Here is a 53,614-nt window from a genome sequence, read left to right on the forward strand (position 1 = left end):
GATGTCCCAGCCGGTGACCTCGGGGGCGTTGCCCGAGATGACGCCGTGCATCCAGCCCGGGCAGAGCATCGCGGCGAACTCGCCGTTGGCCATCGACGCGAACCAGTCGTCGCTCCACTGTCCGGCGTACGCCGAGATGGGCACCGCGCGCTCGACGACGGTGTTGTAGGCGTCCTCGATGTCGGCGTTCTCGGTCGCGACGATGGTGCCGTCGGGCTCCTCGTACGCGGTCTCGAGCTGGTTCACGATGCCCTGCAGCACCGAGTTGGCCGAGTCGATGAAGGGCTTGCCCGTCGCGGCCTTGTACTGGTCGGCGACGGCGAAGAAGTTGTCCCAGTCGCCCTCGAGGAGTGCGGCGACCTCGGCGCGGTCGGTCGGCAGGCCGGCTGCCGCGAAGAGGTCGGAGCGGTAGCAGACGCCCTGCGGGCCGATGTCGGTGCCGAAGCCGACGAGGCGACCGTCGGCGTCGGTGGCGGCGGCCTCCTTCCAGTCGAGCCAGCGGCCCTTGGCGCTGTCGGGCACCTCGGCGAGGAGGTCGGCGTACTCCATGGCCTCGGTGAACCAGTCGACCTCGACGGCCTCGATGTCGGCGAGGCCCTCCTTGCCGAGCTTCTGGAAGTAGTTGGCGCGGGCGTCGTTCGAGGTCGCGGCCCGGTTGTGCACGATGGTGACGTTCGGGTTCTCGTCCATGTACTCCTGGAGGAGTTCATCGGAGTAGCCGAAGTCGTTGAACGTCGCGATGGACAGCTCGACCTTGCCGCCGTCCTCGGCATCGGCCGACGGCGCGCAGCCGCTGGCGAGAAGGGCGATGGATGCGGCGCCGGCTACTGCCGCGATCGCCGTGGTGCGTCGTGAAAGTTTCACGGTCACTCCCTTGTGTGCGTGGTGTCGGAATGGTCACGTGAGGACGCGCTCCACCCTGTTGGTGAGAGCGCTCTCACGATGCACGGCGATGCTAGCGGGCGCTGAACAGCCCTGTCAAGAGAGCGCTCTCACGATCTGGCGCGGCGGTGGCGGGGTGACGGATGCCCCGAGCCGGCCGGGTCTCCGGGACTCCGCGCAGCTCGTCCTGCTGCCCGTCGGGAAGGTCCGGCGTACACTCGTACGGTGTCCGCGAGCGAGCATCGAGATCCATCCGATCGCGTGAGGCAGAACCGCCGCCTCGCGATCGCGATCTCGTTGAGCCTCGTGCTCGTCGCGGTCAGCGCCGTCGTGGTCGGCATCGTCGCGGGAGCCGCACCCGACGACCGCCCGGCCGACGCGGCCACCGAGACCCCGACCGTTCGGCCCGAACCTGCCGCACCGAGCCCGCCGCCCGTGACGATCGACACGTTCGACCGGGCCGCCCACTCGATCGACGATCCCGCGAGCATCTGGGTCGTGGTCAACAAGCTGCGTCCGCTCAATCCGCAGGACTTCGAGCCCGGAGACCTCGTCGAGGTTCCGGTCGAGCACACGAACGAGCCGCTGCTCCGGCAGGAGGCATCCGACGCCGTGGTCGCGATGTTCCGGGCCGCGCTCGACGAAGCCGACCTCGAACTCGCCTCGAACAGCGCCTACCGCTCGTACTCCGCGCAGGAGAGCGTGTACGACGGCGACGACCTCACGACCGCGCGGCCCGGGTTCAGCGAGCACCAGACCGGCCTCACCATCGACATCGGCGCGCTCTCGGGGGAGTGCTCGCTCGAGGAGTGCTTCGGTGAGACGCCGGAGGGCATCTGGCTGCGCGACAACGCGTGGCGGTTCGGGTTCATCCTCCGCTACCCGGCCGACCAGACGCCCGTCACCGGCTACTCCTTCGAGCCGTGGCACTTCCGGTACGTCGGCACGGAGCTCGCCGCCGAGATGCGCGAGACCGGCGTGCCCACGCTCGAGCAGTTCTTCGGCCTTCCGCCGGCGCCCGACTACGAGTGATGCGATGACCGAGCAGCGGGTCCAGCGGAGGCCGCGAACCGAGCAGGTTCCCCGGCGCGGCGTCTCGCTCGCCGTCCTCATCGTCAACCAGCTGCTCGCCGGCGTCGGCGTGGCATCCGGCATCACCGTCGCCGCCCTCCTCGTCGCCGACCTCACGGGCGTCGAGGCCCTCGGCGGCCTGGCCCAGTCGGCGAGCGTGCTCGGCGCCGCCATCGTTGCCGTGCCGCTGGCGCGCCTGGCCGTTCGAGCCGGCCGCCACGTCGCCCTCGCGACCGGGTACGCCTTCGCCCTCACGGGGGCGGTGCTCGTCATCGTCGCCGCGACGACGGGGTGGGTGCCCCTCGTGTTCCTGGGACTCGCGGCCTTCGGCGCCGGCGCGGCATCGGGTCTGCAGGCGCGGTTCGCCGCCACCGAGGTCGCGGCGCCCGGCTTCGAGGCGCGCGCCATGTCGCTGGTGCTGTGGGCGACGACGCTCGGATCGGTCGCCGGCCCGCTCCTGGCCGAGCTCGGCGAGACCGTCGGCCGCATGGTCGGGCTGCCGCAGCTCGTCGGCTCGTTCCTGTTCTCTGGAGCGGCGTTCGCGCTGTCGACCATCCTCATCGGCACCCTGCTCCGGATCCCGCGCGCCGGTCACCTGGCGACCGACGAACAGCCGGTCGCTGAGCCTGTCGAAGGGCCGTTCCCCGAGTCGGCCCCTGAGCCGGTCGACGGGCCGGTCGACGGGCCCGTCGAAGGGCGGAGACCCGAGGCATCCGCGCCCCCGTCGACGAGCTCAGGGGGCGATACTCGCTCGGGGAGCGACGTCCGCGTCGGCGCCTGGCAGGCCCTCCGCACCGCCGTGCGGAACCCGACGGCGCTCGTCGCGATCCTCGCGATCGTGTGCTCGCACACCGTCATGGTCGGCGTCATGGTCATGACGCCCATCCACATGACCCAGCACGGACTCTCGCTCGCGCTCGTCGGCGTCGTCATCAGCATCCACATCCTCGGCATGTACGGCGCGAGCCCGCTCATGGGCTGGCTCGTCGACCGCGTCGGCTCCACCCGGGTCATCGCCATCGGCGTCGCGATCCTCCTGACCGCCACGGTCATCGGCATCGTGGCCCCGGGCGACGACGTCGTGCTCGTGCCGCTCGCCCTCGGCCTGCTCGGACTCGGGTGGTCGGCCGGGCTCATCGGCGGTTCCACGCTCCTCACGACCACGGTCGACGAGCACCTGCGGGTGCCGTTGCAGGGAGCGACGGATGCCGCGATGAACGTGGCCGCCGCGGCATCCGCAGCCCTCTCGGGGCTGGTGCTCGGCATCGTCGGCTTCCCGGGCGTCAACGTGGTGGCCATCATCGTGCTGGTGCCCCTCGTGGTCGCGGGCCTGCGCCTCACGATGGCGGGCCGGCGCGCCTCCGCCTGACCGCGGCGAGTGGACCGGCTCGCCGGCGAGCCGTGAACGCGCTCCCACGCTCCTCCCAGCCACCGCGAGGGAACCTCACAAACTCGCGTGATGAGCTTCCGTGTCCCCCTTTCTGCCGACACGGAATCCCCTCACTGTGCCCCAAACCCCCGAATTCCCTGACTTCCCCCTGCGCCGACGCGCCACCTTCCGCTTTCTCCGACCCCGTTCCGAGGCCTCGCCGACCCCCGAAAGCGAGAGCGTCGCGGCCGACGTCCCTGCTCCCGCGGCGGTGATTCCCGACGCGATGACCGAGCAGGTCGAGCAGCAGGTGCTCGTGCAGCCGCGGCATCCGCGCCATCGCGCCGAGCGGGTGCGCAACCGTCGTGCCGGTGCGCGCCGCACGGTCGCCGTCGGCTCCGCAACCGCGATCCTGGCCCTCAGCGTCTTCGGCGCCGTCGCGGCCTCCGCCGGCGACCATCGCGATGCGGCGGCCGCCTCTCCCGCCACCGGCTCGACCCCGCCCGGCCCCGGCGCGTCGAGCGCACCGGCGGAGGACACCATCGACGCCAGCCGGGTCGACGACGGTCCCGTCGTGACGAGCGACCTCTCGCTCGCGGCGGCCCCCTTCACGGGCGGGACGCAGGTCACCGTCACGGGCGAGCAGCTCGACGAAGTGGCCACGGTCGTGGTCGGCGGCACGCCCGCGACGATCATCGCGGCCGACGCCGGACAGCTGACGTTCGCGGTTCCCTCCGTGCCCGACACGGCACTCGGCACCGCCGCCGAGGTGCAGTTCGCGGATGCCGCGGGCCAGCCGGTCGAGGCCGAGGCCCCTGGCACCGTCGTCGCGGCAGGCACCTCGGTGGTGCAGCCGCTCGTGGGCGAACTCACGGGCGCCGCGGAGCCCGAGATCCCCACGGAGCCCCGCACGCTCACCCTCACCTACACGAGCGACCCCGGCATCGACGCCCAGGTCGGGTACGTGCTGGCCTACTGGAGCAGCTACAACTCGGCCGTGTATCCGGTCATCAGCGGGTACGACTGCGCGAACTTCGCGAGCCAGTCGCTCATCGCGCGCGGCTGGACGATGGACGCGGGCTGGTACCTCGACCTCGGCACCGGCGCGATGTCGCCGAGCTGGTCGAGTTCGACCGCCCTGCGCGACTACCTGTACTCGCGGCCCGATCGGGCGACCGAGCTCGGCGACGCGCAGCGCGACCTCGTGAAGGTCGGCGACATCGCCCAGTTCGACTGGGACTCGTCGGGCGACCGCGACCACACCGCCGTCGTGACCCGCGTCGAGCGCACCGCGACCGGCACGAAGGTCTGGGTCGGCGGCCACACCAAGGACGCCGACTTCTGGGACGTCGACACGGCGCTCGCCACGGGCGGCGGCTCGGTCACGTACTTCTCGATCCGCTGAGCTCGCCCATCTTTCGGTGGATGGATCCCACGGACTGAGCACGTAATGTCCAGCACGTACGCCGCAGTTGCGGCGTTGCCGGGCACCATCGAGGAGGCGCACCGTGGGAGTCCAGACCGCACTCGACGCCGTCATGGCCGCACCGTCCTTGGTCGACGCCATGCGACTCGCCGACGACCTGGCCTTCGAGGCCGGCCGAGATCCCGGCGTCCGCACGCTCCGGGTCCTCGGCCAGGCACTCCGTGGCGCCGACGACCTGGCCGCGATCGCGGCGACCCATGCGCTCGCCGAGGTGTTCGACGGCGAGTCCGGCCGGATGCTCGTCGGCCTGCTGTCCGATGAACGTCCCTTCCTTCGCGAACACGCGGCCTGGGCACTCGGCTCAGGCCTTCCCCGCGCGGACGCGATGGCCGCACTCCTCGGAATGGTGATCGACGGGGCTTCACGGGCATGCTGGCGCAGCGCACGCTCGAGCGGTGGTCCGGCGCGATGGCCGAGCACCTCGTCGTCGGCGTCGAGGGCGCACTCCTCGGCGTCGCCGCACCCGACGCGCGGGCCCGGCTCGTCGAGACCCTCGGGCTCGTGCGGCACTCCCTCGCCGCCGCACCCCTGCTGCGGCTGGCCGCGGACACCGCCGAACCCGACGTCGTCCGGATCGCCGCGATGTCCGCGATCGGGCAGTGCCCACCCGACGAGCGCGTCGTCGACCTGCTCGAGCACGCCGCGCGCGGCGACGATCCGCTCGGCGATGTCGCGCGCCTGGCCCTCGTCGACCTCGCCGCGCCGAGCACCCCCGAGCCCGGCGGCAGTCGCGGGCTCACGATCGCCCAGCTCTTCCTGCACGCCGACATCGATCCTGAGCTGACGTCCGCGGGGTCGGGTGACAACGGGGGCATCGCGACGCTCCTCGTGCGGCTCGGGGACGCCCTCGCGCGGGAGGACGCGACCGGCGTGCAACGCGTCATCACGCTGTCACGCGGGTCGGTGCTCGAGGCCGCCGCCGATCTCCCCGCGATCCGCGAGGCCGACCACGGGCATGTCTACGGCCGGATTCCGCTCCTCCGCGACCCGATGCCGTCGGCCGCGGCGTGGCCGCTGCGGGTGCCGGCACACCGCGGCATCCGACGGATCCTCCGCGCGGCCGGACGCGTCGACGTGCTGCACCTGCGGATGGCCGATGTCGGCAGCCTGGCGGCGGCGGACGTCGCGCGGGAGCTCGGCATCCCGGTCGTCTTCACCGTGGCCCCCGACCCGCACGCGGTCATCGAATCCCTCGATCGGTCCGGCGCGCTCACGCGATCGTCGTTCGGCCGGATGGACCTCGCCGAGCACTTCTGGTTCCGCACGCGTCTCGTGCAGAACCTCGCCGCCAACTCCGCGCACACGGTGTTCTTCCCGAGGCCGAGCCTCGCGCAGGATATGCGGCGACTCGTCGGCATCGACCTCACCGCTCGCGCCGAGCGTCACACGATCGTGCCGGAAGGTGTCGACCTCGACACCATCGACCACGCGATCGCCGAAGCCTCGGCGCACGCTCGCGGCGACCAGCCCGGGTCCGCGCTGTGCGAACTGCGCGAACTGGTGGGATCGCTCGCGCCCGATCGTCGCGGTCTGCCGCTCATCGTGAGCGTCGGGCGACTGCACCGGGTGAAGGGCATGGCGACGCTCGTGGAGGCGTGGTCGAGAGAGCCCCTTGCCCGGCGCGCGAACCTGCTCCTGATCGGAGGCGACCTCGACCGCCCGTCACTCGACGAGCGCGAGCAGCTCGACCGCATCGAGGCCGTCGTCCCCGAGTCCGAGCGGGCACGGGCAGGGCTCCTCCTGCCGGGGCATCGGCCGAACGGGACCACCGCGCGCTGGATCGCCGCGGCACGGTTCGGGCTTCCGGGGCTCGCCGCCCCCGGCGGGGTCTACGCGTGTGCGAGCATCAAGGAGGAATTCGGGATCGCGTTGCTCGAGGCGATGGCGACCGGACTCTTCGTCGTCGCGCCCGACGGCGGTGGCCCGGCCACGTACGTCGAGCACGGGTCGACCGGGTTGCTCGCGCCGACGTGGGACGTGTCCCGACTCCGCGACGCGCTCGACGCGGCCCTGTCGGCGGCGGCCGGACGCGAGGGTGAACGGGCCGAGCGGTCGCGCACGATGGTGCGCGATCGCTTCACCATCCAACGGATGTCGGCCGCCCTCGGCGAGGTGTACCGCGGGGTGGCGCTCGACGAGGCGGCCCTGCTCGAGCAGCTGGACGTCGCGCGATGACCCTCCTCGTCATCAGCCCCGACTACGCCTCGCACCTGTTGCCGCTGGCGACGCTGGCGACCGCCTGGCGAGACCGGGGTGAGCGCGTGGTCGTGGCGGGTGGGCCGGCGACGGCCGACCTCGTCGCCCGATTCGGGTTCGAGCGCCGCGAACTCCAGCTCGGGCGGGGCTCGAACCCGGGAGTCATCAGTGCCGAGCAGCAGCGCGCCGACGAGCGCGCTTCGCTCCTGGGCTTCTTCGAGGCGACCCGCCTCGGCGCCGTGCCGACGCTGAGGTACCAGGCCGAGGAGCGGCTCACCGATCTCATGTGGCGGCCCGTGGAGGCCGCGCGCACGACGCAGCGCATCGTCGACGACGTATCGCCGGACGAGATCCTCGTGGATCACCTCGCCTTCAGCGCACGACTGGGCCTCGGCGCCGCCGGCGTCCCCTACGCCGACGTCGTGCTGGGCCATCCGTCGGCACTCCCGATCGGCGACGAGGTCTACGGGTATCCGTCAGCGTGGCCGCGTGCGTTCCGTCCGCCGGCCGACGATCTCGAGGAGCTCCGCCGGTTGTGCCAGCGGGTGTCGGCACGCTTCACCGAGGAATGGAACCGGGCCGCGCGGGAGCTCCGACCCGACCTGCCGCCGAGCGCCGACGCGTTCGCCGAGCACGGTCCGACCGTGCTCTACAACTCCCCCGAGGAGCTCGTCGACGAGGGTCGCCGTGGCCTGCTGCCGCCGCATCGCTTCCTGGGTTCGACGAGGCGGACCGAGCCGGTCGACGCGCACGTCGAGACCTGGTTGTCGACGCCTGGCCCATTCGTCTACGTGAGCTTCGGGAGCTTCCTCTCGGTGCGCGGCGATGTGCTCCGACGGGTGGCCGACGCGCTCCGTGCGCTCGACGTCCGCGCGGCCATCGCGACGGGGTCGACGGATGCCGCCGAACTCGGCCCGGTGCCCTCGGGCTGGCTGGTGCAGGGGTACCTGCCGCAGGTGCGCCTGCTCGGTGCGGCCGCCGCCGCCGTGACCCACGGCGGCAACAACTCCGTCACCGAGTCGCTCGGCTCGGGGGTGCCGCTCGTGGTGCTGCCGTTCTCGACCGACCAGTTCGAGGGTGCCGCCGCTGTCGAGCGGAGCGGCTTCGGCGTCGCGCTCGATCCGAACGCGGCATCCGCCGATGAGCTGGCGGGTGCCATCGAGCGGGTGCTCGGGCTCGATGCCCCGACGAGGGCCCGGCTGGGGTCCGTCGCCGCCCGTCAGGCCGCGATGCCCGGTCCCGAGCTGGCGTTCGCCGCGCTCAGGGCGTGACTCCGAGCGCCTCACCCACGACGCGCTTGGCCTCGGCCTGCACCTTCGCCAGGTGCTCCGGGCCCTTGAACGACTCGGCGTAGATCTTGTAGACGTCCTCGGTGCCGCTCGGGCGCGCCGCGAACCAGGCGTCGGCGGTCGCCACCTTCACGCCCCCGATGGCCGCCTCGTTGCCGGGCGCGTGCGAGAGCTTCGCGGTGATGGGCTCCCCGGCGAGCTCGGTCGCCCCGATCTCGTCGGCCGTGAGCCTGCCGAGGGCCGCCTTCTGCGCTGGAGTGGCCGCGGCATCCGTTCGCTCGTAGGCCGGGTCGCCGAAGCGCTCGACCAGCTCGCGGTACAGCTCGGACGGCGACGAGCCCGTGACGGCGCGGATCTCGGAGGCGAGCAGGCACAGCAGGATGCCGTCCTTGTCGGTGGTCCACACCGTGCCGTCGAAGCGCAGGAACGACGCCCCGGCGCTCTCCTCGCCGCCGAACCCGACCGAGCCGTCGACGAGGCCGGGCACGAACCACTTGAATCCGACCGGCACCTCCCAGAGCCGTCGGCCGAGGTGGTCGGCGACGCGGTCGATCATCGAGCTCGAGACGAGGGTCTTGCCGATCGCGGCATCCGACCGCCAACCGGGCCGATGCGTGAACAGGTACTGGATCGCGACCGCGAGGTAGTGGTTCGGGTTCATGAGCCCGCCGTCGGGGGTCACGATGCCGTGCCGGTCGGCGTCGGCGTCATTGCCGGTCAGGATGTCGTAGTCGCCCGCATGGCGGAGCACCGACGCCATGGCGTGGGGGCTCGACGGGTCCATGCGGATCTTCCCGTCCCAGTCGAGCGTCATGAACGACCACGTCGGGTCGACGAGCTCGTTCACGACGGTGAGGTCGAGGTCGTAGCGGTCGCGAATGGCGTCCCAGTAGTGCACGGATGCCCCGCCGAGCGGGTCTGCGCCGATGCGGATCCGCGATCGGCGGATCGCCTCGAAGTCGATGATGTCGGCGAGGTCGTCGACGTAGTTGCCGCGGAAGTCGTAGGTCTCGACGCCGCTCGGCTCGGCCTGGTTGACCTCGTGCAGGCCGCCCGCGATGAGCTCGTTCGCCCGATTCGCGATCCAGCTCGTGGCATCCGAGTCGGCCGGTCCGCCGTGCGGCGGGTTGTACTTGATGCCGCCGTCCTGCGGCGGATTGTGGCTCGGCGTGATGATGATGCCGTCGGCCTCGCCCTCGGCCCGCTTCGCCGGATCGTTGTTCCACTTCAAGATGGCGTGGCTCAGGGCGGGCGTCGGCACGTAGTCGTCGAACTCGTCGGCGAGCGCGCGCACGCCGTTGCCGACGAGCACGTCGAGTGCGGTGGTGAGCGCCGGCGCGCTGAGGCCGTGCGTGTCGGCGCCGATGAAGAGCGGCCCCGTGATGCCCTGCGCCGTGCGGTAGTCGACCACGGCCTGCGTGACGGCGAGGATGTGGTCCTCGTTGAAGCTCGTCGTGAACGACGATCCGCGGTGCCCCGAGGTGCCGAACACGACCCGCTGCTCGGGCACCGAGGCATCCGGTTTCCGCTCGTAGTAGGCCCTGACGAGGGCCTCCACGTCGATGAGGTCGGACTCGGTCGCCGGGGTTCCCGCTCGCTCGTGCATGTCGACCAGTCTGCCCCGCCGTCGTTCTGCGCGACACCCCGGCGGTCAGAGGAGGGCGTGCAGGCCGGATGCCACGGTGTAGATCAGGAGCCCGGCGAGCGCGCCCACCACGGTGCCGTTGATGCGGATGAACTGCAGGTCGCGTCCCACCTGCAGCTCGAGCTTCTCGGTCGTCTCGCGCGGATCCCAGCGTTCGACCGTCTCGGTGATCACCCCGGCGATCTCGTGGCGGTAGCTGCGCACGAGGTACTCCGCGGCATCCGTCACCCACTCGTCCACCTTGGCGGCGAGCTCCTCGTCGTTCGTCAGCCGGGTGCCGACCTCGATGAGCGCCTGCCGCACGCCCTGCCGAAGCTCGCTCTCGGGGTCGGCGAGCGCCGTCTCGAGGGTCGCCTTGATGCTCGCCCACGCCTCGCCGGCGAACTCGCGCACGCGCGGGCTCTCGAGCAGGTCGGCCTTCAACTGCTCGACGCGAGCGATCGTCTCGGGGTCGTTCTGCAGGTCGTCGGTGAGGTCGGTGAGCCAATCGTCGATGGCCTCGCGCAGCGGATGCCCCGGGTCCTCGCGCACCGCGCGCACGAACGCGAGCACCTCGCGGTACGCGCGATCGTCGACGATGCCGCCGACGAAGCCGGGCACCCACTTCGGCAGGCGGGCGGAGACCATGTTGCCGAACGACTGGGGATGCGCCTCGAGCCATCCCTCGGCCTTCTCGAACACCGTCTCGATCGCCGCCCGATGCTGCCCGGCCTCGACGAGCCGGGTGCCGATGCGGCCGATCGCCGGCGACCACTCGGGCTCGAAGAGGTGCCGGCGGGCGAGCTTGTCGATGACGTCCTCGACGTCGTCGTCGCCGAGCAGCGCGAGGATGCTCCGGCCGGCCACCGCGGTCTCCGCCGTGAGCCGGTCGGCGTACTGGGGCGTCGCGAGCCATTCGCCGAGCCGTCGCCCGATCTGCATCGAGCGGAGCTTGCCGAGCACGACCTCGTCGGAGAGGAACTCGTTCTCGACGAACGCGCCGAGGCTCGCGCCGATCTCGTTCTTGCGCCTCGGGATGATCGCGGTGTGGGGGATGGGGATGCCGAGCGGATGCCGGAACAACGCGGTCACCGCGAACCAGTCGGCGATCGCGCCGACCATCGCCCCCTCGGATGCCGCGCGCACGTAGGCGAGCCACGGGATCTCGTCCTGCAGGGCGAACGACACGGCGAACACGACGGCAGCCCCGAGCAGCAACCCGATCGCCACGCGCTTCATGCGCTGCAGCCCGGCCAGCCGCTCGGCGTCGGTCGGCACCGTGCGGCGATCCTCGATGGTCGTCATCGCCCCTCCTCACGTGGGGGTTCCTCCAGCATCGACGCTAGCCGTTCGGCTCGAGTGCGGTGGCTAGGCTGGCTGCATGACGGATGCCGCGCCCACGCCCCCTGCGGAGACCTACTCCTACCTCGGGCCGGCCGGCACCTTCACGGAAGCCGCGCTCAAGCAGGTGCCCGAGGCGGCCGGCAAGCACTGGCGGTCGGTGAACAACGTCGGCGAGGCGCTGGCGGATGTCACGAGCGGGCGCTCGATCGCCGCGATGATCGCCATCGAGAACTCCGTCGAGGGCGGCGTCTCGGCCACGCAGGACGCCCTCGCCACGGTGCCCGGCCTGCGGATCATCGGCGAGTACCTCGTTCCCGTGAACTTCGTGCTCGTCGCACGGCCGGGCACGAAGCTCTCCGACGTGCGCGTGGTGAACGCGCATCCCGTCGCCTACGCCCAGTCGCGCGGATGGCTCGAGCGGGAGCTGCCCGAGCACGGCCACATCCCCTCGTCGAGCAACGTGCAGGCCGCGGCATCCCTCTTCGACGCCGACAGCAATGCGGATGCCGCGGTCGCGCCCCCGGGCATCACCGAGCACCTCGACCTCGAGGTGCTCGCGCGCGACATCGGCGACAACCCCAACGCGGTCACGCGGTTCGTGCTGGTGTCGCGTTCGCGGGTGCTCGCCGAGCCGACCGGAGCCGACAAGACGAGCCTCATCGTCGAACTGCCCACCGACGAGCCCGGCGCGCTGCTCGCGATGCTCGAGCAGTTCTCGACGCGCGGCGTGAACCTGTCGCTGCTCGAGTCGCGTCCGATCGGCGACGCGCTCGGCCGGTACCGCTTCGTGGTCGACCTCGACGGCCACATCGCCGACGAGCGCGTCGCCGACGCGCTGCTGGGCCTGCGTCGCACGAGCCCGAACGTGATCTTCCTCGGCTCGTACCCGCGTGCCGACCGGCGCGAGGTGTCGTACCACTCGAAGTACGACGATGAGATCTTCATCGAGGCCCGCGACTGGCTGCGCGGGCTCCTGAGCGGCGAGCCCGACTGAGCGCGCCCGGCATCGAGGGGGAGTGGGCATGAGCGAGGCGAAGGCGCCGTCGATCGATCCGCGATTCGATCCGAGATACCAGCGCGGGTACGTGCCGGATGCCTCCGCGCCCGCGCCCGCGTCCGCGGCGGCCGCGCCCGCGCCGATGAGCTCAACGCCTGTCGCCGGCGCCGAGCCGGGTCCGACCCGAGCGGTTGCGCCGTCCGTCGCTGAGACCACGCGTCGCCCCGCTCAGAGCGTCGACCGAGAACCCGCCCCGGCTCCGAGCGCCGAACCGGCTCCGGAGCCTGACCCCGAGCCCCTGTTCGCCGCCCTGACCGACCCCGGCCACGACGGTTCAGGCACCACCCCGTGGTTCATCGCCGGCTGGGGCGTGTCCGTCGTCGCAGCCGTTCTCGGCATCTCCCTCTGGTGGGCGTCGATCGCGAGCCAGGATTACCACAACGGCCCCGACAGTCAATCCGATCGCTGGTTGCAGGCCTTCGGCTGGATGGTCGCGCCCACGCTCATCCAGGTCGGTCTGCTCGGCGTGGTCGTGATGCTCGTGTGGACGGGCATCCGCCACGCCCGTCACGCTGAGGGGCCGAGATGATCCGAAGCCTGCTCCGGAACCCCGCCGCGGTCCTGATCGCGGTCGCCGTCGTGCTTTCGGTGATCGTTGCGTTCTGGACGCTCGGCGTCGTCGTCGACTATCAGGGAACGTCCTGGCAGGGGGAGCCCACCGAGGCCCAGATCTGGGAACAGCGCTGGATCCAGGCTGCCCAGTCCATCCCCGCCCCGGCGACCGTCCTCGCCGTGTCGGCGTCGCTCGGGATCATCCTGATCGGCGCGGCGACCGCCCGGGAGCACTATCGCTCGACGCGCACAACGAGCGCCGCCGGGTCGACCGAGAATCGCGCCGCCGTCACGACGCCGAACTCCTCGCCGTCGATCTCGACCTCCTGGGGCTCGCCCTCGATCGAGATGTCCACCGACCGACCCCTCGCGTAGACGATCTCGCGTCGACGGCTGCCGCCCGTGAGGTCGATGAGCTGGCGGCCGAGCGCCGACTTTGCCAGCACACGGTTCTCCCACGCGACCTTGCGCCAGATGAACAGCCAGCCCCACGCATTTCGGGGCTGCAGTCGCACGACGTCGAGGTGGCCGTCGTCGAGCTCGGCGTCGGGGATCAGCTCGAGGTTTCCCGGCAGGTACCCGAGATTGGCGATGAGCATGCTCGAGACGCGCGACCGGTGCGGCCGGCCCCCGTCCATGCGGTGCACCACGCGGAACGGCTTCGAGGCGGGGATGGCGCGCAGCCCGGCATCGACGTAGGCGAGCCATCCGACCCGCTTCTTCAGCTCGGGATTCGTGTTCGCGATCATGGTGGCATCGATGCCGATGCCGCTCATGACGAGCGACACGTGCGACTCGGGTCGGCCATCGGGCCGTGTGAGGTCCGCCACCAGCACGTCGACGGTGCGGTCCAGGCCCGAGAACGCGAGCATCACCGCGTCGAAGGGATCGTTCACCGGGATCCCGAGGTTGCGCGCGAACAGGTTGCCCGTGCCGAGCGGCACGAGCCCGAGCGGCATCCCCGTGTCGCGAAGCGAGGCCGCCACCGCGCGGACCGTGCCGTCGCCGCCCACGGCGATGACGAGGTCGACCCCGGCGCCGAGCGCCTCGAGCGCCATGCCCTTGCCGGGGTCCTCCGCCGCGGTCTCCAGCCAGAGCGATGGTGCGAACTCCTGCAGGCGCTCGGCACGACCGACGGCATCGCGCAACTCCCGCAACCCGCTCTTCGTCGGGTTGTAGATGACCGCGGCCCTCGGACGCCCGGCCGTGGCATCCGTCACCTGGTCTTCCGCGCGCGCCGCCACGCAGCCAACGGTATTGCATCGACCCTGAGACGGCCCGATCAGCGCTCGCGGTGCGGGCGGATGCCGCGGCTAGACTTGCTCGGGTGATCGACCCCGTGCTGCTTCGCGAGAACCCCGAGCTGATCAAGCGTTCGCAGGAGCTGCGGGGCGAGCCAACAGAGCTCGTCGACGCGGCCGTCGAGGCGGACGCCGCACGCCGCACGGCGATCACCGTCTTCGAGTCGCTGCGGGCCGAGCAGAACGCGTTCGGCAAGCAGGTGGCCAAGGCTCCGAAGGAGGCGAAGGCCGAGCTCGTGGCGCAGGCGCAGGAGCTCGCCGCCCGGGTCAAGGCCGCGAACCAGGCGGCGAACGACGCCGAGTCGGAGTTCATCCTCGCGGTGGGTCGCCTCGAGAACGTCGTCATCGACGGCGTGCCCGGCGGCGGCGAAGACGACTACGTGGTGCTCCGCGAGGTCGGCGACATCCCGGCGTTCCGGTTCGAGCCCCGCGATCACCTCGAGATCGGCGAACTGCTCGACGCCATCGACATGCCGCGCGGCGCCAAGGTCTCGGGCGCTCGATTCCACTACCTCAAGGGCGTCGGGGCACGGCTCGAGCTCGCGCTCATGACCATGGGCCTCGATCGCGCGCTGGCCGCCGGATTCACGCCGCTCATCACGCCGACGCTCGTGCGCCCAGAGATCATGCAGGGCACCGGATTCCTCGGTGCCCACTCCGACGAGATCTACTACCTGCCCGAAGACGAGCTGTACCTGACCGGCACGAGCGAGGTCGCGCTCGCCGGATATCACGCCGACGAGATCCTCGACCTGTCGAACGGTCCGCTCCGGTACGCCGGCTGGTCGACGTGCTACCGCCGCGAGGCCGGCAGCGGCGGCAAGGACACGCGCGGCATCATCCGGGTGCACCAGTTCAACAAGCTCGAGATGTTCAGCTTCGCCCTGCCCGACGACGCCGAGGCCGAGCACGAGCGGCTGCTCGCCTGGCAGGAGGACATGCTGCGGAGCCTCGGCCTCGCCTATCGCGTGATCGACGTCGCCGCGGGCGATCTCGGGTCGAGTGCCGCACGCAAGTACGACATCGAGGCATGGGTGCCGACGCAGGAGGCGTATCGCGAGCTCACGTCGACCTCGAACTGCACGACGTTCCAGGCCCGTCGCCTCGACATCCGCCACCGCACCGGGAACGGCCGGACGACTCCCGTCGCCACCCTGAACGGCACCCTGGCGACCACGCGCTGGATCGTGGCGATCCTCGAGACCCACCAGCAGGCCGACGGCTCGGTCGTCGTGCCCGAGGCGCTGCGCGGCTACCTCGGCGGCCTCGAGGTGCTGGAGCCCGTCGCACGGTGAGCGAGCGGATGCCGCAGGCCCTCCCCGCGGTCGAGCCGTGGCTCGTCGCGCTCGATGTCGACGGCACCATCATGCACGAGGACGAGGCGATCGACGAGCGCGTCTCCGACGCCATCTCGTCGGCCGTCGCCCGCGGACACGAGGTCACCCTGGCGACCGGCCGTTCGTGGGCGACGACGGCACCCGTGCTCGAGCGCCTGCGGCTGCGGCCCGAGTACGTGGTCTCCGCGAACGGCGCCATCACGATGCGACGCGACGACACCGCCGCCGGCGGGTACGCGCGCGCCCACGTGGAGACGTTCGACCCCACCGGCGTGCTCGAGCGCATCCGCACGCACCTGCCGAGCGGGCGGTTCATGGTCGAGGTGCCCGACGGATTCCGGTTCTACACCGAGGGCATGAGCGACTGGAACCTCGACAACGCCCAGCAGGTCACCTTCGAGGAACTGCTCGACCGGCGCGCGACGCGCGTTGTGGTGATCTCGCCCGACCACGAACTCGAGGAGTTCCTGCAGCTCGTCGACGACATGGGCCTGCACCAGGTCAGCTACGCCATCGGCTGGACGGCATGGCTCGACATCGCGCCCGACGGCGTGAGCAAGGCGACCGCGCTCGAACGGGTGCGGGGCTGGCTCGACGTGCCGCTCGATCGTGTCATCGCCGTCGGCGACGGGCGGAACGACCTGGAGATGTTCGCGTGGGCCGGGGCGGCAGGCCGAGCCGTCGCCATGGGGCAGGCGCCCGACGAGGTGCGCGCGGCGGCCGACGAGGTCACCGGTGACATCCACCACGCCGGGCTCGCCACGGTGCTCGACTCGTTGCCGTGACCGGTATACGGCACCCGCACAGGTGTGCCGCGTAGGATCAGGGGACGGAAGGGGGCACCGTGACCACGCCGAACACGCGCGAATCCGCGGGTGGCCCTACCCTCCCGGCTCGCCATGCGCGCATGCCCCGACACGGCACGTGGGTGACCTACGGGAAGATCGCGGCCTCCGTCCTCGGCGTGCTCGCCGTGAGCGCCACCGCGGTGGCGGCGTATGCCGGCATCGACCTGATCAACTCGGTGAAGCCCGCCGTGGAGCTCGAGAGCGAGAAGATCCTCGAGGGCGTGCCCGACATCGGCGCCATGGAGGGCGGACTCAACTTCGTGCTCGTCGGCAGTGACAAGCGCACCGAGGACGGCGCATTCGGCGACCCCGAAGAGGACTCGGCGATCTTGAACGACGTCACGATGCTGCTGCACATCTCGCAGGATCACACGCACGTCGAGGTGGTGAGCTTCCCACGCGACCTGCTCGTCGACGTACCGGAGTGTCCCGACCCCGAGGATCCGTCCACGCTCCTGCCCGAGTTGTACGACACGAAGATCAACGAGGTCCTCGCATGGGGCGGCCTCAACTGCGTCGCGGCGACGGTCGAGCAGTTGACCGGCGTGCAGATCCCGGTCGGCGGCATCGTGGAGTTCTACGGCGTCGCCGCGTTGTCGTCGGCCGTCGGCGGGGTCGAGGTCTGCGTCGCGGAGCCGATCGACGACGAGTACACCGGGGTGCATCTCGAGCCCGGTGTGCATTCCCTCCAAGGCATGGATGCGCTGCAGTTCCTCCGGGTGCGTCACGGTGTGGGCGACGGCAGCGACCTCGGCCGCATCTCGAACCAGCAGACGTTCCTCGCGTCGCTGATGCGCGAGATGCAGGGTTCCGGAACGCTCGGCGACCCGGTGAAGCTCTACTCCATCGCCAAGGCCGTGCTCTCGAACATGACCCTGTCGTCTGCGCTGCAGAATCCCGTGCAGCTGGTCTCGATCGCGAAGACGCTGCAGGACATCGACCTCTCGAAGATCGCCTTCGTCCAGTACCCGACGGAGTACACCGAGGGTTTCGGCGCAGTGGTTCCCACGGAATCGGCGACCGTCCTCAACGCGGCGCTCCAGGCCGACCGTCCGGTCGCGATCGATCCCAACGCCACCGCGAGCACCGACTTCGGCACGGTCACCGACCCCAACGCCCAGCCGGTGGTGCCCTCGCAGCCCGAGGCGCCGGCGACCGGCGATGCCTCCGCGCCGGCCGTTCCCGAGACGCCCGCCGAGGTGCTCCCAGGCGACGTCACGGGGCAGACCGCGGCCGAGGTCCGCTGCTCGAGCGCGAACGAGGGATGAGCGGCTTCAGCAGCCTCTCAGGGTGTGCTGGAAGTCTCGTTGGAACCCGCTTCCGCTAGAATCGGGGCCTGCCGCACGTCGTCACCCCTCGCCGGGTGTCGCCGTGCCGCCGAGGAGGGCTGTCCGAGCGGCCGATGGAGCTGGTCTTGAAAACCAGTGGGCAGCAATGCCTCGTGGGTTCGAATCCCACGCCCTCCGCGCACACGGGAGACGACGACACGAGAGGAATCCGGTTGAACGAGGACCTGCGCCACCGCTCGCGTCGCTCCGCGAAGGCCCCCTCGATCGCCCGCCACGGCCGGCTCAAGCGCCACGGCACGTGGCAGACGCTCGTGAAGATCCTCGGATCCGTCGTCGCGGTCGCACTCGTCTCGGGCTCCGCAGTCGCCGCGTACGCGGCGTTCGATCTCGCCGCGACCGCGAAGCCGACCGTGACGCTCGGCAACGAGGCCGCGCTCGAGGGAGTGCCCGACGTCGGCGCGATCGAGGGCGGTCTCAACCTGCTCGTCATCGGCAGCGACAGTCGCGAGGGTCAGGGCGACGGATTCGGCGACCCCGAAGAAGAGACCAGCGTGTTGAACGACGTCAACCTGCTCCTGCACATCTCCGAAGACCACAGTCACGCGTCCGTGGTGAGCTTTCCGCGCGACATGCTCGTCGACGTGCCCGAGGGATGCACCGACCCCGACTCGGGCGAGGAGCTCTGGGAGCAGTACGGCGTGAAGATCAACTCGGTGCTCGACTACGGCGGCATGCCGTGCGTCGTGAAGACCGTCGAGGAGCTGACCGGCGTGCCCATCCTCTTCGCGGGGATCGTGCAGTTCATGGGCGCGGCGGCGATCTCCGAGGCCGTCGGCGGCGTCAACGTCTGCGTCGCCGAGCCCATCGAGGACGAGCACACCGACCTGTTCCTCCCGGCCGGCATGCACGAGTTGAAGGGCATGCAGGCGCTCCAGTTCCTGCGCACCAGGTACGGCGTGGGTGACGGCAGCGACCTCGGTCGCATCTCGAACCAGCAGGTGTTCATGTCGGCGCTCGCGCGCGAGCTGCAGGCGGAGGGCACGCTGACCGACCCGGCGAAGCTCTACTCCATCGCCAAGGCCGCACTCCAGAACATGCAGCTCTCCGACAGCCTCATGGACCCGACGCGCATGATCTCCATCGCCAAGGCGCTGAAGGACACCGATCTCGCGAAGATCGCGTTCGTGCAGTACCCGACCGCCTCGGTCGAGGACGGGGGCGCACTCATCCCCAGTGATTCCGCCGAGATCGTGAACCTGGCGCTCCAGAACGACACGTCGGTCCTCTTCGACCCGGCCGCCCAAGATGCCTCCTTCGCGTCCGCCGCCGACCCCAACGCCCCGCCACCCGTCGAGGCCCCGGTCGAGGAAGCGCCCGTCGACCCGGCCGCTCCTGCGCCGGTGGTCGAGACGTTGCCGAGCGATGTCAGCGGCCAGACCGCGGCCGACGTTCGCTGCTCGGCCGGCCGTACGCTCGACGACCAGTAGCGGCATCCGTTCCCTGAGCCCTGTCAGGCATCCGTTCCCTGAGCCTGTCGAAGGGAACCGATGCCGGAATCGTCATCTGCCGGGTCCGCGGGTTATGATGGCTCTCGCGTGTGCGCGCAGGCGCCGCGCGAGGAGACGTCGCATAGTCCGGTCGAGTGCACCACCCTGCTAAGGTGGAGTCCCCGTAAGGGGACCGCGGGTTCAAATCCCGCCGTCTCCGCTCTCGAACCTCTCCGGCGGCAGCCAGCGGTCAGACCGCGTTCCCGTGACGCAGCCGCTCGGGTCGCAAACGCACCCAGACGACGCTGATGAGCCCTCCGGTGAAGTCGACGGTCATCGCCGCGATGGTCTCCGCGCCGCGGTGCACCATCAACCCGGCCTGGGCGTTCACCGGGAGTTCCTCGATGACGAGGTCGGGCTTCGCCGCCATGGCGTGCACGAGCAGGGCGATCGCCTCGTAGGCTCCTCGCACGACCCTGATCGCGGGGTGCTCCGGGTCGCCCCGGTCGACGACGACGGCGACGGCCGGGTCCAGGAGCGACGACAGTCGCGCAGTGTCACCGCGTTCGGCCGCGGCACGGAACTCGTGCACCGCTCGATGGTGCAATGGACGCATCAACCGCATGGTCGTTCCCCTCCGTCCCGGGCGTGGACCACGGGACCTACAGATACGACAACCGGCACGTCGTGTTTGTGACATCGGACGCCTCGGGGACGCCGGACCTGCCGCTCCGGGGAACGTCGGCGGGGGCATCCGCTGAAGGCCTACGCCCCCGCCAGTGCCTCCGCCTCCTCCGCCTCGGCCGGCACTCGCACGGCGAGGCCGCCGGCCTCGATCCACGTGCGGAACGCCTGCGTGCGCCCGAAGCCGTCGCCGTCGAGCTCGAGCTCCTCGGGGCGGCTGAGCACCACGTCCATGCGTTGCCCCTTGATGTAGCGGATGGCGTCGACGTCGCGGCCCACCATCTTGCGCCCGAGTTTCGTGCGACGCAGCACGCCGTTCTCCCAGATGACCTTGACGAAGATCTGCAGCCAGCCCCAGGCGCTCTCGGGACGCAGGAACACGGCTTCGAACCTTCCGTCGTCGATCGCCGCCTTGGGCAGCAGCATGATGTTCGCCGGCAGCGAGCCGCAGTTGCCGATGATCAGGGTGTGCGCCGAGACCGATCGCGTGCCGTGCCTGTCGAGGCGATAGCGCATGCGCAATCGGTTCTTGTCCCGCAGCGCCTTGCGGATCGCGTCGACGTACGCGAGCCAGCCGACCTTCGCCTTCAGCTCCTCATCGGTGTGCGAGAGCATCTTGGCGTCGAGGCCGAGCCCGGCCATCACGAGGAACGCCTGCCGTTCGACCTTGCCGTCCTCGCGGCGGATGTCGGTCCAGGCGAGGTCGATCCGGCGATCCACGCCCGTGAAGGCCACGCGGATCGAGTTGCCGAGGTCGTCGAGCGTGAGGTCGAGGTTGCGGGCGAGCAGGTTGCCCGTGCCCGAGGGCAGCAGCGCGAGTGCGGCGGATGAGCCGGCGACGACCTGGGCGACGGCGCGCACGGTGCCGTCACCACCGGCCGCGATGACGAGGTCGGCGCCCTCCTCGAGAGCCTGCTCGGCCTGGCCCGTGCCCGGGTCTTCCTCGGTCGTGGCGAACCACCGCGTCTCGGCCCAGCCCTCGGTTCCGGGCTCGGCCGCGATCGCGGCGCGGAGCTCCTCGAGGTCGACCTTGACGGGGTTGTAGATCACCGCGGCGCGACGCTTCGCGGCGTCCGACGCGCTCAGCGCTCGACCTCTTCCGGAGACATCTCGATGTCGCCGGCGTCGTCGGGTCCTCCGGTACCGGGAACGGCGCGGATGCGCGACGCGTCGATGTCGTCGTCGATCGCCTCTGGCACGGGGTCGGCCTGCTTCGCGGCCGTCTCGGCCTCGCTGCCCGGGCTGTAGCTCACGTCCTTGCGGGTCTGCTCGGTATCACTGAGCGGGGCCGGGTCGCCGGGCCTGGACTCGGGGTTGCGGGGCGCCGCCGTCTCGTCTTCGGTGCTCATGTCGCGATCCTACGAGGTGTCGCCCTCGCACGGCAGGCCCTTGATCGCCGACACGAAGTGTGGCACGAGAGTGGCAGGATCCGACCGACGGATGTCAGTGGGTCATCGATAGGCTGGAAAACACCAGATCAGGGAGTATATGCAAATGCAACGAATGAAGCTGTCCGCCGCGCTCGTCTTCGCGGGTGCCCTGCTGCTCTCGGGCTGCACCGCCGGTGGCGGAGGCGGTGAGGCCGCGGCCGACTCATGCGAGACGGTGCGCGCCGAGGCGCGCGACATCTCCAACGGTGCGCAGAACGCCCTCGCCGCCGGGGGCGACCCGAGCGAGATCACGTCCGCGCTCGAGGGCTACAGCGAGCGCGCCGGCGAACTCGCCGATGACGCCGACGACGATGTCGCCGGTGCGGTCGAAGAGCTCGGCGCGGCGATCGACGAGGCCGCAGACTTCGCCGAGACGCTGCCGTCCGACCCCGAGGCCGAGGTCGACGCCGAGGCCGTCGCCGAGCACCAGACGGCGATCCAGGAGGCTGCGACCGCGGTCACCGAGGAGTGCAAGGCCGACGCCTGAGGGCTGAATCCCACCGACCGTGCGGCGCTCGGCATCCGATCGGATGCCGCGCGCCGTCGTCATGTCGTCAGGAGGCGGCCTTCTTCTTCGCCGGCGCCTTCTTCTTCGCGCCGTCCCCGGAGCCGGTCTTCGAGCCCGCCTTCGAGCCTGATGCCGTCGAGCCCGACGAGCGACCCTTCGCCCCGGCCGCGGCGCTTCCCGCCTTCGCAGCGTCCTTCGCTGCCCCGCCGCCTTCGCGCTTCGCGGCGATCGACTGGCGCAGCGCCTCCATGAGGTCGATGACCTCGCCGCCCTCCTCCTCGGGCTGCTCGCCGAACGTCGCCGCCGTGTCGAGCGCCTCACCCTGTTCGAGCTTCGCCCTGATGAGGGTGCGCAGCTCCTGCTGGTACTCGTCGACGAACTGCTCGGGGTCGAAGTCGGAGACGAGGCTTTCGACGAGCTGCTTCGACAGGTCGAGCTCCTTCGACGAGATCTTCACGGGCTCGTCGAGCGAGGGGAACTCGGCGGCGCGCACCTCGTCGCTCCACAGGAGGGTCTGCACCATGAGCACGTCGCCGTGCACGCGCAGCGCCGCGAGCCTGGTCTTCTGCCGGAGGGCCATGCGCACGATGGCGGTTCGGTCGGTGGACTCCAGGGTGCGCCGGAGCAGCACGTACGCCTTCGACGACGCCGAGTCGGGCTCGAGGTAGTAGCTGCGGTCGAACATGATCGGGTCGATCTGCTCGGTCGGCACGAACTCGACGACCTCGATCTCGCGGCTGCGCTCTGCGGGCAGCGCCTTGAGGTCGTCGTCGGTGATGATGACGGTGCGCTCGCCGTCGTCGTAGGCCTTGTCGATGTTCTTGTAGTCGACGACCTTGCCGCACACCTCGCACTTGCGTTGGTAGCGGATGCGCCCACCGTCCTCATCGTGCACCTGGTGCAGGGACACGTCGTGGTCCTCGGTGGCGCTGTACAGCTTGACGGGCACATTGACGAGGCCGAATGTGACCGCCCCTTTCCAGACGGCTCGCATTCCTCAAGTAGACACCCGGCGACCCCGCGAGGGGTAGCCCTTGCCGGAGGGGTGGCCCGCGGCATCCGGAACCGGAAGGATGGAGGGATGGCCGACACGCGCCAGCTCGTCGAGGTCGATGGCCGGAGGCTGCGGCTCACGAACCTCGACAAGGTCATGTATCCCGAGACGGGAATGACCAAGGGCGAGGTGATCTCCTATTACGCGGAGGTCGCCGAGGTCATGGTGCCGCTCGTCGCCGGACGACCCGTCACGCGCAAGCGCTGGGTCCAGGGCGTCGGCACCGCGGACGCCCCTGAGCCCGCGTTCTTCGAGAAGAACCTCGAGAACGCCCCCGAGTGGGTGCGGCGCGGCGTCATCCACCACTCCGATGGGCCGAAGACGTATCCGATCGCGGGCGACCGGGCCACGCTCGTCTGGCTCGCACAGCAGGCCTCCCTCGAGATCCACGTGCCGCAGTGGCGCTTCGACCCGCAGGGGAATCCCGCCAACCCCGATCGCATCGTCTTCGACCTCGACCCCGGACCCGGCACGGGACTCGTCGAGTGCGCCGAGGCCGCCCGCCTCGTGCGGCCGATCCTCGCCGGCATGGGGCTCGAGTCCTGGCCCGTGACGAGCGGGAGCAAGGGGATGCAGCTCTACGCCGCCGTCGACGGACGCCAGACGTCCGAGCAGATCTCCGCCGTCGCGCGCGAGCTCGCGCGTGCGCTCGAGGCGGACCATCCCGAGCTCATCGTGTCGAACATGCGGAAGACGCTGCGCGAGGGCCGAGTGCTCATCGACTGGAGCCAGAACAACGGCAAGAAGACGACGATCGCGCCGTACTCGCTTCGCGGGCGTCCGCGTCCGACGGTCGCCGCGCCGCGCACCTGGGAGGAGCTCGACGACCCGGGATTGCGGCATCTCGAGGCGCACGAGGTGCTCGAGCGGGTGGCATCCGGCGACGACCCCATCGCCGCACTGACGGCGACCTCGCATGATGGGCCGCTCGCGACGTACCTGTCGATGCGCAAGACGGGCGTGACGCCCGAGCCCATGCCGGAGTCGAGCTGGGGCGCCGCGGGCGGTGAGGAGCCGACGTTCGTCATCCAGGAGCACCACGCGCGCAGGCTGCACTACGACTTCCGGCTCGAGCGCGACGGCGTGCTGAAGAGCTGGGCGGTGCCGAAGGGCGTGCCCGCGACCGCCGCGACCAACCACCTCGCCGTGCAGACCGAGGACCATCCGATGGAGTACGGCTCGTTCGAGGGCACGATACCCGCGGGCGAGTACGGCGCCGGCGCGGTCACGATCTGGGACGCCGGCACGTACGAGGCCGAGAAGTGGCGCGACGACGAGATCATCGTCGACCTCGCCGGGCGACCCGGCGGTCCCCTCGGGCAGGTGCGCCTCGCGCTGATCCGCACCGACGGCGAGGGGGAGAAGAGCAGCTGGCTGCTGCATCGCATGAAGGACCAGCAGCCGGAGCGATCGCAGGTCGAGGAGCCGACGGAGGAGGCGTCTCGGAACCCGCCCGCGCGGGCGGGTGTCGAGACGCGTCCGGCTCCGCCGGGCGCTCCTCGATCCGCGGATGCATCGGCTCCACGGTCGGGGACTGCGCCGGCCATCACCGAGCGACCCATGCTCGCGACGGCGGGGACCCTCGGTATGCTCGCGGGCGAGGAGTGGGCCCTCGAGTGGAAGTGGGACGGCATCCGGGTGCTCGCTCGCGCGCAGGGCGGGGGCATCCGCCTGCTGAGCCGCAACGGCAACGACGTCACCGCGCGCTACCCCGAACTCGCCGCACTGCCGAAGGTGCTCGCCGCCGACGCCCTGGTCGACGGCGAGATCGTCGCGCTCGACGACGAGGGGCGGCCGAGCTTCGAACGCCTGCAGTCCCGGATGAACCTCACTCGCGCTCGCGAGATCGAACGTCTCACGACCACCGTCCCCGTGCGACTGCTGCTCTTCGACGTGCTCGAGATCGGCGGCGAATCGGTCGCCGATGAGCCGTACCGCGAACGCCGGGACCGCCTGCGTCGGCTCGTGCGTCCGCGCCGCGGCATCCCCATCGAGATGCCGGCGGAGGCGCCGGGGCCGCCAGACGAGGCGCTCGAGGAGAGTCGGCGACTCGGCCTCGAGGGCATCGTGGCGAAACGGCCCGATTCGCGCTACCGCTCGGGCGCACGCTCGGCCGACTGGGTGAAGATCAAGGTGACGAAGACCCAGGACGTCGTCATCGGGGGATACCGCAAGGGCATCGGCACCCGCACGGGGCGCATCCGATCCCTCCTCGTGGGCATCCCCGGAGCGCGGGGACTCGAGTACGCCGGGCGCGTCGGCAGCGGCCTCGGCGAACTGCAGGCGGAGCGCATCCTCGCCGAGCTCGAGGCGCGGCGCCAGGAGGCGTCGCCGTTCGTCGAGGTGCCGGCGACGGACGTCACCGACGCCGTCTGGGTTCGGCCCGAGCTCGTCGGTGAGATCGAGTTCGGCGAATGGACGCGGACCGGAGTGGCCCGGCATCCGCGCTGGCGGGGACTGCGCCCCGACACGTCGCCCGACGAAGTGATGCTCGAACCGTGACCCCTCGTACAGGGGGCGCACATGCGGCTCCGGGTTACCCTTGACCGTGGGCACTCTCTATTACGGCGAGTCCGGTACGCCGATCGGCATCGAAGACCGGGCACTCGCGCATCTCAAGGTCGCCATCACGACCAAGCTCCGACGCGGTGAGAGCTTCACCCTGTCGTGGCTGCACCCCGAAGACCAACCTCGCGGCCGGAGCACCCTCTGGCTGCACCCCTCGATCGCGCTGCGCTTCGTGTTCGACGACCCCGAGCCCCCCGAGCTCAGCCGCGACTGGGTCGAAGACCTGATGCGCTCGGCGAACAGCACGGGCGGCATCATGCTCGTCGAGGAGCACATCGACCCGAGCCACCTGTCGGAGAAGCGCGCGGAGCCCGTCGCCGGCTGACGACGTCACTCGCCCCCCTCGTCCTCGACGAGGAGGGCGAGGAGCGCACGTTCACGCTCGCCGCGCCGAGTGATCACCCGGCCGCGCTCGTATTCGGCGAGCACCCGAGGGTCGACGTAGCTCGCCTTCGCGATGGTCGGCGTATTGCCGAGCACGTCGCTGGCGTGCTCGATCGCGTCCCGGATGGCGCGTCCCCTGGCCCTGGCCGTCGCCTCGGGGCCGATGTCCGCGAGACGGTCCGCCGCGGCGATCGTGCCGCGCAGGGTCCGGAAGTCCTTGGCGGTGAAGTCGCCGCCGGTGCGTGCCCGGATGTCCTCGTTCACGTCGACGGGGAACGCCGGACGCATCCGGCGGCCCTCCGACCACGCGTAGAGCCGTGCCGACGGCGAGCGCTCGGTGGATCGCCCGACGAACGTCGCGAGCGCCGGGTCGGCCACGCGCACGTCCTGGGCGATGCCGCCCTTGGCGCGGAAGCGCAGGCGAACCGTCTTCGCATCCTCGAGCCGGGCATTCCGCACGAGGAGGGTCGTGAGCCCGCGGCTCCGGAATCCGGCGAGCGATTCCTCCGAGCCGATGCGGATCCCGCCCAGGTCGAGCGTGCGGAAGGCTGCGGCGAGCACGCGCTCGCGGGGCAGTTCCTCGAGCGCGAGATCGCGTCGTACGCCCCGGCGGGCGAGAGGGAGCGCCTCGGCGAGCGCGGTCATGCGCAGGAACTTCTCGGCGTCCTGCCGCTCGCGCCAGACCGGGTGGTACAGGTACTGGCGGCGACCGGCGGCATCGACGCCGACGGCGAGGATGTGCGCGTTCGGGGCCTCCGCGATCCAGACGTCCTCCCACGCGGGCGGGATGGCGAGCTCGGCGATTCGGGAACGCTCGGCGCGGCCCGCGCTGCCGCCGTCGGAGTGCACGTACGTGAAGCCGCGCCCGCGCCGCACCCGGGTGAACCCGGGCGAGACATAGGGTTCGACCCGTTTGAGGCGCGGCATCCGCGGCTCAGTGGTTTCGCAGTGCCGAGATCAGCTCGGACTTGCGCTTGCTGCTGTACCCGCTGAGGCCGAGCTCCTTGGCCCGCTTCTTGAGCTGGTCGACGGTCCAGTCCTCGTAGTCGCCGGACTTGCCGCCCTTGCGACCGACGGCGCTGCGGCCACGGCTGGCTGCCGCGTTCGAGACGCGGGCGGCCTTCTCCTTCGACGCGCCGTCCTTGCGCAGCTCCTCGTAGAGCTTCGGGTCCTTCAGCGACGAGTTCTTGCGTCCCGGCATGGGATGCTCCTTCCTCCTGCGTGCGCTTTCCGCTCGCCTGCGCGTCGCGGCGTCACAGCCCGCGTCCGCCGGTCACTGGGACGACGGCACCCGACACGTACGAGGCGTCGTCCGACGCGAGGTACACGTATGCGCCCGCGAGCTCGGCGGGCTGCCCGGCCCGACCGAGTGGGGTGTTGCGGCCGAAGTCGGGCAAGTGGTCGGGCCATCCGGTCGACGGGATGAGCGGGGTCCAGATGGGTCCGGGCGCGACGGCGTTCACGCGGATGCCGCGCGGCCCGAGCTCCTCGGCGAGCGCCTTCGTGAACGCGACGAGCGCGGCCTTGGTCATGGCGTAGTCCACCAGCTCGGTCGACGGGTCGAACCCCTGGATCGATGTGGTGGTGATGATGCTCGAGCCGGCGTCCATGAGCGGCACGGCCGCCCTGGCGAGGAACACCGGTGCGAAGAGGTTCACGCGCACGACGGCTTCGAAGTCCGCGGTGGGGATCTCGTCGATGCCGCCACGGTTCCGCTGGTGCGCGGCGTTCAGCACGAGCAGGTCGATGCCGCCGAACGCCTGTTCGGTGTGGTCGACGAGGTCCTTGCAGTGGTCCTCTTCGCGCAGGTCGCCGGGGAGCAGCAGCGGGTCGCTGCCGGCATCCGAGATCCAGTTCGCCGTCTCCTCGGCGTCGACCTGCTCGCTGGGAAGGTAGGCGATAGCCACCTTCGCTCCCTCCCTGGCGTACGCGATGGCCACCGCACGTCCGATGCCGGAGTCGCCGCCGGTGATGAGGGCACGCCGGCCGTGGAGGCGACCGTTGCCGCGATAGCTGTACTCGCCGTGGTCGGGTTGGGGCGCCATGCGCTCGGTGAGCCCCGGCGGCGCCTGCTCCTGACGAGGGAAGGGGTCGGTCGTGTGCTTGGTCGTGGGATCGGTCAGCTGTTCACTGGTCATCTGCAGCTCCAAGGTCGGCAGCCACGCTACGCGGGGGCGTGCGCGCCTGCAGGGGGTTGACAGGTCCGCCCGGCCGACCTCCATTCCACGGGCGCGAGTAGCACCACCCTCGAACGGGGGTCAACCCCTCGCCGTGGGAGCGCGAGTCCCAATACCGTCGCTGACACGGGACGTACCCTCGTCCCGAGGTTCGGCCCGCCTGGCGGGACGCGCCGCCGGCCGCCTCGTCACCACGAGTGCGGAGCACCCGAAGGAGAGATCATGAACATCCTCGTCGCCATCATCGCCATCGTCGCCATCGTGCTGTTGATCACGGGCGGGATCGTCCCCACGCTGAACTTCCTGCTGTGGGTGGGTCTCGCGCTCCTGGTCATCGCGGCCATCGTGTTCCTCGTGCGGTACATGAGCGGGAACCGGACCGTGTGATCCCCTGAGCAGTCGCGTCGGAGCGGGCGGCCCTCGGGCCGCCCGCTCCTGCGATCGGGGGCGTATGCTCGACGCGTGGGCACGCTATATTACGGGGACTCCGGGACGCCGATCGGCATCGAAGATCGTGCGCTCGCGCATCTGAAGATCGCCATCACGACCAAGCTGCGGCGAGGCGAGAGCTTCACCCTCTCGTGGCAGCACACGGAGGATCAACCCCGTGGCCGCAGCACGCTGTGGCTGCATCCGTCCATTCCGCTGCGGTTCGTATTCGACGAGCCGGAGGCGCCCGAGCTGAGCCGCAACTGGATCGAGGAGCTCATGCGATCGGCGAACAGCACCGGCGGCGTACAGCTCGTACCCGAGCACCTCGACACCGACCCCATCGCCACCATGGCCGACCAGCCCGTGCAGGTCGGCGTCGACGTGCAAGAGGTCAGCAGCGGCAAGCAGCAGGCCACCAGCGAGAAGAACGAGACGCAGACCGCGTAGGTCTGCGTCTCGCCCGTCTGCCGGCACCCGACGTCACGCCCGGGGCCGTCGCCTGCTAGAGGTTCAGGTCGGGGTCGGTCCCGATGGTGCCCGTCGTGCCTGACGTACGCGTCGTCGGGCTCGGGTTGCCGCCGTGGATCTCACCGCGCCAGGCGCCGGTCGGCAACTCGCGCTCCTCGACGAACTCCTTGAACCGCTTGAGGTCGCTCTTCACCTGCATGTCGTCGAGTTGGAGCGCGGCGCCCGCGCTCTCGACGAAGCCCTCGGGCTCCCACTCGATCTCCAGGTCCACCTTCGTCTCGTCGGGACCCTTGGGGGTGAACTCGACGCGACCACGGTGCATGACCTCGCCGCCCAGGCTGCGCCACGCGACGTGGTCGTCGGGCACCTGGTCGCCGATCTCGGCGTCGAACTCCCGCTTCACGCCGCCGATGGAGACGACCCAGTGGGTCAGCGAGTCATCGATCTGCTTCACGGAGTCGACGCCACCGAGGAACTCGGGGAACGACTCGAACTGGGTCCACTGGTCGTACGCGACGCGTACGGGGACGTCGACATCGATCGACGCGTTCAGGGTCGTGCTCATGGTGATCCTCCGTTCCGGGCACCAGGTCGGTGTCCGCGATCCACGGTAAGCAGGCGCTTCTCGAGAGAGCGAGGGGGTTGCCGCACCCGGAGGCGACTGCTAGACGGGAAGTGGGCAGTCGGAGGCGACGCGATGGGCGGCAGTCGGAGGCGCCGCGTTGAGGCCCGGGGTGACGCGGGATGAGGTCGGAGGGAGACGCGATGAGCGGCGGAAACGGCACCGAGGGAGCCGGGCGGGTGGCGATCGAGCGATGGTGGCCGCGGCTGTCGATCGAGTCGAAGCACCGGCTGCTCGCCGAACTCGGCGCCGACATCGACCGGCAGACCGCTGCCGAGATCGAGTCGATCACGGGCGCCGCTGCGCCCGATCGGTTGTCGCCGGCCGAGCAGCAGTTCGTGCGTACGCAGATCGAGCCGGTCGACTGACGCTCACTCGTCGATCGGGTCGTCCTCGGCGGGCTCGGGCACGAACTGCAGTCCGGCGGTGCTGTTCGCCGAGAGCAGCAACTGCTCGATCCACACGCGGTTGAGCTTGGGGGGCCGATTGCCGCTGAAGACGAACTGCAGCGGGATGGACTCGTGCAACCAGATCGTCGTGCGTCCGCTGCCGTTCTCCACGCCGTGTTCCCACGTCATGGCGAAGCTCTCGGAGCGACGGAGCTTGTTGAGGACGGCCACGCGGAGGTGGGCGAGGGTGCGGTCGTCGATCTCGAGTTCGCGCGACGAGGAGTTGTAGATGAACTTGCCCATGGCGAGACTCTAGCCGTCGCTCGCCGATCGTCGGTACGTCCTGGCACGTGAAGTCCCGGCCGTCGCACTCCGGCGACGCGCAGGAACGTGGTATGAAAGCCCTCACCTGGCTGTCCGCGAAGGACGTTCGTGTCGTCGACGTCCCCGACGCGACCGTGGTCGAGCCGACCGACGCGGTGATCCGCGTGACGGCAACGGCGATCTGCGGTTCCGACCTCCATCTCCACGACCTCGATGATCACGTCGCTCGTCGGGGGTCCTGATGATCTTGAAGCGCTGATCAGGGTGCCATTTTTCGAGAAGCGCTTCTGTCAAGCCCCTTCTCCGGGGGGTTGCCCCAACCTACGTTGAGCGAAGCGGCCACGAGCCGCGACCGAGACGGAGGATGACGATGACTCGATCACGAACGGGCGCGGCACTCATCACGGGCGCCGCCGCGATCTCGCTGGTGCTGAGCGGATGCGCCGTGGGCACTGGCGGCGGCTCCGGAGCTGACGACGCCGACTACGACCCCGATGCCGACCTCAGCGGTCAGCTGTCGATCATGGGGTTCGGTGGCGACGACGAGGTCGGAACGGCGCGCGTGGAATACACCAAAACGCAGCTCGGTGAGGTCGAGGTGGAGCTCATCGAGGGAGACCTCGACATCCAGCAGTTCCTGTCCGCGGTCGCGTCCGGGAAGCCGCCGGAACTGATCTACGCCGATCGAGACCAGCTCGGCTCGCTCGCCGCGCGCGGTGCGATCATCCCGCTCGAGCGGTGCATCGACGGCGAGGGCATCGAGATGGACCAGTTCGTCGAGTCCGCCGTCGACCAGGTCACCCTCGATGGCAAGATCTACGGCATCCCCGAGTTCAACACCGTGCAGCTCACCATGGCGAACGCCGACCTGCTGAACGCGGCAGGGCTCACCATCGAGGACGTCAACGGATCCGACCGTGAGGCCGTCACCGCCGCCAACCAGGCCCTCACGAAGTCGGGCGGCGGGGCGCTGTCGGTCATCGGCTACGACTCCAAGCTGCCGGAGTTCCTCCCGTTGTGGGTCGCGGCAGCCGGAGGGGAGCTCATCTCCGACGACGGACGCACCGCGAAGCTCGACTCGCCCGAGGTGGTGGACTCGCTCACCTGGGCGGTCGGCATCTACGACGACCAGGGCGGGTTCAGCGCGGTCAAGGCGTTCCGCGACTCGGCCGACTTCTTCGGCGAGGGCAACCAGTTCGCCACGAGCACGCTCGGTGCCATGCCGATGGAGCAGTGGTACCTCAACGTGCTGAACGACGTGTCACCGGATGCCGCGATGGCGTTCGACACGGTGCGCGACACGTCGGGCGAGCCGATCGCGTACGCCTCCGGTTCGGCCTGGGCGATCCCGTCGGGCACCGAGAACGCCGCGGCGGCATGCCGCTGGGCCAAGTCGATGACGTCGATGGATGCGTGGCGTGCCGCGGCCGATGCCCGGCTCGAGGCGCGTGAGGCGGAGGGCAAGGCCTTCACCGGCATCCTCACCGGAAATGCCGAGGCCGACGCCGAGATCCGGGACATGGTGACCTCGGGCGGCGAGCCGTGGGACTCCGGCATCGAGGCGATGTACGAGGCGAACGACCACACCTTCTCGTTGCCCGCGAATCCGGCCGACGCCGAGTTCGAGCAGGCGCTGCAGGATGCCGTGAACAGCGTGCTGAACGGTGAGGCGACGCCGGAGGAGGCGCTCGCCGAGGCCCAGGAGACCGCGCAGAAGGCGCTCGACGAGGGCTGGACCACGCTCGAGGAGCGCGGGGCGGAGTGATGTCCGCCGCGACCAGTGCTCCAGTGGGTGGTGTGGTGGATGATCGCCATCACACCACTCCCGAGGAACGCCGACGGAACCGGAAGCGGGCCAGCCGACGCAATGTGGGCTCGGCCCTGCTCTTCCTGAGCCCCTGGCTCGTCGGCTTCCTCGTCTTCACGGCGTGGCCGATGATCTACAGCGCGTATCTCTCGCTCACCGATTACGACGTGATCAACGACCCCAACTTCGTGGGATTCGAGAACTACGCCGAGATGGCGTCCGATCCGAAGGTCCTGCTCGCGCTCGGCAACACGGCGTTCTTCACCCTGCTGCAGGTGCCGCTGTACGTCGTGGTATCGCTCGCGCTCGCACTGCTGCTCGACCGTGCCGGCCGTTCATCCGGATTCTTCCGAACTGTCTTCTTCCTCCCGAAGATGACGCCCCCCGTGGCGGTCGGGGTACTGTTCCTGCTGCTCTTCAACGGGCAGAACGGCCTCGTGAACACGGTGCTCGGCTGGTTGGGCATCGACGGACCGGCGTGGACGACCGACCCGGCATGGGTGAAGCCGGGCCTGATCTTCATGTCGCTGTGGACGGTCGGGGCATCCGTCATCATCCTGCTCGCCGCGCTGCGGAACGTGCCGGAGACGCTCTACGAGTCGGCGAAGCTCGACGGTGCCGGCTTCTGGCGCACCTCGTTCAGCGTCACGCTGCCGATGATCAGCCCGGCACTGTTCTTCATCATCATCGTGAACACCATTGCGGGCCTGCAGACCTTCGATGAGGCGTATACGGCGTTCTTCGGCTCGGGCAATACGACGTACAGCAACGACGCCGCGCTGTTCTACGTGATCTACCTGTTCCAGCAGGCGTTCGAGTTCCTCAACATGGGCTACGCCTCGGCGATGGCGTGGGGGCTCTTCCTCGTCATCATGATCGTGACCGCCATCCAGCTCGTCGTCTCACGGCGCCTGGTCTACTACGAGGGGGAGGAACGATGAGCGGCGTGGAGGTCGACCTTCCCGTCGGCGGCGCCGCGGCTCCCGCACCCCGTCGCGATGCGGTCGTTCCCGTGGTGGCCACCACGGAGACCCAGGCCGACGTCGAGCAGCTGCGTCGCAACGGGCGTCGCGGTCGTCGTTCGCCCGGGCGTATCTTCGCGTGGATCGCGCTCGCGCTCCTGGGTGTGGTCTTCATCTACCCCTTCGTCTGGCTGGTGAGCGCCTCGTTCAAGCCGCGCGGCGAGGTCTTCGACAACAAGCTCATCCCCGAGACCTTCACGCTCGACAACTACGTGCAGGTGTGGCTGGAGGCGCCGCTGGCACTGTGGCTGCTGAACACCGTGATCGTCACGGTGCTCGCTGCGGTGACGGTGACGATCTCGAGCGCGATGGTGGCGTGGGGCTTCGCGTACTTCCGGTTCCGCGGGCGTGGTGCGCTGTTCGTCCTCGTCCTCGCGACCATGATGCTGCCGGGCGCCGTCACCATGATCCCGGTCTTCCTGATCTGGAACTCGTTGGGCCAGGTCGGCACGCTGACGCCGCTCTGGGCGGGCAATCTCTTCGGCAGCGCGTTCTACATCTTCCTCATCCGCCAGTTCTTCCTCGGGTTGCCACGCGACCTGTTCGACGCCGCGCGCGTCGACGGCGCCAGCCAGTGGGGCGTGTTCTGGCGGATCGCCCTGCCGCTTTCGCGACCCATCCTCGTGGTGACGCTCATCTTCGAGGTGCAGGCGGTGTGGACCGACCTCATGCGCGCGCTCATCTACCTGCGCGACACCGACACCTTCACGGTGCCGAGAGGACTGAAATCGCTCGTCGACGCCTTCGGGTTCGGCGGCGAGTGGCACTGGGAGATCATCGTGACCGCGAGCGTCATCACGACGCTGCCGATGATCATCGTGTTCTTCTTCGCTCAGCGGCAGATCATCACGGGCGTCGCGTCATCGGGGCTCAAGGGCTGACAGCCGACGCTCAAGGGCTGACAGCCGATGCCGACGGCTGACCGCCGACGGCGACGAGGGGGCTGCGGGTCGTTCGATCAGATGACGTGGCCGTCGGGATCGAGTGGGTCGTTCGTCGCGCGGCTGGGGGCGTGCGGGTCGAGCGGATCGACCGACCGCTGCCGGGCATCGGGGTCCGAGAGCGGGCTGCCCTCGTACTCCACGGGCGGCAGGATGTCGCGGGCCTGCTGTTTCGGGTCCGGCGGCGGGGCTTCGGTCGTCGGTTCGGCTGCCGGGCCGATCGACTGGTCCATGGTGGTGCTCCTTCCAGTGCCGGGATGCTCAAGCGCATCCGACATCTCGACGCTACGCCGACCATGCCGAGGTGGACAGGCCTTGACGCGTGAGTCGCGATCGTCCCCAGGCCACGGAGTCCGCGTAGGCTGGCCGCTGTGGGGCATCCGCAGGTGGTCGACCCGGCGCATCCGCTCATCGAACGCGTGCGGCGGATCTGCTTCGAGCTACCCGAAGTGGTGGAGGTGGAGGCGTGGGGACGCCCGACCTTCCGGGCGGCGAAGCCCATCTTCGTGCACGTCGCCGCGACGGCCGAGAACCCCTTCTCGATCGTCGTGAAGACCGACCCCGAAGAGCACCTCGCGCTGCTCCAGGACGGCCGTTTCTACGGAGTGCCGTACTACGATCGCGCTCGCTGGGTGGGCGCCGACCTGGATGCGCCCGACACCGACTGGGCGCTCCTCGCGGAGCTCGTCGAGACGTCGTATCGGCAGGTCGCGAACCGGCGCCAGCTGGTGGCGCTCGACGCGCTGCGGCCCGAGCACGCGGGCTGAACCGGTTCGGCAGGCTCGGTCGGGCTCGGGGTCGGGCTCGAGGTCGGCTCGATTGGCGCGGGGGACGCGTCTGGGATAGAGTGTCGGGGTTGCCGGTTGTGCGTCGAAGCGCCAGGCGACAAGCCATGCGCCCGTAGCTCAACGGATAGAGCATCTGACTACGGATCAGAAGGTTGGGGGTTCGAATCCCTCCGGGCGCACACTGGTTGAGACAGTGAGAGAGCGGCTCGCGAATGCGGGCCGCTCTCGTCATTCCCGCCCCATCGATCGCGGCCGCCGCGCTGCGAGCCACGACGCGAGCGCCCGCGTGTTCGCTGGGAATCCGCCGAGTATCGGCGAGCCTGCTCGAATCCGACGATGGTGAATGGCAGTGGCCCCGGATAGGCTCGGCACACGTCTGATTCCCGTGATCGAGAGTTCGGATATGAGGGGTGCACGGGCCGGGGGCGACTCGGCATCGTCAAGAGGAACGGGCCGTCGGCGTGAGCGCACGGTCCGATCCGGGATGGCCGGTGGTGGGGGACACGATCGGCCGGTCGACGTACCCTCGATGCGAGGCGGTCGCCTCATCCGTCGCACCTACGCCATGCTCATCGCCGCCGCGATGACGATCGTGATCTTCCACGAGTTCACCACGCAGTTCGGGCTGGGCCACCGCGCGCCGCAGGTCGGCGGTCTCGACCTGCACGGCGAGGACGTCGTCTGGGCGCTCCCGGCCATCGCGCTCGGCGCCGCCGTCGGAGCAGGATTGGTCGTGGCATCCGGTTCGCGTGTCGGCCACTCGCTGCTCGAGCGGCTGCACCTGCCCGGGCTGGGTCGCGATTCCCGTGCCCGGTCGATGGGGCTCGTGTGGGGCGCGATCGGGGTGCTCGCCGTGCACTTCACCGGCGCCGCGTTCGAGGCGGTGCCCGGCGGTCACGCCACGGTCGCCACGGTGATCGGCGGCGGCCTGGGCTACGGCACCTACCGGCTGCACCACCACGCCATGCAGCACGAGGCGTACAGCACGTTCAACCTCGTGGCGATGCTGCTCGCCGCCGGAAGCCTCGCGAGCATGAGCATCACCCCCACCGGCGAGTGGTGGACCCGTAACTTCAGCACGCTCGGCACCTCCGACGACATCGCCGCGGCGTGCTTCAACATCGCCGTGGTCGTCTCGGGTGCCGGCATGGCGGGGATGTCCGGGAGTCTCACGCGAGCCCTCCTGCAGCCCAGGTTCGGCGTGCGCCGCGGCGGGCTCCTCACGATGCGACTGCTGATCGTCGTGATCGGGGTGAGCCTCATGGGGGTGGGCCTCGTACCGATCGACGGCGCCACCGACCTGCACAATGCGGCGGCCCTGTCGGCGGCCGCCGCGTTCGCGGTCCTGTGCGTAGGCGCGCAGTTGTGGGCGAGCTCGCTCCCTCGTGCACTCGTGATCGCGTCGTACGCGTCGATCGCGCTCGAGGTGATCGCGATGGTGCTCTACGACGTCGCCGGCCTCTTCAACCTCACGGTGTTCGAGGTCGTCGCCTTCGCGCTCGTGTTCGCGTGGCTCATCGCGCTGGTCGCGATCACCCACGCGGATCCGAGAGTTCCGGATGCCGCCGGCGGCCGTCATCTCGTCCCGGTCCGCCATCGGCCGCACCCGGGGGTCGGGCGCGAGGCAGCGGCACGCCGGGTGCGGCCCGCCGCGCGCAGCGGCGGCCCGCCGCGACGACCCACCCCGATGTCCTCCGGGTCCGGGCACCGCGCGGGAACCCGCCGCGACGCGTACGTGTTGCGTCAGGGCGTCGACGGGTCGGATGAGCCCTCCGAACCGGGATGATCCCGGGTGCGGCTATCGTCGTAGTCGGAGCGCCGGATCATGCGGCGACGCCGGCCGGAGGCATCCGACAACGCAGGAGGAGCGCTCGTGACCGTCATCACCATCGATCGCAACGAGGCAGCGCAGCGGTATGAGCTGAAGCTCGACGGCGAGCTCGGGGGGTTCGCGGAGTACCGCACCAACCCGGGCCGCATCACCTTCACCCACACGGTGGTCTTCCCCGAACACGAGGGCAAGGGACTCGGCAGCAGAATCGCGAAGCGCGTGCTCGACGACGCGCTGGCGAGCGGCGACACCATCGTGCCGCGGTGCCCCTTCATCGCGGCGTACCTGCGTCGCCACCCGGGTGTGTACGACGACTCGGTCGCCTGGCCGGAGCGGCCCGCCACGGCGTGACCCTGCGGCGTCGGCGGCGCGTCCCATCCGTTCGACACGGCGCGGCATCCCGTCGCTGACCCTCATTCGGGGCGGTGTGCGTCCGGGCGCCGCGCGATTACGATTCGAGCAACCCGAGTCGGCCCGACCCGACGGGTTCGCCTTGCACCGGCGAGCCGTGGCATCGACTCCTGTCGCTCCTCGGGGACTGCCCGCCGAGCTCAGTTCGGGTCGCTCGGCGGGAGTCGGCCTCTTCAGGGGGCCGCGGTGGGGTGGGAGGTAGGGTTCCCACCCCACCGTCATGCCCGTGTCACGCGCTCTCGGCGGCCCCGTTCAGCGGCGCGGCGGAACCGTCGGCGAGATCGGCCCCGACGGAGCGCCGGAGCTGATCGCAGAGCTCGATGAGTTCGCGCAGCTGCGGCTCCTCGAGCGCGCTGCCCACGTGGCGCGTGATCGCCTCGGTGTGGGTGAAGGCGACGCGTCGGAAGAGTGCGTACCCCTCCTCGGTGAGGGCGACGAGGGTGCCGCGGCCGTCGGTCGGATCGGGCGTCTTCGCCACGAGTCCGCGCGCGGCGAGACGGTCGACGAGGCGGCTCACGCTCGGCTGGGTGATGAGGACCGAGCGGTTGAGGTCCTTGAGCCTCAGGCGACGCCGTGGCGCCCGTGAGATGTTGAAGAGCACGTCGTACTCGTTCAGCGAAATGACGTCGCTGGGAAACTCGGCTGCCAGGGCGCGGAGGATGGTGACCTGCGCGCGGAACAGCGACTCCCATGCGGCGACCGTGAGTGCGCGATCGGCCACTCGTGCTCCCCTCGATTCGTTCGCCGGATCAGCGGACGTGTTCCAAGGATAGGGAACCTTCCGCGGGAACGGTTGAGGGCCGGTCGTAGAGGCTGACGACCGGCCCTCTCCCTTGCACCAAGAGTGTCCTGCAATCACATTCCGCACCAACCGCCACAGCAAACAGCCGGTGCGTAACCGAATATATAACGGATCGGTAACGGCGTCTAGTTATCATTCTGTGATTTTTCTGCCGGCGCCTCCCGGGGCACCGGAATCGCCCGCCGTGCCGTTGCCGACGTACCGTCGAATGCCCGGTCATGACCATGGCCGGATCGCGAAAAACACATGAGAATCCCGATCACACGCCCGTCTAGGAAGGTGTGGTCGGGATCCTCATGTGTTTTTCGGTCGGGCTGGAGCTCCGAGCGCGGAGGGCCCGCCTCAGTAGACGTCGGGCGACGGCGTGGAAGCCTGGCGGATCGACACGTCGGCGTGCCGGTCGAACCGGTAGCCGACACCACGGACCGTGCGGACGATGTCCTGGTAGTGGGCGAGCTTCGAGCGCAGGCGGCGGACGTGCACGTCGATGGTGCGCTCGCTCGGGGCCTCGTCGTCGGCGTCCCAGAGATTCTCGATGAGTTCGTGCCGGTCGATGGTGCGACCCTCGCGCAGCACGAGGTACTGCAGCAGCTCGAACTCCTTGTAGGTGAGTCCCGCGGCCTCGCCGTCGAGCAGCACGCGCTTGCGCGAGATGTCGATGATCACGCCGTTGGGGTGGCGGTCGCTGTCGTCGCGGACGCCCTGATCCTGACGCTGCTTGGCGAGCGCGGCCGGGTCCTGCAGGGCGAGGCGCACGACGTCGACGTCACGTCCGCCCGCACCCTCTGGTGCGAGGGCGACCGCGGCGTAGGTCTCGGCGGACGGCGCGATCTCGACGGTGAGGGCGCGCAGCGCCTCGACGATGCGGTGGAGCGTGGTGCCGTCGGCTGCCGCCTTGGCCTCGTCGATGCCGACGTACAGCACGAACCCGCGGGCCTCGGTGCCGTCGGGGACCGCTCGGACACGGGGCGCGGCCGGCCGAGCGGCCTGCTGGGCTTCGGCGGGCGCGGCCTCGAGCGTGCGGGACGTGATCGAGACGGGCCGGGCAGGCGTCGTCGGCAGCGACGGGGCGGTGCGCACGGTGCTGCGGACGGTGGGATTGGTGCGGGCGGGAGCGAATGCGAGCGACATGACGGGAATCCTTGTGCGAAGAAGATGCGGCGATTGACCCCGATCTGCAGGGGTCGATGCGAATGGCCGTTCGGCCGGGGAGCCCGCGAGAGAGGAGCGGGTTCGATGGAGTCCGGGCCGATCAGGGTGCGGATCGGCGACGGGAACTCGGCGGTCGGGTCGCGGTCAGCGGCACATTCGACAACACATGGACGCGCGCGCCGGCATCATCATGCCGGTCGTCCTGAGGGCCTCGGAGGCGATCAGGGGGCGTGCGCTGTCAGTCATGGGCGTCAGTCAAACCGATACGCGAGCGTGTGTCAATTCATGACGGCAGCATGACGGGGTATGACGGCGCAGACCGTTCGCCGCCGCCGGAGGCAGCCGGGAGGATCGAGGCTGCGGATGTCGCGACCGCAAGATCCTTCGATGAAACGCGAGTCTCAGAAATATTCCGCATTCGGATGCCGCGCTGGCGCGTCGCGGTCCGAAGATCCTTCGGGTGATCCCCGAGAAACGCAGGTATATCAGACGGTGCCGTACAGCCGGTCGCCGGCATCGCCGAGTCCGGGCACGATGTACCCGTGCTCGTTGAGCCGCTCATCGACCGCTCCGAGCACGATGGACACCTCGCGGCCGTGCAGCGCCTGCTCGACGGCCCGCAGACCCTCGGGTGCGGCGAGGATGCAGATGGCCGTGACATCCGTCGCCCCGCGGGCGAGCAGGAACTCGATGGCGGCCGTGAGCGATCCGCCCGTCGCGAGCATGGGGTCGAGCACGAAGCACTGGCGGTCGCTGAGGTCGTCGGGCAGGCGCTCGGCGTATGTAGTGGGCTCGAGCGTCTCCTCGTTGCGCGCCATGCCCAGGAAGCCGACCTCGGCGCTCGGCAGGAGCTTCACCATGCCCTCGAGCATGCCGAGCCCGGCGCGGAGGATCGGCACGATGAGCGGCTTCGGGTCGGCGATGCGCACGCCTGTCGTCGGCGCGACCGGCGTCACGATGTCGACGGGCTCGACCCGCACGCCCCTGGTGCCCTCGTAGGCGAGGAGCGTCATGAGCTCCTCGACGAGCGAGCGGAAGACCGACGACGGGGTGTTCACGTCGCGGAGCACCGTCAGCTTGTGGGTGATGAGCGGATGATCGGCAACGTGGACTCGCATAGGCTCGAGTCTAGGGTCGGAGGGAGTGCCAGTGGAGTTGCCGATCCACCGCGAATGGATGCGGCTCGCACTCGCCGAGGCCGAGCAGGCGCCCGCGACCCGTGATGTCCCCGTCGGTGCGATCGTCATCGACCGCACCGGCCTCGTGATCGCGGCGCGACGCAACGAGCGCGAGCTCACCGGCGACCCGACCGCGCACGCCGAGGTGCTGGCACTGCGCGATGCGGCCGAGGCATCCGGCGACTGGCGCCTCACCGGCTGCACGCTCGTGGTCACGCTCGAGCCGTGCGTCATGTGCGCCGGCGCGATCGTCTCGGCACGTGTGCCGACGGTCGTGTTCGGTGCATGGGATGAGAAGGCCGGCGCGGCGGGCTCCATCTACGACGTGCTGCGCGACCGGCGGCTCAACCACCAGGTCGAGGTGTTCCCGGGCGTCGAGGCCGAGGCATCCGCTCGCCTGCTGAGGGACTTCTTCGAAGACCCGCTACGCCGCCCCCGGGCCTGACTCGGCTGTGCTCGCGTCGCGCGCCTCGAGTCCCGTGAGGTAGTCGCCGAGCAGGGCTGCGGATGCCGCCTGCGCGCGCGGCCCGTACGACGCCCGCTCATCGCGCAGCCGCTCGCGGCTGAGGCCGTAGTCGGGAAGCTCGTCGCCCCACTCGCGCAGCCAGTCCTCGTGGATCTCGTCGGTGACCTCCGGGTGGAACTGCACGGCGAGCAGCCACTCGCCCCGGGCGAACGCCTGGTTCTCGTACTGCGGCGACGTGGCGAGCCGGTCGACGCCGTCGGGCAGGTCGAACGTGTCGCCGTGCCACTGCACCGTCGGCACGCCGGCGAAGTGGCGCACCGGCGACGCGGCACCGGCCGGCGTCGGCTCCACGGTGAGCCAGCCGACCTCCTTGCGCGGCCCCCTGCGCACCTCTGCACCCAGCGTCTTCGCGAGCAGTTGCGCACCGAGGCACACGCCGAAGATCGGCGCCTCCGCCTCGATGCGTGCCGAGAGCAGCGCGATCTCGTCGGCGAGGTACGGGAACCGGTCGGTCTCGTACGCCGCCTCGTCTCCGCCGAGGACGACCACGAGGTCGGGTGCCAGCGGGTCGAGGGCCGAGACATCGGCGTGGGGCGCGTCGACGGTGACGATCTCGTAGCCGTGCGCTTCGAGGGTCGGGCCGAGGTTGCCGAGGCCGATCGCGGAGTCGTGCCGGAGCACGAGCGCGGTGCGGTGAGTCCTCGGCCGGCTCGCCGAGCTCGTCGAAGCGAAGTTCCCTTCGACGAGCTCAGGGAACGATGCATCCGTCATTCGAGGCCCTTGATGACGATCGCGTCGGTCGGCGGCGCCGCCGCCGTCGGGTCGACGTACACGTCGGGCTCCACGTAGATGACCCGGGCGGCGGGCACCGCCTCGCGGATGCGCTGCTCGATGACGTTGGTCGCTGTCGAGACCTCCTGCAGCCGCTGGTCGCCGTGGAAGCCCACCTTGGCGGCGACGAGCAGTTCGTCGGGTCCGAGGTAGAGCGTCTTCATGTGGATGATGCGATCCGCCTCGGGGCCCGCGAGGATCGCACGCTCGATCTTGTCGTGGTCGGCCTCGGTCGCGCCCTCGCCGACCAGGAGGCTCTTCGTCTCGATGCCGAGGATGATCGCCACGAGGATGAGCAGCGTGCCGATCATGAGGGTGCCGATCGCGTCGAACAGCGGGTTGCCGGTGAGCACGGTGAGGCCGACGGCGATGAACGCGAAGACGAGGCCGAGGAGGGCCGCGATGTCCTCGAGCAGCACGACGGGAAGCTCGGGCGCCTTCGCGTGCCGCACGAACTGCACCCAGCTCTGCTTGCCGCGCACGTGGTTCGACTCGACCACGGCCGTGCGCAGCGAGAACGACTCGAGCACGATCGCGATCGAGAGCACGAGCATCGGCAGCCACCAGTTCTCGAGCTCGTGCGGGTGCTGCAGCTTGTCGACGCCCTCATAGATCGAGAAGATGCCGCCGACCGAGAACAGGATGATCGCGACGACGAACGCGTACACGTAGCGTTCGCGGCCGTAGCCGAACGGATGCTCCTTGTCGGCCTTCTTCTTCGCCTGGCGTCCGCCGAGGATGAGGAGGAGCTGGTTGCCGGCATCCGCCACCGAGTGCACGGCCTCGGCGAGCATCGAGGCCGAACCCGAGAAGAACCACGCGATGAACTTCGTCAGGGCGATGCCCGTGTTCGCGAGGAATGCCGCGATGATGGCCTTTGTCCCGCCGGATGCGCTCATACGGCAATCCTAGGATGGCCGCGACGGCGACGACACGCTCGCCCCGGGGGGCTTGCGCGGCCGCTCCTAGGATGGTCGCATGCCAGTCGCGACGCCCGTGAAGCTGCCCGCCATCGCGTTCCTCGGGGCGGGGTCGATGGCCCGCGCGATCCTCTCCGGACTGCTCCAGCCGGGGGTCGAGATCGAGGGCGGTATCCGCGCCACCAACCGCTCGGCCGCACGTGCTGCAGAGCTCGCCGACCTGCCGGGCGTCACCTCCTTCGCGACCGAGACGGATGCCGCGGCGAACCGTTCGGCCGTCAGCGGCGCGGGCCTCGTCGTGGTCGCGGTGAAGCCCGCCATGGTGCCCGACCTGCTGCGCGAGATCGCGGATGCGCTCGAGCCCGGCACCGTCGTCGTGTCGGTGGCGGCCGGCGTGACGGTGGCCACCTTCGAGTCGCTGCTGCCCGAGCACGTCGCCGTGATCCGCTCGATGCCGAACACGCCCGCGGTCGTCGGGCGTGCCGTCACGGGGGTCTCGGCCGGCACTCGGTCGAGCGACGACGAACTCGCGCTCGCCGTGGCGATGTTCGGCACGGTCGGCGACGTGCTCGTGGTGCCCGAGTCGCAGCTCGATGCGCTGTCGACGATCTCGGGCTCCGGCCCGGCGTACGTCTTCTTCCTCATCGAGCAGCTCACGGCGACGGCGATCGACAAGGGCTTCACTCCCGAGCAGGCGGCGTTGATGGTGCAGGGCACGTTCCGCGGCGCGAGCGAGCTGCTCGCGGCATCCGACGACGACCCCGCAGAGCTCCGCCGACGCGTGACGAGCCCGAAGGGCACCACCGAGCGCGCCGTGGCGGTGCTCGAGGAGGCGAACCTCAAGCAGGTCTTCGACCGGGCGACGGATGCCGCGCTCGCACGCGCCAGGGAGCTCGCCGCCGGGGCCTGAGCGCTCCGACGCTCGCGAACCGTACGCGCCTGTACGTGGCGTCCGCTCGCGTCCTGAATTCTGCAACAGGGTGTCGGCGTGCGTTCCTGAATTCTGGGCGAGGTCAGCCCGCCGTGACGAGCTCGCGGCGGCGCATCAGCACGATCGAGACGGCGACCGCGGCCGCGGCGATCACGAGCATCCAGATTCCGCCGGTCCAGTCGACGTCGTCGCCGATGGGCAGGGGGGAGTGTGCGAACGGCGAGAGGTCGTGCACCCAGTCGGGCAACCCGAGCAACTCGCCGAACACGCCGAAGAACGCGGCGAGCGTGAGCACCGCCCACGCGAGCCCGATCATGGCGTGCGGCACCAGCACGAACAGCAGCATGCCGATACCGAGGAACACGAGCACCGCGGGAAGTTGCGCGATCGCCGCCTGCGCCGCGTCGCCCCAGACGCCGGCCGGGTCGTCGGCCGCCTGCGCTCCGGCGAAGGCGCCGAGCATCGCGACCCCGATCACGACGACCACGCCGATGAAGGCCACCGCGCCGTACTCGGCGAGCCACCGCTGCCGTGGCACGGGGGTCGCGAGCACCGTCTCCGCGGTGCCGTGCGCCTCCTCCTGCCTGGCCCGCATGACGAGCTGCAACGCGCAGGCGGAGGACAGGATGCCGATCACGCTGAAGAAGGTCGTGGTGAGGGCCTGCTCGAGCGTGGCATCCGCTCCCGTCATCTGCTGGAGGCGGATCGCGACCTCCGGCACGTCGGATCCGAGCTCGTCGACGAGCGGGGTCAGCGAGGTGGCGAGCGCGCCCATCACGGCGGCGCCCGCGGCCCACGAGATCACCGCGCCCGTGCTCAGCTTCCACGCGAGCCCGAGGGAACCCGAGAGGATCGGGCCGGCGTGGTCGCGCCCGCGGAAGCCGGGCAGCACGCTCGCGCCGCTGTCGCGCAGGGACTGGAACACGTAGACCAGCGCGACAAGGACCACCGCGGACCCGAGCGGCAGGAGGAGGGGCACGAGGTCGTCCTCGGCGAACGCGTTGGTGCGCTGCCCCCACCCGATCGGCGAGAGCCAGCTGATCCACAACGGCGTCCGCTGCAGCCCGTCCGCCGACGGTTCGCCCGCGGCGTCGCCGATGCCGCGCACGAAGTACGCCGCGATGACCGCCGCCACTCCCGCGGCGTTCGCCGCGCGCGACGTGCGGAACAGCTGCGCGAAGACGAGCCCGATCGACAGGAACACCACCCCGCACGCGGCGACCGCCGCGCCGGCCAGGAACGAGCCGGCGGCATCCAGCCCGGTCAAGAGGAACGCGAGCGCCACGGCCAGCCCGACGACCACGTCCGCGAGCACGCCGTGGACGACGGTGGCCGTCGTCGGCAGCAGGCGCGACGCGGGCGTCGAGGCGACCAGCTCGGCCCGTCCCGTCTCCTCGTCGCCGCGCGTGTGACGAACGGCGAGGAAGGTGCTCATGAGGCCGGCCAGCACAGCGAGGAACGCGAACATGAGGAAGAACACGAACGGCCCCTCCTCCGCGCCGTTCGGGGTTCCGCGGAACATCAGGATCGCCGGCGCTGCCATCGTGAGCCGCAGGATGCCCTCACGTTCGGCGAGATCGCCGAAGGTGCTCGTCACGGCGGTCGTGGCCATGAGCGCGAGCGCGGCCGTGCCGACCGACCACAGCACGAGCTGCACCCGATCGCGCCGCAGCCGATGCCGCAGGAGCACGCCGAGACGCGTCACGGCTGCTCCGTCACGCCCGTCAGTGCGAGGTCGTCGCCGTAGTGACGCAGGAAGAGCTCCTCGAGTGAGGGCGGGCTCACCGTGAGACCCTGCACGCCCAGCCGTCCGAGCTCCGGGAGGACCCCGGCCATCCGGTCGCTGTCGACCGTGAACCGCACGCGTCCGTTGTCCACGACGAGGTCGTGCACGCCGTCGATCGTCGTGATCGCGGCTTCCTGCCCCGGCAGGTGCACGAACGCGACCGTCGAGCGCGTGAGGTGTCGCAGATCCGCGAGGGTGCCCGACTCCACGAGCCGCCCGGCGCGGATGATGCTCACTCGCTCGCAGAGCTCCTCGACCTCGGAGAGGATGTGGCTCGAGAGCAGCACCGTCGCCCCGTCCTTCGCCACCCGATCGATCTCGCGGTTGAAGACGACCTCCATGAGCGGGTCGAGGCCGCTCGTCGGCTCGTCGAGCAGGTACAGCTCGGCCGGAGTCGCGAACGCGGCGATCAGGGCGACCTTCTGCCGGTTGCCCTTCGAGTACGCCCGGCCCCTGACCCGCGGGTCGAACTGGAAGGCCTCGATGAGCCGCGCCTTCCGCGCCGCGTAGGCGCGACGGTCGGCCGTGCCGCCCCGCAGTCGCGCGATGAGGTCGATGGCCTCGCCTCCGCTGAGGTTCGGCCACAGCGTCACGTCACCCGGCACGTACGCGATCCGGCGGTGCAGGTCGGCGGCGTCCGTCCACGGATCCCGGCCGAACAGCCGCACCGTGCCGCCGCTCGCGCGCGCGAGCCCCAGCAGGATGCGCAGCGTCGTCGACTTGCCCGCCCCGTTCGGCCCGAGGAAGCCGTGGATCTCACCGGCGCCGACCTCGAGGTCCAGTCCGTCGAGCGCGACCGTGCGTCCGAACCGCTTCTCGAGGCGCCGGCAACTGATCACCGTGTCCATATGCGCGATGCTACGCCCGGCCCCGGCATCCGCGCCGGGACCAACGGCACGTCGGCTCAGCCGCACGTCGGCTCGACACAGGTCGGCCCCGAGGCATCCGGTTCGCTACCGTGATCGTATGGATGCAGCGGAGGTGGTCGCGGCCGTCGCCGAGGTGATCGGCTGGATCGCGCTCGGGGGGTCGCTCGCCTGCCTGCTCATCGCCCTCGTCATCCGGCTCGCCGACGGTCGGTGGCTGCCCACCGACGCCGTCGTGGTCGACCAGGAGCACGGCAGCACCGTGCGATGGTTCGCCGAGGGGGCGTTCCATCAGCGGCGACTCAGCGAGGACGAGCGCGCGCACGTCGTCGACGCCGAGGAGGAGCGCGCGTTCTACAAGGAGCGCGAGCCCGATCGGCTGCGCCTCCACGAGCCACCCGGCGGGCGGCGCGCCGTGCGGCTCGTCGGGCTCGTGCTGCTCGCCATCGCGGGCACGGCGGGCCTCGTGAACCTCGCCGGCATGCTCGCTGCCTGACGGGCGGCGCCCGCCCCGCTACTCGAGTGCCGCGAACTCCTCGGAGCTACTCGAGCGCCGCGAACTTCTCGATGTCGCCCTCGGTGCCGGTGACGATGATGAGATCGCGGTTCGTGACGACCGTCTTCTCGGTCGCGTACGTGAACGGCTTGCCGGGGCTCTTCACGCCGACCACCGTCACGTTGTGCCGGCTTCGCACGCCCGACTCGCTGAGGGTCCGGCCGCGGATCGGCTTCGGCGGGTACATCTTCACGAGGGCGAAGTCGTCGTCGAACTCGATGAAGTCGAGCATCCGTCCGCTGACGAGATGCGCCGTGCGCTCGCCCGCCTCGCGCTCGGGGTAGATGACGTGGTTCGCGCCGATGCGCTCGAGGATCTTGCCGTGCGACGCCGAGATGGCCTTGGCCCAGATCTGCGGGATCCTGAGGTCGACGAGATTGGCGGTGATGAGCACGGATGCCTCGATCGACGAGCCGACGGCGCACACGGCGATCGAGAAGTCCTGGGCACCGATCTGCTGCAGCGCCTCGATCGACCGCGCGTCGGCGACCACGGCATGGGTGACCCGTTCGGCCCACTTCTGCACGAGCGCCTCGTCGTCGTCGACCGCGAGGACCTCACGGCCGAGGCGGTCGAGCTGCCCTGCCGTCGCCGCCCCGAAGCGGCCGAGGCCGATGACGAGCACCGGCGCGTCGTGCTTGATCCGATCAACCAACGATGGGCCTCTCTTCCGGACGCTTGAACAACTGCCGGCGCTGGCTGGCCGCCAGTGCTGCGGCGAGAGTCACTGTACCAACACGCCCCATGAACATGGTGGCGGCCATCACGTACTTGCCCTCGGGCGGCAGATCGGCCGTGAGGCCGGTCGAGAGGCCGCACGTCGCGAAGCCCGAAATGACGTCGAACAGCACGAAATCGAGCGGCTGCTTGCTGATCTGGGCGATCACCACCGTGGACACGGCCACAATCGTCGCGCCCCAGAGCACGACGCTCACCGACAGCCGGAGCATGTCGCGCGGGATGCGCCGACCGAACGCCTCCATGGAGGGCGCGCCCTTGGCCTCGGCGTACGCGGCGAGGAAGAGCACCGCGAGGGTGGTCACCTTGATGCCGCCCGCCGTCGACGCGGAGCCGCCGCCGACGAACATCAGCATGTCGGTGACGAGCAGGCTCGACCCGTACAGGTCCGACATGTCGATGGTGGCGAAGCCGCCCGAGCGGGTCATGGTGGACATGAAGAACGCCTCGTAGAGGGTCTTGCCGAAGCCGAACCGGCCGTACGTGTCGGGGTTGTCGTACTCCAGCACCAGGAAGGTGAGCGCACCGGCGAGCCACAGCACCGCGGTGGTCGTGAGCGTGAGCTTCACGTGGAGACTCCAACGGTGCGGCGTTCGCCAGGTGCGCAGCAAGGCGAAGATGACCGGGAATCCGAGGCTGCCGAGGAACACGTCGAGCATCAGCAGCGACTGGAACCAGTAATCGTCGAAGAACTCGATCGGCCCGAGCGGGTTGGGCGCGAAGCCGGTGTTCGTGAAGGCGCTCACCGAGTAGTAGGCCGAGTACCAGACGCTCGTGCCGACGTCGTAGCCCTGCGCGAGCACGCTCGGGATCATGCCGAGCATGATCACCGCCTCGATCGACAGCGTGCTGACCGCGACCGTCGTGAGCAGCCCGCCGACCTCGCCGAGGCGCACCGCCTGGCGTTCGGCGACGGGCCCCGCGTGCACGCGAGACGGGTTCGTGTCGCTCGCCGCGATGAGCTTCGCCCGCAGCCCGAGCCTCCGGGAGACGACGAGGCCGAGGATCGACGCGAGCGTGAGCACGCCCATGCCGCCGATGTTCATGCCGATGAAGATGACCGCGTTGCCGAACGGCGACCAGTGCGTCGCCATGTCGACCGTGGTGAGGCCCGTGACGCAGATCGTCGAGACGGCGGTGAAGAACGCGTCGTGCAGGGGCGTGCCACCGGTGGCGGTGCCGGCCCGCGCGATTGGCAGGCTGAGCAGCGCCGTCGTGATCATGATGAGGCCGGCGAACACCAGGATCGCGAACCGGGCGGGGGAGCTCCGCACCAGGCCGTCGATGGCGTCGCGAACGCGTCCGAGCCAGGACCGCGGGTCGCCCCGCCCACCGCGGCCCAATGGCTGTGCGCGCATCGAGCCCCCTCACGTGCCGTCACCGATCGCGTGAGTCATGGTACTCCCCGCCATGAGTGACTAGCCTTGTCGCATGGCGGACATCTTCGACGTGGTGGCGGATACGACCCGGCGCGACATCCTCGCCGTGCTCCTCGACCGGGAGACCGCGGCTCCGCAGTCGGGCGGCGAGATCAGCGTCTCCGAGATCGTCTCGACCCTCGGGCTCAGCCAGCCCACGGTCTCCAAGCACCTGAAGGTGCTCCGCGAGGCGGGACTCGTCGGCGTGCGCGAAGAGGGTCAGCACCGCTACTACCACCTCGATCGTGGGCCGCTCGAGGTGCTCGAGGACTGGCTCATCCCGTTCGTGTCGTCGGATGCCGCAGCCGATGCCGCGACGCTCGCGGGTGCCGAGGCCGAGGCCGTTTCGCTCAACGAGGACCAGCGCGCATTCGCGTCGGCGATCGGCAAGGCCTTCGCCGAGACCGCCCATCAGGTCACCACGGTCGTCGCCTCGAAGAAGCGCAGGTAGCGCCGCTAGCGCCGGCGGAGGGTCGCTGAGCTTGTCGAAGCTGCCGTGTCCCTTCGACAGGCTCAGGGACCGTCAGCGCAGCGGCTTGATCATCTCCAGCTCGAGACCGCCGGGCTCCAGCTCGTACTCGCGGCTGCGACCGGTGAGCGTGAAGCCGAGCTTCTCGTAGAAGCGGATCGCGCGAGGGTTCTCCTCGTGCACCTCGAGGCGGAGCGTGTCGCCGTAGCCGAGCGCCCAGCGTTCCACGGCGTCGAGGAGCAGCCGGGAGACGCCCGCCCGCTCGCCCCGGTGGCTCGGCGCGACATAGACGCCGACGAGCACCGGACCGCTCGTGGCATCCGGAATGTACCCGCCCATGTGGCCGATCCAGCGCCCGCCGTCGATCGCGACGATCGAGGTCTGCCGTGGTGCGGTGCCGCGCGCGGCGCGGACGCGCCAGCCCGCCTCGTCGACCGTGAGCGCATGGTCGAGGGTCTCGCCGTAGGCGAGCGGGTAGTCGCGGAGCATCTCCAGGCGGAGCTCGCGCCACTCGCGCCAGTCCTCCTCGTTCGTGGTGCGGATGACGAGGTCGGTGACGTGCATCCATCGACGCTAACGCATGCGAAGAGGGCGCTTGCGCGGATCCGATAGACTACCCCGAGGCTTTCCCGCCCACGGCTGCGGCACGCGCGGCCGATTCGACTTTTTCTGTGAGGTTCTGATGGGTTCCGTCATCAAGAAGCGCCGCAAGCGCATGGCGAAGAAGAAGCACCGCAAGCTGCTGCGCAAGACGCGTCACCAGCGTCGCAACAAGAAGTAGTCGTCCCGCACGACCGGCTGAGCGTCAGGCCCTGGCCTGGCGCTTTTCGCTGTGCCCGGCCGGCCCCCACCTGCCCCACGGTTCCGTTCCCGCGCAGGGTGCCCCGTGGAGCGGGCACGCTGCGCGGGACCGGAAACACCGGACGGGTGCGCGCCACGGACCGGCGCTTAGGCTGGAACGCGTGACCCGAGACATCCGCCTGACCCTCATCGGCAAGCCCGGCTGCCACCTCTGCGACGACGCGCGCGAGGTCGTGCAGGCCGTGATGGCCGAGGTCGAGGCGTCGGATGCCGCGCCGCACCTGCTGCTCGACGAGCGCTCGATCCTCGACGACGAGGAGCTCGCCGCCCGCTACGCGGAGGAGATCCCCGTGCTCCTCATCGACGGGGAGGTGCACAACTACTGGCGCATCGACCCGGTGCGCCTGAAGACGGCGCTGCTCGCCGGGTGACGCCGTAGTCGGGGCATCCGGAACCGTCAAGCAGTTGCCGACCCCACGCCCGCGGTCTTGACTGGGCGCATGACGAGCCTCTGGAGAGACGCGGCCACGCCGGGCGACGACGACGAGCTGCCCAGCTCCCGATACGAGGCGGCTGAGCTGCCCCCCGGCCGCTTCGACGTGGCGGTCGTGGGCGCCGGGATCACGGGCCTCGCGACGGCGCTCATGCTCGTGCGCGGCGGCCTCGAGGTCGTGGTCGTCGAGGGGACGCGCGTTGCCGCGCTCGCAACCGGCGCGAACACGGGCAAGGCGAGCGTGCTGCAGGGCTCGCTGCTGCACCGCATCCGCCGCTCTCATTCTGCGCGACTCGCGCGCGCCTACGTCGAGGCGAACCTCGACGGGCAGCGGTGGATCGCCGAGTTCGCGCAGCACCACGGCGTGCCCGTGAGCGAGGAGACGGCCTACAGTTACGCCGCCGCCGACGACGGACTCCGCACGGTCGACCGCGAGTTCGCCGCCGCGCTCGAGGCGGGGCTGCCGGTCGAACGCGTCGATCGGATGCCGGTGGGCTTCCCGTTCGCGGGCGCCGTCGCGCTCCCCGGGCAGCTCGCGCTCGATCCCTACCGACTCGCCGTGGCGATGGCGCGCGTGTTCGTCGCCGAGGGCGGCGTGCTCGTCGAGGGCGTGCGCGTCGAGGGCGTGCACGCCGGCGGGCCGGTCGAGGTGCAGACGCTCGAGGGCCCGATCCGAGCGGATGCCGCAGTCATCGCGACCGGCACGCCGATCCTCGATCGCGGCCTCTACTTCTCGAAGCTCCAGGCCTCGCGCAGCTACCTCACCGCGTACCGCGTCGCGGAGCCGCCGCCGCCCGGGCTGTTCCTCTCGGTGGACGAGCCGACGCGGACCCTCCGCACGACGCCCGACCCGGCGGCAGCTCCCGGCGTCCCGGGCGTCTCGGGCTCCGACGCGCCGCCGCTGCTGCTCGTCGGCGGCAACGACCACCCCGTCGGCCAGGAGCCGTCCACCGAGGCGAAGGTCCGCGACCTCATCGACTGGACGACGGAGCACTTCCCGGGCGCCGAGCTCACCCACCGGTGGGCGGCACAGGACTACCACTCGCTGAATCTCGTGCCGTTCGTCGGGCGGATGCCCCGTGGCCGTGGCCGCGTCTGGGTCGCCACCGGCTACGGCAAGTGGGGGCTCACCAACGGCGTCGCAGCGGCCATCCGCATCTCGTCGGAGATCCTCCGGGTGCCGTGGTTCGAGCGCCGACCGTGGATGCGCGTGATCGGCACGCGCATCACGATGCCGGGCGATGTCGGGCGCGGCGTCGCCGAGGCCGGCCGCGTCGCACGCAACCTCGCGTCGGGCTGGGCGGAGGCGCAGGGGAATCCGGCGCCCGCGGAGCGGCCCGCGGAAGGCCAGGGCACCGTGGTGAATCGGGGCGGAGTGCCGTACGGCGTGTCCACGGTCGACGGACGCACCTGCGCCGTGCGCGCCGTGTGCACGCACCTCGGGGGCGTGCTCAACTGGAACGACGCCGAGTCGACCTGGGACTGCCCGTTGCACGGCTCGCGCTTCGAGGCATCCGGCCGCCGCATCGAGGGACCGGCGGTCTACGACCTGCCCGAGGCGACGCGCACCCCGCCGCGCATCTGACTGGGGCTCAGGCCGCGTCGCGGGCGCACCGGAAGCCGATGTGGGTCGTGGCGGTGTCGTCGGCCTGCGGTGATCGCGCGGCCGGCCGATAGCGCAGGCAGTAGTCGGGGGAGCAGAGGTGCGATCCGCCCTTCAGCACCCGCCGGGGAATGCGCGAGCCGGGTTCGGCGGATGCCTCGGCGAGCAGGTTCCGGCGATCGCCCGGCTCCACGGGCACGGCGGGTGCCTCGCCGGGCATCTCGTGGCGCGGCGTGTAGTAGTCGGTCGTCCACTCCCACACGTTGCCCGTCACGTCGTAGAGGCCGTACCCGTTCGGCGGGAACGTCATGACCGGCGAGGTGCCGACCCACCCCTCGGCGCCCGTGTTCCGGTAGGGGAAGTCGCCCTGCCAGCGGTTCACCATGAGCCGGCCGCCGGGGCGCTCCTCGTCGCCCCAGGCGAAGCGCGCACCCTCGAGGCCGCCGCGGGCGGCGTACTCGAATTCCGCCTCGGTGGGCAGGCGCCTGCCGGCCCAGGTCGCGTAGGCCGAGGCATCCGCGAAGCTCACCTGCACGACCGGGTGCGTGGGCCGGTCATCGACGGATGACCCGGGGCCGAACGGATGCCGCCAGCTCGCGCCCGGTACCCAGCGCCACCACTGCCGCCAATCGCGCAGGTCGACGGGGCCCGGGGTCGGGGTGAACACGAGTGCGCCCGGCACGAGGTCGTCGGGATCCGCTCCCGGCACGTCGGCGGGATCGATGGGCCGCTCGGCCACGGTGACGTAGCCTGTCGCCTCGACGAACGCGGCGAACTGCTCGTTCGTGACGGGGTGCCGGTCGATCTCGAACGCGTCGACACTGCGCTCGTGCACGGGGGTCTCGTCGGCGGAGAACTCGGCCGACCCCATGGTGAACGTGCCGCCCTCGATGCGCACCATCCCCGTGGCATCCGTCACGCTTCGACCCTACGCCCGCGGCGAAGAAACACATGAGAATCCGGCCCGCGCCGGCCCTGTGGGTTGGATGGAGCGGATTCTCATGTGTTTTCTCCCCGGGCGGGGCAGGGCGGGGGCCCGGCCGCGCGGTGCGGCGCGAGCGGCGGCGAGGTGCAGGGGGAGTGAGGGGACTACGGGAGCAGGCGCGTGGGGCCGCGGAACAGGTACGTCGTCTCGCGGATCGAGTGCTCCTCGAGCATGAGCATGAGCACGCGCGCGAGGCCCATGCCGAAGCCGCCGTGCGGGGGCACCCCGTAGCGGAAGAAGTCGAGGTAGAACTCGAGCTCCTCTGGTTCGAGCCCCTTCTCCTTCGCCTGGGCGATGAGCACGTCGATGCGGTGCTCGCGCTGCGCGCCGGTCGAGATCTCGACCCCGTTGTAGACGAGGTCGTACGAGTTCGTGAGGCCCGGGGCATCCGCGTTGCGCATGTGGTAGAACGGCCGGATGCTCGAGTCGTAGTCGGTGAGGAACACGAAGTCGTGGCCGTACGTCTCCTTGACGTACTGCGAGATGCGGCGCTCGCCCTCGGGGTCCATGTCGGCGTCGGCGCGAGGCACGACGTAGCCGTGGTCGGCCACGATCTGCTTGGCCTCGGCGAGCGGAATGCGGGGGAAGGGCGTCGTCGGCACCTGCAGCTCGACGCCGAAGAGCTCGGCGATCTCGGCGCCGTGCCT

General features: G+C 70.4%; 57 protein-coding genes, 3 tRNA genes and 1 pseudogene (2 of these 61 cut by a window edge). 34 read left to right on the plus strand and 27 right to left on the minus strand.

The window, feature by feature from the left end:
* Positions 1–870 carry the 5' portion of an ABC transporter substrate-binding protein gene (locus ACVFI9_RS01345; protein WP_474764255.1) on the minus strand. Its footprint begins 399 nt before the window's first position, so the window shows 870 of its 1,269 coding nt (coding positions 1–870); the start codon lies at positions 868–870; the stop codon falls past the left edge of the window.
* 237 nt (positions 871–1,107) lie between these two features.
* On the opposite strand from ACVFI9_RS01345, the gene ACVFI9_RS01350 reads away from it, so the two are divergent.
* The 3 genes from ACVFI9_RS01350 (at position 1,108) to ACVFI9_RS01360 (ending at position 4,727) form a co-directional block, all read left to right on the plus strand.
* On the plus strand, positions 1,108–1,914 hold the full coding sequence (locus tag ACVFI9_RS01350; protein WP_474764256.1) for a M15 family metallopeptidase: 807 nt from the start codon (positions 1,108–1,110) through the stop codon (positions 1,912–1,914).
* Between the two features lie 4 nt (positions 1,915–1,918).
* Positions 1,919–3,322, plus strand: a complete 1,404-nt coding sequence (locus ACVFI9_RS01355) for an MFS transporter (RefSeq protein ID WP_474764257.1) — start codon at positions 1,919–1,921, stop codon at positions 3,320–3,322.
* Between the two features lie 286 nt (positions 3,323–3,608).
* On the plus strand, positions 3,609–4,727 hold the full coding sequence (locus tag ACVFI9_RS01360) for an amidase domain-containing protein (RefSeq protein WP_474764258.1): 1,119 nt from the start codon (positions 3,609–3,611) through the stop codon (positions 4,725–4,727).
* Here the strand turns inward: ACVFI9_RS01360 and ACVFI9_RS01365 are convergent.
* Entirely contained in the window at positions 4,705–5,091 is a 387-nt protein-coding gene (locus tag ACVFI9_RS01365) for a hypothetical protein (RefSeq protein ID WP_474764259.1), read from the minus strand. The genes ACVFI9_RS01360 and ACVFI9_RS01365 overlap by 23 nt on opposite strands.
* A gap of 86 nt (positions 5,092–5,177) precedes the next feature.
* On the opposite strand from ACVFI9_RS01365, the gene ACVFI9_RS01370 reads away from it, so the two are divergent.
* On the plus strand, positions 5,178–6,983 hold the full coding sequence (locus ACVFI9_RS01370; RefSeq protein ID WP_474764260.1) for a glycosyltransferase: 1,806 nt from the start codon (positions 5,178–5,180) through the stop codon (positions 6,981–6,983).
* Entirely contained in the window at positions 6,980–8,275 is a 1,296-nt protein-coding gene (locus ACVFI9_RS01375; protein ID WP_474764261.1) for a glycosyltransferase, read from the plus strand. Before ACVFI9_RS01370 ends, ACVFI9_RS01375 begins: the two co-directional genes overlap by 4 nt.
* On the opposite strand, the gene pgm is transcribed toward ACVFI9_RS01375, so the two are convergent.
* Positions 8,265–9,899, minus strand: coding sequence for a phosphoglucomutase (alpha-D-glucose-1,6-bisphosphate-dependent) (pgm, locus tag ACVFI9_RS01380; RefSeq protein ID WP_474764262.1), 1,635 nt, complete (start codon positions 9,897–9,899; stop codon positions 8,265–8,267). The genes ACVFI9_RS01375 and pgm overlap by 11 nt on opposite strands.
* A gap of 45 nt (positions 9,900–9,944) precedes the next feature.
* Positions 9,945–11,222 carry a DUF445 domain-containing protein gene (locus ACVFI9_RS01385; RefSeq protein WP_474764263.1) on the minus strand — a complete coding sequence of 426 codons (1,278 nt, stop codon included), beginning with the start codon at positions 11,220–11,222 and terminating at the stop codon, positions 9,945–9,947.
* A gap of 76 nt (positions 11,223–11,298) precedes the next feature.
* On the opposite strand from ACVFI9_RS01385, the gene pheA reads away from it, so the two are divergent.
* Both pheA and ACVFI9_RS01395 read left to right on the plus strand, forming a co-directional pair.
* On the plus strand, positions 11,299–12,255 hold the full coding sequence (gene pheA / locus ACVFI9_RS01390; protein WP_474764264.1) for a prephenate dehydratase: 957 nt from the start codon (positions 11,299–11,301) through the stop codon (positions 12,253–12,255).
* Positions 12,256–12,283: 28 nt separating this feature from the next.
* Positions 12,284–12,847: a hypothetical protein gene (locus tag ACVFI9_RS01395; RefSeq protein ID WP_474764265.1), complete on the plus strand. Its 564-nt coding sequence runs from the start codon at positions 12,284–12,286 to the stop codon at positions 12,845–12,847.
* A 256-nt stretch (positions 12,848–13,103) separates the two neighbouring features.
* Here the strand turns inward: ACVFI9_RS01395 and ACVFI9_RS01400 are convergent, their stop codons facing one another.
* Positions 13,104–14,114, minus strand: a complete 1,011-nt coding sequence (locus ACVFI9_RS01400; protein ID WP_474764266.1) for a diacylglycerol/lipid kinase family protein — start codon at positions 14,112–14,114, stop codon at positions 13,104–13,106.
* An 83-nt stretch (positions 14,115–14,197) separates the two neighbouring features.
* Here ACVFI9_RS01400 and serS point away from each other — a divergent pair, with 83 nt between their 5' ends.
* From serS to ACVFI9_RS01430, 6 genes are all read left to right on the plus strand, one after another.
* Complete coding sequence (serS, locus tag ACVFI9_RS01405) at positions 14,198–15,466, plus strand: serine--tRNA ligase (protein ID WP_474764267.1); 1,269 nt, start codon at positions 14,198–14,200, stop codon at positions 15,464–15,466.
* A gap of 8 nt (positions 15,467–15,474) precedes the next feature.
* Complete coding sequence (locus tag ACVFI9_RS01410; protein ID WP_474764268.1) at positions 15,475–16,293, plus strand: HAD family hydrolase; 819 nt, start codon at positions 15,475–15,477, stop codon at positions 16,291–16,293.
* A gap of 122 nt (positions 16,294–16,415) precedes the next feature.
* Positions 16,416–17,624, plus strand: a complete 1,209-nt coding sequence (locus ACVFI9_RS01415; protein WP_474764269.1) for an LCP family protein — start codon at positions 16,416–16,418, stop codon at positions 17,622–17,624.
* 113 nt (positions 17,625–17,737) lie between these two features.
* A tRNA-Ser gene (locus ACVFI9_RS01420) sits at positions 17,738–17,822 on the plus strand.
* 35 nt (positions 17,823–17,857) lie between these two features.
* Positions 17,858–19,132, plus strand: a complete 1,275-nt coding sequence (locus ACVFI9_RS01425; RefSeq protein WP_474764270.1) for an LCP family protein — start codon at positions 17,858–17,860, stop codon at positions 19,130–19,132.
* Between the two features lie 131 nt (positions 19,133–19,263).
* Positions 19,264–19,352 (plus strand) — tRNA-Ser (locus ACVFI9_RS01430).
* A gap of 30 nt (positions 19,353–19,382) precedes the next feature.
* Here the strand turns inward: ACVFI9_RS01430 and ACVFI9_RS01435 are convergent.
* The 3 genes from ACVFI9_RS01435 to ACVFI9_RS01445 all read right to left on the minus strand — a co-directional run bounded on the left by ACVFI9_RS01435 (position 19,383) and on the right by ACVFI9_RS01445 (position 21,165).
* Complete coding sequence (locus ACVFI9_RS01435; protein ID WP_474764271.1) at positions 19,383–19,724, minus strand: sigma-70 family RNA polymerase sigma factor family protein; 342 nt, start codon at positions 19,722–19,724, stop codon at positions 19,383–19,385.
* 173 nt (positions 19,725–19,897) lie between these two features.
* Positions 19,898–20,866 (minus strand): diacylglycerol/lipid kinase family protein, encoded by a 969-nt coding sequence (locus tag ACVFI9_RS01440; protein WP_474764272.1) that lies wholly within the window; start codon positions 20,864–20,866, stop codon positions 19,898–19,900.
* A gap of 32 nt (positions 20,867–20,898) precedes the next feature.
* The gene (locus ACVFI9_RS01445) at positions 20,899–21,165 is read right to left on the minus strand and encodes a hypothetical protein (RefSeq protein ID WP_474764273.1); all 267 of its coding nucleotides are present in this window, start codon (positions 21,163–21,165) and stop codon (positions 20,899–20,901) included.
* A gap of 145 nt (positions 21,166–21,310) precedes the next feature.
* Between ACVFI9_RS01445 and ACVFI9_RS01450 the strand changes: the two genes are divergently transcribed.
* A complete protein-coding gene (locus tag ACVFI9_RS01450; protein WP_474764274.1) occupies positions 21,311–21,733 on the plus strand; it encodes a hypothetical protein in 423 nt (140 codons plus the stop codon).
* 67 nt (positions 21,734–21,800) lie between these two features.
* On the opposite strand, the gene ku is transcribed toward ACVFI9_RS01450, so the two are convergent.
* Positions 21,801–22,748 (minus strand): non-homologous end joining protein Ku, encoded by a 948-nt coding sequence (gene ku, locus ACVFI9_RS01455; protein WP_474764275.1) that lies wholly within the window; start codon positions 22,746–22,748, stop codon positions 21,801–21,803.
* 87 nt (positions 22,749–22,835) lie between these two features.
* On the opposite strand from ku, the gene ACVFI9_RS01460 reads away from it, so the two are divergent.
* Together ACVFI9_RS01460 and ACVFI9_RS01465 are read left to right on the plus strand one after the other, a co-directional pair.
* A complete protein-coding gene (locus ACVFI9_RS01460) occupies positions 22,836–25,310 on the plus strand; it encodes an ATP-dependent DNA ligase (protein WP_474764276.1) in 2,475 nt (824 codons plus the stop codon).
* A gap of 46 nt (positions 25,311–25,356) precedes the next feature.
* A complete protein-coding gene (locus tag ACVFI9_RS01465) occupies positions 25,357–25,701 on the plus strand; it encodes a DUF7882 family protein (RefSeq protein WP_474764277.1) in 345 nt (114 codons plus the stop codon).
* Between the two features lie 5 nt (positions 25,702–25,706).
* Here the strand turns inward: ACVFI9_RS01465 and ACVFI9_RS01470 are convergent, their stop codons facing one another.
* From ACVFI9_RS01470 to ACVFI9_RS01480, 3 genes are read right to left on the minus strand one after another with little or no spacing between them, the layout of a single operon-like run.
* Positions 25,707–26,687 (minus strand): DNA topoisomerase IB, encoded by a 981-nt coding sequence (locus ACVFI9_RS01470; RefSeq protein WP_474764278.1) that lies wholly within the window; start codon positions 26,685–26,687, stop codon positions 25,707–25,709.
* A 7-nt stretch (positions 26,688–26,694) separates the two neighbouring features.
* The gene (locus ACVFI9_RS01475) at positions 26,695–26,961 is read right to left on the minus strand and encodes a DUF7218 family protein (protein WP_474764279.1); all 267 of its coding nucleotides are present in this window, start codon (positions 26,959–26,961) and stop codon (positions 26,695–26,697) included.
* A 52-nt stretch (positions 26,962–27,013) separates the two neighbouring features.
* The gene (locus tag ACVFI9_RS01480) at positions 27,014–27,898 is read right to left on the minus strand and encodes an SDR family oxidoreductase (protein ID WP_474764280.1); all 885 of its coding nucleotides are present in this window, start codon (positions 27,896–27,898) and stop codon (positions 27,014–27,016) included.
* A 261-nt stretch (positions 27,899–28,159) separates the two neighbouring features.
* Here ACVFI9_RS01480 and ACVFI9_RS01485 point away from each other — a divergent pair, with 261 nt between their 5' ends.
* Positions 28,160–28,324, plus strand: coding sequence for a hypothetical protein (locus ACVFI9_RS01485; RefSeq protein WP_474764281.1), 165 nt, complete (start codon positions 28,160–28,162; stop codon positions 28,322–28,324).
* 75 nt (positions 28,325–28,399) lie between these two features.
* Positions 28,400–28,705 (plus strand): annotated as a pseudogene (locus ACVFI9_RS01490) (DUF7882 family protein); the annotation flags it as partial.
* Positions 28,706–28,871: 166 nt separating this feature from the next.
* On the opposite strand, the gene ACVFI9_RS01495 reads toward ACVFI9_RS01490, so the two are convergent.
* Entirely contained in the window at positions 28,872–29,402 is a 531-nt protein-coding gene (locus ACVFI9_RS01495) for an SRPBCC family protein (protein ID WP_474764282.1), read from the minus strand.
* A 200-nt stretch (positions 29,403–29,602) separates the two neighbouring features.
* Here ACVFI9_RS01495 and ACVFI9_RS01500 point away from each other — a divergent pair, with 200 nt between their 5' ends.
* Positions 29,603–29,827: a hypothetical protein gene (locus ACVFI9_RS01500; RefSeq protein WP_474764283.1), complete on the plus strand. Its 225-nt coding sequence runs from the start codon at positions 29,603–29,605 to the stop codon at positions 29,825–29,827.
* Between the two features lie 3 nt (positions 29,828–29,830).
* Here the strand turns inward: ACVFI9_RS01500 and ACVFI9_RS01505 are convergent, their stop codons facing one another.
* The gene (locus ACVFI9_RS01505) at positions 29,831–30,151 is read right to left on the minus strand and encodes a DUF7882 family protein (protein ID WP_474764284.1); all 321 of its coding nucleotides are present in this window, start codon (positions 30,149–30,151) and stop codon (positions 29,831–29,833) included.
* 92 nt (positions 30,152–30,243) lie between these two features.
* Between ACVFI9_RS01505 and ACVFI9_RS01510 the strand changes: the two genes are divergently transcribed.
* The 4 genes from ACVFI9_RS01510 to ACVFI9_RS01525 all read left to right on the plus strand — a co-directional run bounded on the left by ACVFI9_RS01510 (position 30,244) and on the right by ACVFI9_RS01525 (position 33,882).
* Positions 30,244–30,414: a hypothetical protein gene (locus tag ACVFI9_RS01510; protein ID WP_474764285.1), complete on the plus strand. Its 171-nt coding sequence runs from the start codon at positions 30,244–30,246 to the stop codon at positions 30,412–30,414.
* A 128-nt stretch (positions 30,415–30,542) separates the two neighbouring features.
* Positions 30,543–31,937 carry an ABC transporter substrate-binding protein gene (locus ACVFI9_RS01515; protein ID WP_474764286.1) on the plus strand — a complete coding sequence of 465 codons (1,395 nt, stop codon included), beginning with the start codon at positions 30,543–30,545 and terminating at the stop codon, positions 31,935–31,937.
* Positions 31,937–32,920, plus strand: a complete 984-nt coding sequence (locus ACVFI9_RS01520) for a carbohydrate ABC transporter permease (protein WP_474764287.1) — start codon at positions 31,937–31,939, stop codon at positions 32,918–32,920. The genes ACVFI9_RS01515 and ACVFI9_RS01520 overlap by 1 nt, the downstream gene beginning before the upstream one ends.
* Positions 32,917–33,882, plus strand: a complete 966-nt coding sequence (locus ACVFI9_RS01525) for a carbohydrate ABC transporter permease (protein ID WP_474764288.1) — start codon at positions 32,917–32,919, stop codon at positions 33,880–33,882. The genes ACVFI9_RS01520 and ACVFI9_RS01525 overlap by 4 nt, the downstream gene beginning before the upstream one ends.
* 77 nt (positions 33,883–33,959) lie before the next feature.
* On the opposite strand, the gene ACVFI9_RS01530 is transcribed toward ACVFI9_RS01525, so the two are convergent.
* Positions 33,960–34,175, minus strand: a complete 216-nt coding sequence (locus ACVFI9_RS01530; RefSeq protein ID WP_474764289.1) for a hypothetical protein — start codon at positions 34,173–34,175, stop codon at positions 33,960–33,962.
* Positions 34,176–34,313: 138 nt separating this feature from the next.
* On the opposite strand from ACVFI9_RS01530, the gene ACVFI9_RS01535 reads away from it, so the two are divergent.
* The 4 genes from ACVFI9_RS01535 to ACVFI9_RS01550 all read left to right on the plus strand — a co-directional run bounded on the left by ACVFI9_RS01535 (position 34,314) and on the right by ACVFI9_RS01550 (position 36,912).
* Positions 34,314–34,709 (plus strand): MmcQ/YjbR family DNA-binding protein, encoded by a 396-nt coding sequence (locus tag ACVFI9_RS01535; RefSeq protein ID WP_474764290.1) that lies wholly within the window; start codon positions 34,314–34,316, stop codon positions 34,707–34,709.
* A 127-nt stretch (positions 34,710–34,836) separates the two neighbouring features.
* Positions 34,837–34,909, plus strand: a tRNA-Arg gene (locus ACVFI9_RS01540).
* 350 nt (positions 34,910–35,259) lie between these two features.
* Positions 35,260–36,516: a hypothetical protein gene (locus ACVFI9_RS01545; RefSeq protein WP_474764291.1), complete on the plus strand. Its 1,257-nt coding sequence runs from the start codon at positions 35,260–35,262 to the stop codon at positions 36,514–36,516.
* Positions 36,517–36,603: 87 nt separating this feature from the next.
* Positions 36,604–36,912, plus strand: coding sequence for a GNAT family N-acetyltransferase (locus tag ACVFI9_RS01550; RefSeq protein ID WP_474764292.1), 309 nt, complete (start codon positions 36,604–36,606; stop codon positions 36,910–36,912).
* 289 nt (positions 36,913–37,201) lie between these two features.
* Here the strand turns inward: ACVFI9_RS01550 and ACVFI9_RS01555 are convergent, their stop codons facing one another.
* The 3 genes from ACVFI9_RS01555 to upp form a co-directional block, all read right to left on the minus strand.
* Positions 37,202–37,693, minus strand: a complete 492-nt coding sequence (locus ACVFI9_RS01555; protein ID WP_474764293.1) for a MarR family winged helix-turn-helix transcriptional regulator — start codon at positions 37,691–37,693, stop codon at positions 37,202–37,204.
* A gap of 423 nt (positions 37,694–38,116) precedes the next feature.
* On the minus strand, positions 38,117–38,905 hold the full coding sequence (locus tag ACVFI9_RS01560; protein WP_474764294.1) for a winged helix-turn-helix domain-containing protein: 789 nt from the start codon (positions 38,903–38,905) through the stop codon (positions 38,117–38,119).
* Between the two features lie 506 nt (positions 38,906–39,411).
* Positions 39,412–40,044, minus strand: coding sequence for a uracil phosphoribosyltransferase (upp, locus tag ACVFI9_RS01565; RefSeq protein ID WP_474764295.1), 633 nt, complete (start codon positions 40,042–40,044; stop codon positions 39,412–39,414).
* Between the two features lie 58 nt (positions 40,045–40,102).
* Between upp and ACVFI9_RS01570 the strand changes: the two genes are divergently transcribed.
* Positions 40,103–40,549 carry a nucleoside deaminase gene (locus tag ACVFI9_RS01570; protein ID WP_474766347.1) on the plus strand — a complete coding sequence of 149 codons (447 nt, stop codon included), beginning with the start codon at positions 40,103–40,105 and terminating at the stop codon, positions 40,547–40,549.
* Here the strand turns inward: ACVFI9_RS01570 and ACVFI9_RS01575 are convergent.
* Positions 40,529–41,341 (minus strand): glutamine amidotransferase-related protein, encoded by an 813-nt coding sequence (locus ACVFI9_RS01575; RefSeq protein ID WP_474764296.1) that lies wholly within the window; start codon positions 41,339–41,341, stop codon positions 40,529–40,531. The two genes, ACVFI9_RS01570 and ACVFI9_RS01575, sit on opposite strands and share 21 nt — an antisense overlap.
* Positions 41,338–42,300: a cation diffusion facilitator family transporter gene (locus ACVFI9_RS01580; protein ID WP_474764297.1), complete on the minus strand. Its 963-nt coding sequence runs from the start codon at positions 42,298–42,300 to the stop codon at positions 41,338–41,340. The genes ACVFI9_RS01575 and ACVFI9_RS01580 overlap by 4 nt, the downstream gene beginning before the upstream one ends.
* Before the next feature lie 79 nt (positions 42,301–42,379).
* Between ACVFI9_RS01580 and proC the strand changes: the two genes are divergently transcribed.
* Positions 42,380–43,231: a pyrroline-5-carboxylate reductase gene (proC, locus tag ACVFI9_RS01585; RefSeq protein WP_474764298.1), complete on the plus strand. Its 852-nt coding sequence runs from the start codon at positions 42,380–42,382 to the stop codon at positions 43,229–43,231.
* 103 nt (positions 43,232–43,334) lie between these two features.
* Here proC and ACVFI9_RS01590 read toward each other — a convergent pair whose 3' ends face one another.
* Both ACVFI9_RS01590 and ACVFI9_RS01595 read right to left on the minus strand, forming a co-directional pair.
* Positions 43,335–44,957 (minus strand): ABC transporter permease, encoded by a 1,623-nt coding sequence (locus ACVFI9_RS01590; RefSeq protein ID WP_474764299.1) that lies wholly within the window; start codon positions 44,955–44,957, stop codon positions 43,335–43,337.
* On the minus strand, positions 44,954–45,886 hold the full coding sequence (locus ACVFI9_RS01595; RefSeq protein WP_474764300.1) for an ABC transporter ATP-binding protein: 933 nt from the start codon (positions 45,884–45,886) through the stop codon (positions 44,954–44,956). The genes ACVFI9_RS01590 and ACVFI9_RS01595 overlap by 4 nt, the downstream gene beginning before the upstream one ends.
* Before the next feature lie 118 nt (positions 45,887–46,004).
* Here ACVFI9_RS01595 and ACVFI9_RS01600 point away from each other — a divergent pair, with 118 nt between their 5' ends.
* On the plus strand, positions 46,005–46,400 hold the full coding sequence (locus ACVFI9_RS01600; RefSeq protein WP_474764301.1) for a hypothetical protein: 396 nt from the start codon (positions 46,005–46,007) through the stop codon (positions 46,398–46,400).
* A 46-nt stretch (positions 46,401–46,446) separates the two neighbouring features.
* Here ACVFI9_RS01600 and ACVFI9_RS01605 read toward each other — a convergent pair whose 3' ends face one another.
* Both ACVFI9_RS01605 and ACVFI9_RS01610 read right to left on the minus strand, forming a co-directional pair.
* Complete coding sequence (locus tag ACVFI9_RS01605; protein WP_474764302.1) at positions 46,447–47,115, minus strand: potassium channel family protein; 669 nt, start codon at positions 47,113–47,115, stop codon at positions 46,447–46,449.
* A complete protein-coding gene (locus ACVFI9_RS01610; protein ID WP_474764303.1) occupies positions 47,108–48,556 on the minus strand; it encodes a TrkH family potassium uptake protein in 1,449 nt (482 codons plus the stop codon). Before ACVFI9_RS01610 ends, ACVFI9_RS01605 begins: the two co-directional genes overlap by 8 nt.
* Before the next feature lie 73 nt (positions 48,557–48,629).
* On the opposite strand from ACVFI9_RS01610, the gene ACVFI9_RS01615 reads away from it, so the two are divergent.
* Positions 48,630–49,067 (plus strand): ArsR/SmtB family transcription factor, encoded by a 438-nt coding sequence (locus ACVFI9_RS01615; RefSeq protein WP_474764304.1) that lies wholly within the window; start codon positions 48,630–48,632, stop codon positions 49,065–49,067.
* A 72-nt stretch (positions 49,068–49,139) separates the two neighbouring features.
* Here the strand turns inward: ACVFI9_RS01615 and ACVFI9_RS01620 are convergent, their stop codons facing one another.
* Positions 49,140–49,649, minus strand: a complete 510-nt coding sequence (locus ACVFI9_RS01620) for an N-acetyltransferase family protein (protein WP_474764305.1) — start codon at positions 49,647–49,649, stop codon at positions 49,140–49,142.
* Positions 49,650–49,767: 118 nt separating this feature from the next.
* On the opposite strand from ACVFI9_RS01620, the gene ACVFI9_RS01625 reads away from it, so the two are divergent.
* From ACVFI9_RS01625 to ACVFI9_RS01635, 3 genes are all read left to right on the plus strand, one after another.
* Positions 49,768–49,866 (plus strand): 30S ribosomal protein bS22, encoded by a 99-nt coding sequence (locus tag ACVFI9_RS01625; protein ID WP_003792170.1) that lies wholly within the window; start codon positions 49,768–49,770, stop codon positions 49,864–49,866.
* A 181-nt stretch (positions 49,867–50,047) separates the two neighbouring features.
* Positions 50,048–50,317 (plus strand): glutaredoxin family protein, encoded by a 270-nt coding sequence (locus ACVFI9_RS01630; RefSeq protein ID WP_474764306.1) that lies wholly within the window; start codon positions 50,048–50,050, stop codon positions 50,315–50,317.
* A 69-nt stretch (positions 50,318–50,386) separates the two neighbouring features.
* The gene (locus ACVFI9_RS01635) at positions 50,387–51,964 is read left to right on the plus strand and encodes an FAD-dependent oxidoreductase (RefSeq protein WP_474764307.1); all 1,578 of its coding nucleotides are present in this window, start codon (positions 50,387–50,389) and stop codon (positions 51,962–51,964) included.
* A gap of 7 nt (positions 51,965–51,971) precedes the next feature.
* Here the strand turns inward: ACVFI9_RS01635 and ACVFI9_RS01640 are convergent, their stop codons facing one another.
* Entirely contained in the window at positions 51,972–52,883 is a 912-nt protein-coding gene (locus ACVFI9_RS01640; protein WP_474766349.1) for a formylglycine-generating enzyme family protein, read from the minus strand.
* A 188-nt stretch (positions 52,884–53,071) separates the two neighbouring features.
* A protein-coding gene (gene aspS / locus ACVFI9_RS01645) for an aspartate--tRNA(Asn) ligase (RefSeq protein ID WP_474764308.1) crosses the window boundary here: on the minus strand, positions 53,072–53,614 show its 3' portion. Its footprint extends 801 nt past the window's final position; 543 of the gene's 1,344 nt are visible here — the last part of the coding sequence; its start codon lies off the right edge, out of view; its stop codon occupies positions 53,072–53,074.

This window comes from Agromyces sp. NSFZ (assembly GCF_056156205.1).

Bases quoted from the DNA above. Each gene is read 5' to 3' on its own strand.
- ACVFI9_RS01355 (WP_474764257.1), top strand. From the start codon at position 1,919: ATGACCGAGCAGCGGGTCCAGCGGAGGCCGCGAACCGAGCAGGTTCCC.
- ACVFI9_RS01360 (WP_474764258.1), top strand. From the start codon at position 3,609: ATGACCGAGCAGGTCGAGCAGCAGGTGCTCGTGCAGCCGCGGCATCCG.
- ACVFI9_RS01370 (WP_474764260.1), top strand. From the start codon at position 5,178: ATGCTGGCGCAGCGCACGCTCGAGCGGTGGTCCGGCGCGATGGCCGAG.
- ACVFI9_RS01375 (WP_474764261.1), top strand. From the start codon at position 6,980: ATGACCCTCCTCGTCATCAGCCCCGACTACGCCTCGCACCTGTTGCCG.
- pgm (WP_474764262.1), bottom strand. From the start codon at position 9,899: ATGCACGAGCGAGCGGGAACCCCGGCGACCGAGTCCGACCTCATCGAC.
- ACVFI9_RS01385 (WP_474764263.1), bottom strand. From the start codon at position 11,222: ATGACGACCATCGAGGATCGCCGCACGGTGCCGACCGACGCCGAGCGG.
- pheA (WP_474764264.1), top strand. From the start codon at position 11,299: ATGACGGATGCCGCGCCCACGCCCCCTGCGGAGACCTACTCCTACCTC.
- ACVFI9_RS01395 (WP_474764265.1), top strand. From the start codon at position 12,284: ATGAGCGAGGCGAAGGCGCCGTCGATCGATCCGCGATTCGATCCGAGA.
- ACVFI9_RS01410 (WP_474764268.1), top strand. From the start codon at position 15,475: ATGCCGCAGGCCCTCCCCGCGGTCGAGCCGTGGCTCGTCGCGCTCGAT.
- ACVFI9_RS01415 (WP_474764269.1), top strand. From the start codon at position 16,416: ATGCCCCGACACGGCACGTGGGTGACCTACGGGAAGATCGCGGCCTCC.
- ACVFI9_RS01445 (WP_474764273.1), bottom strand. From the start codon at position 21,165: ATGAGCACCGAAGACGAGACGGCGGCGCCCCGCAACCCCGAGTCCAGG.
- ACVFI9_RS01450 (WP_474764274.1), top strand. From the start codon at position 21,311: ATGCAACGAATGAAGCTGTCCGCCGCGCTCGTCTTCGCGGGTGCCCTG.
- ku (WP_474764275.1), bottom strand. From the start codon at position 22,748: ATGCGAGCCGTCTGGAAAGGGGCGGTCACATTCGGCCTCGTCAATGTG.
- ACVFI9_RS01460 (WP_474764276.1), top strand. From the start codon at position 22,836: ATGGCCGACACGCGCCAGCTCGTCGAGGTCGATGGCCGGAGGCTGCGG.
- ACVFI9_RS01470 (WP_474764278.1), bottom strand. From the start codon at position 26,687: ATGCCGCGCCTCAAACGGGTCGAACCCTATGTCTCGCCCGGGTTCACC.
- ACVFI9_RS01475 (WP_474764279.1), bottom strand. From the start codon at position 26,961: ATGCCGGGACGCAAGAACTCGTCGCTGAAGGACCCGAAGCTCTACGAG.
- ACVFI9_RS01480 (WP_474764280.1), bottom strand. From the start codon at position 27,898: ATGACCAGTGAACAGCTGACCGATCCCACGACCAAGCACACGACCGAC.
- ACVFI9_RS01485 (WP_474764281.1), top strand. From the start codon at position 28,160: ATGAACATCCTCGTCGCCATCATCGCCATCGTCGCCATCGTGCTGTTG.
- ACVFI9_RS01495 (WP_474764282.1), bottom strand. From the start codon at position 29,402: ATGAGCACGACCCTGAACGCGTCGATCGATGTCGACGTCCCCGTACGC.
- ACVFI9_RS01500 (WP_474764283.1), top strand. From the start codon at position 29,603: ATGAGCGGCGGAAACGGCACCGAGGGAGCCGGGCGGGTGGCGATCGAG.
- ACVFI9_RS01505 (WP_474764284.1), bottom strand. From the start codon at position 30,151: ATGGGCAAGTTCATCTACAACTCCTCGTCGCGCGAACTCGAGATCGAC.
- ACVFI9_RS01510 (WP_474764285.1), top strand. From the start codon at position 30,244: ATGAAAGCCCTCACCTGGCTGTCCGCGAAGGACGTTCGTGTCGTCGAC.
- ACVFI9_RS01515 (WP_474764286.1), top strand. From the start codon at position 30,543: ATGACTCGATCACGAACGGGCGCGGCACTCATCACGGGCGCCGCCGCG.
- ACVFI9_RS01520 (WP_474764287.1), top strand. From the start codon at position 31,937: ATGTCCGCCGCGACCAGTGCTCCAGTGGGTGGTGTGGTGGATGATCGC.
- ACVFI9_RS01525 (WP_474764288.1), top strand. From the start codon at position 32,917: ATGAGCGGCGTGGAGGTCGACCTTCCCGTCGGCGGCGCCGCGGCTCCC.
- ACVFI9_RS01530 (WP_474764289.1), bottom strand. From the start codon at position 34,175: ATGGACCAGTCGATCGGCCCGGCAGCCGAACCGACGACCGAAGCCCCG.
- ACVFI9_RS01545 (WP_474764291.1), top strand. From the start codon at position 35,260: ATGCGAGGCGGTCGCCTCATCCGTCGCACCTACGCCATGCTCATCGCC.
- ACVFI9_RS01560 (WP_474764294.1), bottom strand. From the start codon at position 38,905: ATGTCGCTCGCATTCGCTCCCGCCCGCACCAATCCCACCGTCCGCAGC.
- upp (WP_474764295.1), bottom strand. From the start codon at position 40,044: ATGCGAGTCCACGTTGCCGATCATCCGCTCATCACCCACAAGCTGACG.
- ACVFI9_RS01570 (WP_474766347.1), top strand. From the start codon at position 40,103: ATGCGGCTCGCACTCGCCGAGGCCGAGCAGGCGCCCGCGACCCGTGAT.
- ACVFI9_RS01575 (WP_474764296.1), bottom strand. From the start codon at position 41,341: ATGACGGATGCATCGTTCCCTGAGCTCGTCGAAGGGAACTTCGCTTCG.
- ACVFI9_RS01580 (WP_474764297.1), bottom strand. From the start codon at position 42,300: ATGAGCGCATCCGGCGGGACAAAGGCCATCATCGCGGCATTCCTCGCG.
- proC (WP_474764298.1), top strand. From the start codon at position 42,380: ATGCCAGTCGCGACGCCCGTGAAGCTGCCCGCCATCGCGTTCCTCGGG.
- ACVFI9_RS01595 (WP_474764300.1), bottom strand. From the start codon at position 45,886: ATGGACACGGTGATCAGTTGCCGGCGCCTCGAGAAGCGGTTCGGACGC.
- ACVFI9_RS01600 (WP_474764301.1), top strand. From the start codon at position 46,005: ATGGATGCAGCGGAGGTGGTCGCGGCCGTCGCCGAGGTGATCGGCTGG.
- ACVFI9_RS01610 (WP_474764303.1), bottom strand. From the start codon at position 48,556: ATGCGCGCACAGCCATTGGGCCGCGGTGGGCGGGGCGACCCGCGGTCC.
- ACVFI9_RS01615 (WP_474764304.1), top strand. From the start codon at position 48,630: ATGGCGGACATCTTCGACGTGGTGGCGGATACGACCCGGCGCGACATC.
- ACVFI9_RS01620 (WP_474764305.1), bottom strand. From the start codon at position 49,649: ATGCACGTCACCGACCTCGTCATCCGCACCACGAACGAGGAGGACTGG.
- ACVFI9_RS01625 (WP_003792170.1), top strand. From the start codon at position 49,768: ATGGGTTCCGTCATCAAGAAGCGCCGCAAGCGCATGGCGAAGAAGAAG.
- ACVFI9_RS01635 (WP_474764307.1), top strand. From the start codon at position 50,387: ATGACGAGCCTCTGGAGAGACGCGGCCACGCCGGGCGACGACGACGAG.
- ACVFI9_RS01640 (WP_474766349.1), bottom strand. From the start codon at position 52,883: ATGGTGCGCATCGAGGGCGGCACGTTCACCATGGGGTCGGCCGAGTTC.